Origin of the sequence: Nostoc sp. (genome assembly GCF_036917515.1) — a bacterium.
Taxonomy (GTDB): domain Bacteria; phylum Cyanobacteriota; class Cyanobacteriia; order Cyanobacteriales; family Nostocaceae; genus Nostoc.
This window is the reverse complement of record NZ_JBALDE010000025.1, coordinates 115343-164973: the sequence shown is the minus strand read 5'-3', so window position 1 is coordinate 164973 and position 49631 is coordinate 115343. Positions and strand designations below refer to the sequence as shown.

Annotated in this window: 37 protein-coding genes and 1 pseudogene (1 of these 38 cut by a window edge); 21 read left to right on the top strand and 17 right to left on the bottom strand. The window is 40.1% G+C overall.

What is annotated here, in order from left to right; genetic code table 11:
- From V7K89_RS03580 to pilM, 3 genes and pseudogenes are all read right to left on the bottom strand, one after another.
- A pseudogene (locus V7K89_RS03580) lies at positions 1-431 on the bottom strand (hypothetical protein); the annotation flags it as partial.
- Positions 428-1204, bottom strand: a complete 777-nt coding sequence (locus tag V7K89_RS03575) for a PilN domain-containing protein (protein ID WP_335184392.1) — start codon at positions 1202-1204, stop codon at positions 428-430. The gene V7K89_RS03575 and the pseudogene V7K89_RS03580, both read right to left, overlap by 4 nt.
- Before the next feature lie 4 nt (positions 1205-1208).
- Positions 1209-2315, bottom strand: coding sequence for a type IV pilus biogenesis protein PilM (pilM, locus tag V7K89_RS03570; protein WP_335184390.1), 1107 nt, complete (start codon positions 2313-2315; stop codon positions 1209-1211).
- A gap of 152 nt (positions 2316-2467) precedes the next feature.
- On the opposite strand from pilM, the gene V7K89_RS03565 reads away from it, so the two are divergent.
- Positions 2468-3766 (top strand): ABC transporter substrate-binding protein, encoded by a 1299-nt coding sequence (locus V7K89_RS03565; RefSeq protein ID WP_335184388.1) that lies wholly within the window; start codon positions 2468-2470, stop codon positions 3764-3766.
- A gap of 15 nt (positions 3767-3781) precedes the next feature.
- Here the strand turns inward: V7K89_RS03565 and V7K89_RS03560 are convergent, their stop codons facing one another.
- The 3 genes from V7K89_RS03560 to V7K89_RS03550 all read right to left on the bottom strand — a co-directional run bounded on the left by V7K89_RS03560 (position 3782) and on the right by V7K89_RS03550 (position 6162).
- The gene (locus V7K89_RS03560) at positions 3782-5128 is read right to left on the bottom strand and encodes a bifunctional folylpolyglutamate synthase/dihydrofolate synthase (RefSeq protein ID WP_335184386.1); all 1347 of its coding nucleotides are present in this window, start codon (positions 5126-5128) and stop codon (positions 3782-3784) included.
- Positions 5129-5217: 89 nt separating this feature from the next.
- Positions 5218-5343, bottom strand: a complete 126-nt coding sequence (locus V7K89_RS03555) for a photosystem II protein Y (RefSeq protein WP_273764542.1) — start codon at positions 5341-5343, stop codon at positions 5218-5220.
- A 291-nt stretch (positions 5344-5634) separates the two neighbouring features.
- Positions 5635-6162: a gamma carbonic anhydrase family protein gene (locus tag V7K89_RS03550; protein WP_335184384.1), complete on the bottom strand. Its 528-nt coding sequence runs from the start codon at positions 6160-6162 to the stop codon at positions 5635-5637.
- 242 nt (positions 6163-6404) lie between these two features.
- Here V7K89_RS03550 and V7K89_RS03545 point away from each other — a divergent pair, with 242 nt between their 5' ends.
- The 4 genes from V7K89_RS03545 to map all read left to right on the top strand — a co-directional run bounded on the left by V7K89_RS03545 (position 6405) and on the right by map (position 11796).
- Positions 6405-6914 (top strand): TIGR02652 family protein, encoded by a 510-nt coding sequence (locus tag V7K89_RS03545; protein ID WP_442941576.1) that lies wholly within the window; start codon positions 6405-6407, stop codon positions 6912-6914.
- Between the two features lie 66 nt (positions 6915-6980).
- Complete coding sequence (locus tag V7K89_RS03540) at positions 6981-7424, top strand: VOC family protein (protein ID WP_335184406.1); 444 nt, start codon at positions 6981-6983, stop codon at positions 7422-7424.
- 139 nt (positions 7425-7563) lie between these two features.
- A complete protein-coding gene (locus V7K89_RS03535) occupies positions 7564-10404 on the top strand; it encodes a M16 family metallopeptidase (RefSeq protein ID WP_335184379.1) in 2841 nt (946 codons plus the stop codon).
- Positions 10405-10968: 564 nt separating this feature from the next.
- Positions 10969-11796, top strand: coding sequence for a type I methionyl aminopeptidase (gene map / locus V7K89_RS03530; RefSeq protein WP_335184377.1), 828 nt, complete (start codon positions 10969-10971; stop codon positions 11794-11796).
- A gap of 164 nt (positions 11797-11960) precedes the next feature.
- On the opposite strand, the gene V7K89_RS03525 is transcribed toward map, so the two are convergent.
- Together V7K89_RS03525 and V7K89_RS03520 are read right to left on the bottom strand one after the other, a co-directional pair.
- The gene (locus tag V7K89_RS03525) at positions 11961-12701 is read right to left on the bottom strand and encodes a hypothetical protein (RefSeq protein WP_335184375.1); all 741 of its coding nucleotides are present in this window, start codon (positions 12699-12701) and stop codon (positions 11961-11963) included.
- Between the two features lie 312 nt (positions 12702-13013).
- A complete protein-coding gene (locus V7K89_RS03520; protein WP_335184373.1) occupies positions 13014-13412 on the bottom strand; it encodes a hypothetical protein in 399 nt (132 codons plus the stop codon).
- 209 nt (positions 13413-13621) lie between these two features.
- Here V7K89_RS03520 and V7K89_RS03515 point away from each other — a divergent pair, with 209 nt between their 5' ends.
- From V7K89_RS03515 to V7K89_RS03505, 3 genes are all read left to right on the top strand, one after another.
- Complete coding sequence (locus V7K89_RS03515; protein WP_335184371.1) at positions 13622-15025, top strand: amidase; 1404 nt, start codon at positions 13622-13624, stop codon at positions 15023-15025.
- Positions 15026-15100: 75 nt separating this feature from the next.
- Positions 15101-15241, top strand: a complete 141-nt coding sequence (locus V7K89_RS03510) for a hypothetical protein (protein ID WP_335184369.1) — start codon at positions 15101-15103, stop codon at positions 15239-15241.
- 364 nt (positions 15242-15605) lie between these two features.
- A protein-coding gene (locus V7K89_RS03505) for an IS5 family transposase (protein ID WP_442941575.1) occupies positions 15606-16452 on the top strand; the annotation gives its coding sequence in 2 pieces (ribosomal slippage) (positions 15606-15973 and positions 15972-16452; 849 coding nt in all).
- A 150-nt stretch (positions 16453-16602) separates the two neighbouring features.
- Here the strand turns inward: V7K89_RS03505 and dusB are convergent.
- Positions 16603-17658: a tRNA dihydrouridine synthase DusB gene (gene dusB / locus V7K89_RS03500; RefSeq protein WP_335184367.1), complete on the bottom strand. Its 1056-nt coding sequence runs from the start codon at positions 17656-17658 to the stop codon at positions 16603-16605.
- Positions 17659-18502: 844 nt separating this feature from the next.
- Between dusB and V7K89_RS03495 the strand changes: the two genes are divergently transcribed.
- The 4 genes from V7K89_RS03495 to V7K89_RS35750 all read left to right on the top strand — a co-directional run bounded on the left by V7K89_RS03495 (position 18503) and on the right by V7K89_RS35750 (position 20817).
- On the top strand, positions 18503-19435 hold the full coding sequence (locus V7K89_RS03495) for a Sll0314/Alr1548 family TPR repeat-containing protein (RefSeq protein WP_335184365.1): 933 nt from the start codon (positions 18503-18505) through the stop codon (positions 19433-19435).
- A 119-nt stretch (positions 19436-19554) separates the two neighbouring features.
- Positions 19555-20007, top strand: a complete 453-nt coding sequence (locus V7K89_RS03490) for a DUF3531 family protein (protein WP_335184363.1) — start codon at positions 19555-19557, stop codon at positions 20005-20007.
- An 8-nt stretch (positions 20008-20015) separates the two neighbouring features.
- Positions 20016-20447 (top strand): NUDIX hydrolase, encoded by a 432-nt coding sequence (locus V7K89_RS03485; RefSeq protein ID WP_335184361.1) that lies wholly within the window; start codon positions 20016-20018, stop codon positions 20445-20447.
- Positions 20448-20652: 205 nt separating this feature from the next.
- The gene (locus V7K89_RS35750; protein ID WP_442941572.1) at positions 20653-20817 is read left to right on the top strand and encodes a hypothetical protein; all 165 of its coding nucleotides are present in this window, start codon (positions 20653-20655) and stop codon (positions 20815-20817) included.
- A gap of 52 nt (positions 20818-20869) precedes the next feature.
- On the opposite strand, the gene V7K89_RS03475 is transcribed toward V7K89_RS35750, so the two are convergent.
- From V7K89_RS03475 to mfd, 4 genes are all read right to left on the bottom strand, one after another.
- Positions 20870-21079, bottom strand: coding sequence for a type II toxin-antitoxin system HicA family toxin (locus tag V7K89_RS03475; protein WP_335184359.1), 210 nt, complete (start codon positions 21077-21079; stop codon positions 20870-20872).
- A complete protein-coding gene (locus V7K89_RS03470) occupies positions 21076-21279 on the bottom strand; it encodes a type II toxin-antitoxin system HicB family antitoxin (RefSeq protein ID WP_335184357.1) in 204 nt (67 codons plus the stop codon). The genes V7K89_RS03475 and V7K89_RS03470 overlap by 4 nt, the downstream gene beginning before the upstream one ends.
- 288 nt (positions 21280-21567) lie before the next feature.
- A complete protein-coding gene (locus tag V7K89_RS03465) occupies positions 21568-22401 on the bottom strand; it encodes a hypothetical protein (RefSeq protein ID WP_335184355.1) in 834 nt (277 codons plus the stop codon).
- A gap of 408 nt (positions 22402-22809) precedes the next feature.
- Positions 22810-26343, bottom strand: a complete 3534-nt coding sequence (mfd, locus tag V7K89_RS03460; protein ID WP_335184353.1) for a transcription-repair coupling factor — start codon at positions 26341-26343, stop codon at positions 22810-22812.
- A gap of 240 nt (positions 26344-26583) precedes the next feature.
- Here mfd and V7K89_RS03455 point away from each other — a divergent pair, with 240 nt between their 5' ends.
- Positions 26584-27912 (top strand): hemolysin family protein, encoded by a 1329-nt coding sequence (locus tag V7K89_RS03455; RefSeq protein ID WP_335184351.1) that lies wholly within the window; start codon positions 26584-26586, stop codon positions 27910-27912.
- 178 nt (positions 27913-28090) lie between these two features.
- Here V7K89_RS03455 and V7K89_RS03450 read toward each other — a convergent pair whose 3' ends face one another.
- The 3 genes from V7K89_RS03450 to V7K89_RS03440 all read right to left on the bottom strand — a co-directional run bounded on the left by V7K89_RS03450 (position 28091) and on the right by V7K89_RS03440 (position 36707).
- Positions 28091-29272, bottom strand: a complete 1182-nt coding sequence (locus tag V7K89_RS03450; RefSeq protein ID WP_335184349.1) for an aldo/keto reductase — start codon at positions 29270-29272, stop codon at positions 28091-28093.
- 302 nt (positions 29273-29574) lie between these two features.
- Positions 29575-35529 carry an amino acid adenylation domain-containing protein gene (locus tag V7K89_RS03445; protein ID WP_335184347.1) on the bottom strand — a complete coding sequence of 1985 codons (5955 nt, stop codon included), beginning with the start codon at positions 35527-35529 and terminating at the stop codon, positions 29575-29577.
- A gap of 275 nt (positions 35530-35804) precedes the next feature.
- Complete coding sequence (locus V7K89_RS03440) at positions 35805-36707, bottom strand: methyltransferase domain-containing protein (RefSeq protein ID WP_335184345.1); 903 nt, start codon at positions 36705-36707, stop codon at positions 35805-35807.
- 1028 nt (positions 36708-37735) lie between these two features.
- Between V7K89_RS03440 and V7K89_RS03435 the strand changes: the two genes are divergently transcribed.
- From V7K89_RS03435 to V7K89_RS03400, 8 genes are all read left to right on the top strand, one after another.
- Complete coding sequence (locus V7K89_RS03435; RefSeq protein ID WP_335184343.1) at positions 37736-39178, top strand: sugar transferase; 1443 nt, start codon at positions 37736-37738, stop codon at positions 39176-39178.
- Between the two features lie 246 nt (positions 39179-39424).
- Positions 39425-40852 carry an oligosaccharide flippase family protein gene (locus tag V7K89_RS03430; RefSeq protein ID WP_335184342.1) on the top strand — a complete coding sequence of 476 codons (1428 nt, stop codon included), beginning with the start codon at positions 39425-39427 and terminating at the stop codon, positions 40850-40852.
- Between the two features lie 87 nt (positions 40853-40939).
- Entirely contained in the window at positions 40940-42043 is a 1104-nt protein-coding gene (locus tag V7K89_RS03425) for a glycosyltransferase family 4 protein (RefSeq protein ID WP_335184339.1), read from the top strand.
- A gap of 196 nt (positions 42044-42239) precedes the next feature.
- On the top strand, positions 42240-43268 hold the full coding sequence (locus tag V7K89_RS03420; RefSeq protein ID WP_335184337.1) for an O-antigen ligase family protein: 1029 nt from the start codon (positions 42240-42242) through the stop codon (positions 43266-43268).
- A gap of 287 nt (positions 43269-43555) precedes the next feature.
- On the top strand, positions 43556-44752 hold the full coding sequence (locus V7K89_RS03415; protein ID WP_335184334.1) for a glycosyltransferase family 4 protein: 1197 nt from the start codon (positions 43556-43558) through the stop codon (positions 44750-44752).
- Positions 44753-45501: 749 nt separating this feature from the next.
- Positions 45502-47730, top strand: a complete 2229-nt coding sequence (locus tag V7K89_RS03410; RefSeq protein WP_335184333.1) for a GumC family protein — start codon at positions 45502-45504, stop codon at positions 47728-47730.
- A gap of 218 nt (positions 47731-47948) precedes the next feature.
- The gene (locus V7K89_RS03405) at positions 47949-48098 is read left to right on the top strand and encodes a hypothetical protein (RefSeq protein WP_335184332.1); all 150 of its coding nucleotides are present in this window, start codon (positions 47949-47951) and stop codon (positions 48096-48098) included.
- A gap of 51 nt (positions 48099-48149) precedes the next feature.
- Positions 48150-48395 (top strand): hypothetical protein, encoded by a 246-nt coding sequence (locus V7K89_RS03400; RefSeq protein ID WP_335184331.1) that lies wholly within the window; start codon positions 48150-48152, stop codon positions 48393-48395.
- A 205-nt stretch (positions 48396-48600) separates the two neighbouring features.
- Here the strand turns inward: V7K89_RS03400 and V7K89_RS03395 are convergent, their stop codons facing one another.
- Positions 48601-49631 carry the 3' portion of a right-handed parallel beta-helix repeat-containing protein gene (locus V7K89_RS03395; RefSeq protein ID WP_335184330.1) on the bottom strand. Its footprint extends 367 nt past the window's final position, so 1031 of the gene's 1398 nt are visible here — the last part of the coding sequence; its start codon lies off the right edge, out of view; the stop codon is at positions 48601-48603.

The window sequence follows — 49631 nt, the reverse complement described above, 5'->3', positions numbered from 1 at the left end:
CCGAGACTTTTATTTATATTGCGATGATACGTATTATGCTTCGACGACTCGCATGAGTTTTTACTTTCTTGGACTTTTAAAACATCCTCTAAGGTTTTTTCGTTAGCAAATAAACTTAAAACCTGAACTTTTTGCTGCTTTGCCTGTGCTAGCTCGTCTTTAACTTTGTCAATCTGTTTGATATTGGCTTTTTTTTGCTCAATTTGCGCTTGCAGTTCAGAGCTTTTGGCTTGCTGCTGCTGATAGCTTTCCCAAGCTGGCATCAGCAGGTTTAAAAATATATAAGCTGCTCCCGCTAAACCAACTACTCCCACCAAGATCCCAATAATTTTTGGTGTGAAGGCAATACCAAATACCACAGGTGCGGCTGGCGTTGCCGGATCGAATTCTCCACCTTGTTCGGCAAAATTTAAATCATCACTCAGCGTCATTTGGAAATGACTCCTGTTTGTTGCATATTACGAATTCGAGTCACTAACCCCACTGTGCCTTTTTTTTCCAACTCTCGAATTAATTCCGACGCTAGAACGTCGTTCATGCTCGATTGAATAGTGTATTTAACTACTTGGGGCGGCTTAATTACTACATTAGTAGAAGATTGACCTGCACCTGATGTTAAGGGAGCATCTACTAATGATGCTGTCAGAATTCTGGTTTCTGTGGGCTTTAAAAACTGAGACTGTTGTAAACTCAATAAGAAATCATTGACATCATTAAAGGAACGAGCCAATCCGTTAATTTCTAATCCCCCTGCGGGATTATTTGGTGGCTGACCTGCTGCTACTGCTACAGGTGGGATTTGCTTGATGCTCTCGATTTGCACTGCCGTTGGGATGCGATCGCGCAAATCTTGTAGCATTGCTGACCAAGGACGAATCTGGTCAAATACAGTCACTAAAGCTTGGGTTTCCCCTTTAATTGCGTTTGTCTCGGCTTTGATATTGTTAATATTTCCTATTTCTGTATCTAACCTCTTGCTTTCTTGATCTAATTGTGCTATTTGACCATCTAATTCAACAATCTTCCCTTGCAGGAACCACCAAGCAACTCCCAATAAAGCTGGAAGACCTACACCTACTGCAACTCCGACATACAGTAGTGTCAAATCCCCAGTAGGAAATTTTAGGGCTATTCCTCCTTTTCTCTCTGGCTTTTTCTGGTATGCTGGGCGGTCTTTAAGAAAGTTAACATCTAGGCTGTACATTTTATTACACCTCCCGCATTCCTAGACCTAGTACGATCGCCAGACCAGAGCGTTGTACCTGTGGATATTTATCAGTGTCAACTTCCAAAGATAAAGACCCGATTGGATCTATTTGGGTAGTTGGCAAGCTCAATCGTTGGGTAAAAAATTCATCTAGCTGTTGAAGTCCACCTCCTGGCCCAGCTAATAAAATCTGCGCTACCTCCAAATTTTCACTTTGATTTAGGTAAAAATCGATGGAACGGCGCAGTTCATCCGTTAGTTCTCCCAAGACTCTTAATATGGCAGCCATGCCAGGATCGAGTTCGGTAACGCCAGTTTTACCGCCATCTATGGGAGTTGCAGGAATAATCATTCCGTGTAACAGTTCCATATCTCGTGATGTAGGTAAGCTCATTGTCCTTGCTAAGGCAGTTTGCATTTGATAAGTCCCAATTGGAACTGTGCGGGAAAATTGTGGCACTCCGTTAACGATGATGGCGATTTCTGTACTATCAAACTCGATATCAACTAGTACTGCTGCTTCTTGCGGGCCAAATTGTCGCAGTTGTTCGCGAATAGTCCGAATCAGAGCAAAACTGTTAATTTCTAAAACGTCAATTTGTAATCCTGCCTGCTCGAATGTACTTATATAGGTATCTGTTATCTCCTTGCGGGTAGCAACTAAAAGTACGTGTACTTTTTCAATGCCATCTTCATCTACAAAGTACCCAAGTTTCTGATAATCTACATCAGCCTCTTCACGAGGATAGGGTAAATACAAACCTGCTTCATGGTTGAGCACCATTTCTCGCAGTTCTTTATCATCTAACTCTGCTGGCACTGGTATAATCCGAACGATAGAATCTCGTCCTGGGACACCAGTAGCAACGCGAGAAGTTTTGATTTTGCTCTCAGCTAGCGCCTGCTGGATTAATTGCGCCATTGCTGGAGGGTCGTTGATTTGACCATCGATAACTATCCCTTCTGGAACTGCTACCGATGTACAGATTTCTAATTTCAAGCCTTGACCCTGCTTGCGTAGCTGAACTACATTCACCCGTTCGGGAGCAAGTTCAATGCCTACCCCTTTTTTTGATTTGCCAAACAGACTATTGAAGCTTTTTACCACAGTTGTGCCCGCTGGACTGCTAAATTGAAAATTTAAATTAGTTGCGGTAAAGGCGTTATATATTACGTCTTTACGGGTAATTTATTTAGCCTATAATCTCAACAATTCTGTCTAAGCTTTTCACACCGATCAAGCGTAAAAATACTGGGAAAATGATTCAATTGCGAAAATTTAAACAACTTGTTGCTTTGGTACTGCTTGGCTTAATAACCAGTTGGGTTGTAAGTTGCAGCACAAGTAATGTTAATACAAGTACAAAACAAGCTACTTCAGGAGCAGGAACTGTTGAGTTTTGGACAATGCAACTCCAACCTCAATTTACCGACTACTTCAAAAGCCTAATTACGAATTTTGAATTGCAAAATCCAGGTATAAAGATTAACTGGGTCGATGTACCTTGGGCAGCAATGGAGAACAAAATATTAACAGCTGTCTCCGCAAAAACGCCACCTGATGTAGTTAACTTGAATCCGGGTTTTGCTTCCCAACTTGCCGGACGAAATGCCTGGTTAAATTTAGATGCAAAAGTCCCTAATGATGTACGTTCCTCCTATCTACCGAATATCTGGAAAGCAAGCACGCTTAATGGCAAGAGTTTTGGGATTCCCTGGTATCTCACCACACGGCTAACCATTTATAACACTGATTTATTAAAACAGGCAGGTATCAATAAATCACCTGCAACCTACGCAGAATTGGCACAAGCCGCGCAACAAATTAAAGACAAGACGGGAAAATATGCCTTTTTTGTAACTTTCGTACCGCAAGATTCCGGTGAAGTGCTGGAATCTTTCGTGCAAATGGGAGTTACCCTAATAAATGCTGAGGGGAAAGCGGCATTTAATTCAGCACAAGGGAAAGCCGCGTTTCAATATTGGATAGACTTGTATAAAAAAGGGTTGCTTCCTAAAGAGGCTTTGACCCAAGGACATCGCCACGCGATCGATTTATACCAATCTGGAGAGACGGCGTTTCTAGCTTCTGGGCCAGAGTTCCTGAAAACGATCGCTAATAATGCCCCGAAAATTGCTCAAGCTTCGGAAATAGCACCTCAACTCACTGGTGACACAGGTAAGAAGAATGTTGCGGTGATGAACATAGTTATTCCCCGCGATAGCAAACAACCAGATGGCGCTGTGAAATTTGCTTTATTTGTCACCAATGACGAAAATCAGTTAGCCTTTGCTAAAGCTGCAAATGTTCTACCTTCTACAATCAAAGCATTGTCTGATAGTTACTTTAAAGATGTTCCAGCTAATGCTTCAACAATAGAAAAAGCGCGAGTTATGAGTGCTAAAGAACTGCCAAAGGCAGAGATACTGACCCCTACTTTGAAGGATTCCAACAAACTGCAAAAGGCTGTTTACGAAAACTTGCAAGCAGCAATGTTAGGGCAGAAGACTGTAGATAAAGCTGTAGAGGATGCAGCGCAAGAATGGAATCAAAGATAAATTCGTAATTCGTAATTATGATTTACGAATTATATTGGTGGTTGCTAAAAAATCGCCTACTAAATAAAGGGAACCACACAAAACGATTAAATCTTCTGTGGTAGCGGTTAAAGTTGCGGCTGCTAGTGCTGTGAATAAATCTGGATATATTTGGCGATCGCTTAATTCGGGACAGAGGCTATAAGCTAGGTTTGCTAAGTAGTTTAGGTCAGCGGAAGTTCTACCGGACCAAGGTTCTACTGGTATTGGCACTAAATAAAGCTGATCGCCTGGTCGCAGTAATGCGCTAAAAATATCAGCATGATCCTTATCGGAAAACATTCCCATAACCCAATTGACTGGCTTGGGGTTAACTGGGTCTAAGCTATCGACATACTGGCGAAGAACTTGGGCTGCGGCAGTATTATGAGCGCCATCAAGTAATAATTTATGATTTTTCCAAGTAGTCCATTGCATTCGCCCCAGCCATTGAGTTTTTGCCATGCCGTTAGTTATCGCTTCTTCAGAAATCTGCCAACCCTGTTGTTGGAGAATTTCTAAAGCGGCTAAAGCCAAAGCTGAATTAGTTAACTGAATTTGTCCCCCTAAGGATAACGGATATTTAATTAATTTTAAATTTTGAATTTTGAGTCGCACCTTTGGTGCGCTAGAAGCGCAACTTGAATTTTGAATTGTTTCATACTCTGCCCATCCTGTAGCGATTTGACGGGCGGGTTGAGGCGTAAAAATCGGGCATTGTAATTCTAAGGCACGCGATCGCACTACTTGGTCTGCCTCTGGTGGCAATGGCCCAATCACAACGGGACATCCAGGTTTGAAAATACCTGCTTTTTCCCTAGCAATATCAGCGACGGTAGGGCCAAGTTGCTGCCAGTGTTCCCGGCTAATGGAAGTGACGATCGTAACTAAAGGTTCTAAGCAGACATTAGTAGCATCTAAGCGCCCTCCTAGTCCAACTTCTACCACAGCCACATCAACTTGCTGCTGGGCAAAATATAACCAAGCGGCAGCCGTAATTACTTCAAACTGAGTTGCTGATTCGTCATCAGGGCGAATAACCGCTTGGATTTTTTCTAATAATTGACTCAATTCCTCAGAGGAAATTTGCTGTTCGTTCAGACAAATACGTTCCGTCCAATTAACTAAATGGGGGGAAGTGTAGCGTCCTGTACGATAACCAGCCTCAGTAAGTACTGAGGAAAGATAGGCACAAACTGAACCTTTGCCATTAGTGCCAGCAATATGAATTACTGGGACTTGGTGATGAGGATTGCCAAGATTTGCCAATAAATTGACAATGCGATCAAGTCCCAAATGGACGCCAAAGCGTTGCAACGGTTGTATTACAGAATCGATATCCAAGGAAGGGGAGTGGGGAGTGGGGAGTAGGGAGATGGGGAAGCAGAGGAGCAGGGAGGAAATGCCCAATGCCCCATGCCCGATTAATCAATTTAGGCTTCCCGATCAAAAAAGCCTTGGATTTGTCTTAAAGCCGCAGCGCCAATATTAAACACTGCCCAACCAGCAGCAATGGCAATTGGTGCTAAAACGATCGCTATACGGAAATCGATATCCATGTCTAGAACCCCTCTTTTAATTAGAAATTAAAGTTTTGTCAACTGCTCTCATTTTTATTTTTAGCTGAAGTGGGCAACTTTTCCAACTAGATATGTAAAGAATGTTTAATTTATGGGGCATTGGGCATTGGGAGTTGGGCATTGAAAAGAAGCAGAGGGGGAAAACTCTTCTTTGTTACTTTCTCATCTTCCCCAGTCCTTTTCTTCTCTACTAGACGCTGCGCGAATGGTAGCACTACGGGCAACGAACGTAGCCTCAGTACAAGTGTTCAATGCCCCATGCCCTATTCCCTAAGCCTTGCTAAAACCAATATCAGTACCCTTACCAGCATGAACTAAAGCTAACTTTTGGTAACGTTTAGCGTGTTCAATTAGTTCTGCGGCTTCAACGTCTGTTACTTGGCGTAACACTTTACCAGGAATACCCACAACTAGGGACAAAGGCGGTACATTTTTAGTTACCACTGCGCCAGCACCAATAATGCTACCAGTGCCGACTCGTACTCCATCTAAAATCACTGCGCCAATGCCAATCAAACTTCCACGCTCAATGTAAGCAGAATGTACTACAGCGCGATGCCCTACGGTAACATGATCTTCTAAGATTGTTGGAAAACCAGCATCACAATGTAGAATTGCACCATCCTGAATATTTGTGCATTCGCCAATTTCAATCCGTTCTACATCTCCCCTAACCACTGCTCCATACCAAATGCTCACTTCTGCTGCTATATTTACCGAACCGATAACAATAGTATTGGCTGCAATAAACGCAGCTTGAGAAAAATCAGGAGATGTCCAGTAAGAAGCGGTAGACACGATAGAATATGAATATGGTACCCAGGAACACTGGAGAAACTCCAACCCTTAAGGCTGGTTGCACAACCAGGATATCACAGCGTCAAGCCTCTACGCTGAGGAAAACACTAGTGAACAATGTTCCTGCCGCAACACCGTCTCTATGCAGCAGCGAGCAAGTAACCCAAAGTGGTTGAGCCGAAGTGTATAATCCAACCCACTAGTGCTGGTAAAGACAAAATTATGTTTGTACGCACTTCATGATGAATCCAGGTTTGCAGTACCCGATGTTTGGGCCGGAAATACAGTGTCCCCATTGTCGCCAGACTATTCCGGCGCTGACACTAACAGATACCTATTTGTGTCCTCGTCATGGCGCGTTTGAAGCTAATCCTAAAAATGGAGAGTTAATCCATTTGCAATCGGGGCGTCATTGGCGGAGGTGGAATAATGAATGGTATAGACAACATACTCATCCCGATGGTATTCGCTTTGAAATTCACGAAGCATTAGATAAACTCTATACCCAAGGCTTTCGAGCAACACGAGTGATTATTGCTCGACGCTATCAGGAATTGATGAGTGGCTACTTGGAACGCAGCACCCCTTGGCGTTCTGAACAACCAGAAGTTACTGCTGCGCGTTTGTACGGTTTACCCGTGGAGTTTAGCCCCGATACTTCAGATGATGCTTGTTGGGAAGTGATTAATTTTGACTTGGAAAAAGAGCCTGGTGTACCTGTACGCTACCCTTATTTCAGGTTATTTGAATAATAGTCATTGGTCATTGGTCATTGGTCATTTGACAAATGACTAATGACAATTGACAAAGGACAAATTATGCACCACGCTTCTATTCGAACTGCGAATATTCATCGAGCGATCGCTTTCTACGAACATTTAGGGTTTATAATCTCAGAACGCTTTACCACAGGCTACACCTTAGCTTGCTGGATGGAAGGATTGGGCGGCAGAATTGAACTAATCCAAATTCCCGAACCAAAACCAGCCCCAGATGCGTTTGCTGACGAGCATTATGTGGGATACTATCATCTCTCGTTTGATTTAACTGAGATTACACCAGATTTACCTAACTGGTTGACAAGTTTGCAAGAACGTGTGTTGTTAGCTGCTGAGAGTCAAACCGAAGGATTAGAACCGTTAAAGGTACTTTTAGAACCGACACAACAACAAATAGGCGATCGCATTTACGAAGTGGCTTTCATCGCCGATACCGATGGCTTACCTCTGGAATTCATTCGGGTTTTAGCAAAACTCCCATAATTTCGCTTGTTTATTACCTTTGTTGCTAATATATTGTTTTTCTGTATTGTTACTGAAGTCACAGATTTTTTTGCCAGATTAAAGTGTAGTCATCCAAAATAACTATGTAACTTAATTTACAGATATATCTGCTAAATACATGTATGGATTTTCCAAATTTTATAACAAGTATCTCTTGCCGTTATTACTTTTAAGTTTATGGCTAATAGCTGTTTTTTTGTTGAGTGATCGACCTGCTCATAGCCAACATCCAGTTATATTTACTAACAAAGAAAAATATCAGTCAAACTTGCTAACAAAAAAAATAATGCCCTCAACACTGACAGAAAATGTCCGCAAGACAGTGCTAGAGAATGGTCTAACTGTCCTGACAAAGGAAGTGCATACTGCACCAGTGGTGACGGTGCAGGTTTGGTACAAGGTTGGCTCACGCAACGAAGAACCGGGTGTGAATGGCATTGCCCACCAGCTAGAACACATGATGTTTAAAGGCACTCGAAATCGTCCAATTCAATTTGGACGTTTGTTTAGTGCTTTAGGTAGTGATTCCAATGCTTTCACCAGTTACGATCAAACTGCATATTACAGTACTGTGGAACGAAACAAGCTGAAAGCGCTCTTGGTGCTGGAAGCAGACAGAATGCGAAATTCTCAGATTGAGCCGGAGCAATTAGCGAGTGAAAAGCGGGTAGTAATTTCGGAGTTGCAGGGTTACGAAAATAGTCCAGAATATCGCCTGAACCGCGCCGTCATGCAGGCGGTGTTTCCCAATCATGCTTATGGATTGCCTGTAGGTGGCACAAAAGCTGATGTCGAGAAATTTGAAGTTGAGCAGGTAGAAAAATATTACCGCAATTTTTACAGTCCCGATAATGCTGTCTTAGTAATTGTTGGAGATTTTCAAACTGCAAACACTCTTGAAACAGTTAAAGAAGTATTTGGCAAATTACCGAGGCAGAGGGCAGAGGGCAGGGGGCAGGAGGCAGAAGTTATTTCTTCCTCACTCAGCACTCAGCACTCAGCACTCAGTACTCCCATCGTATTGCGACAGCCGGGAGCAGGGCGGCTGTTACAAGTTGTGTATCCGCTACCGGATGCAAATCAACCGGATGTCCCGGTGCTGGATGTAATGGATTACATTTTGACAGAAGGACGAAATTCTAGACTGTATCAGGCATTGGTGGAATCAGGTTTAGCTAGTGAAGTTACAGCATCCGTCAACAGTTTGCGAGAATCTGGCTGGTATGAAGTATTAGTAACGGCTGGTTCTAAACAAGATTTGAAAAAAATTGACTCAATGTTGAGTAGTGCGATCGCCAATGTAGCAGAAAAAGGTGTGACCTCTGAGGAAGTAGAACGAGCCAAAACTCAATTAACAACAGATGTAATTTTGAGTAACCGTGATATCACCTCTCAAGCAATGCGATTGGGTACTGATGAGACAACTGTTGGTGATTATAGCTACACAGACCGTTATTTGGCTGCTGTCCGTCTGGTGAAGTCGGCTGATGTCGTTGCTGTGATTAACAAATACTTGACAAAAGAAGCGCGGACAGTTGGCTTTTTTGAACCAACCCAGAAGCGGATAACAGAGGTTGCTGACAAACCAGACTCAGCCCAAACTACAGAAAACTTCTCTTTTGGCGCACCCGTGCTTTTTTCTGAGGTGATAAAGTACTTACCGCCTGTAGATTTGGCTACAGATACGATTGCCCAAGTCTTACCTGATAAATTTAAATTTACCAACGGACTGCGGATATTATTGTTGCCCGATCATAGTACTCCCACCGTTACCTTGAGCGGTTATATTCAAGCTGGGACGGAATTCGATCCAGATAATAAAGCTGGATTGGCTGCTTTTGTGGCAGATAATTTGCTCAATGGCACTAAGAGCAAGGATGTTTTAACTATTGCTAAAGTCTTAGGAGAACGAGGGGCGAGTTTAGACTTTCAAACTTACCGTGAAGGTGTGCATATCGAAGGTGATAGTTTAGCAGAGGATTTGCCGATACTCCTAGAGATATTGGCAGATGTTGTAAAAAATAGTAACTTTCCAGTCAAAGAGTTGGAATTGCATCGCCAACAAACTTTAACTGAACTGCAATTAGAATTAGATGAGCCATCAGAAGTAGCCAGAAGAGTATTTGTTCAGTCAATTTATCCGAAAAAACATCCCTTACATACTTTTCCCACAGAGGAGAGTTTACAGCAGATTCAGCGCCAGGATGTGATTAATTTCAAAACCAAACATTATCATCCAGATACAACAGTGCTAGCCTTGGTGGGAGATTTTGATCTAGACAAAGTGCGATCGCTGATTAAAAATAAGTTTGGAGACTGGGAAGTTAGTGGCCAAGCACCCACATTAAAATATCTCCCGGTGGCAATGCCAAAGAAAATAGTGAGTGTCAACCCAGTTTTACCAGATAAAGCCCAAGCTGTAACTTATATGGGTTACACAAGCATTAACCGTTACGATCCTCACTTTCATGCAGCCTTAGTATTGAACCAGATATTGGGAGGTGATACCTTATCTAGTAGACTAGGTGCAGAAGTGCGCGATCGCCAAGGTTTGAGCTATGGAATTTATAGCTCCTTCCAAGTCGGGAAGAATGTAGGGACATTTTTGATTGAGATGCAGACTAGTCCTGAAGATAGCAGTAAAGCGATCGCTAGCACCCGCCAAATACTACAACAAATCCATCAACAAGGTGTAACTGCACTGGAAGTAGAAACAGCTAAACGCACCCTCATCAGCAACTACAACGTTTCCCTGGCAAATCCAGAAGAATTAACAGATAGAATTCTGATGAATGAGGTATACGGACTAGATAAAGTAGAATTGCACTCCTTCACTGATAAAATCCAGAAAGTCACCCTTACCCAAGTGAATCAAGCGGCTCGTGAGTTACTCCACCCAGATCAAATCGTAGTCGTTACTGCTGGACCATCTGTGTTAGCAGAGAAAAGTATTAGGTAGAGATGGGCACTGAGCATGGATAATATAAAGAATGGGTAAAGTGGTTTTTCCCGCCATTTATTAATTATTCCTGCTCATCAGTATTGCCTTTTGAGAATTAGTGATGAAAATTTATAACTATTTTTACGAATTGTAATTAAATCCCTTACTTTTACAATTCCTACTTGGGTACAAATATTACGGCTGAACTACGTGATATTAACGTTGCTTCTAGCTTAAAATTTCATCACTGTTACTCCAGCAATCGCGGCGAATTTGTCTGGCAATTTGCTCAAGTAACCAGCTATAGAAATTACCGCCTCTGCGTTTAAATTTCAACCCTCATTTCAGACAAAATACTAACTTTCATAGTGTATCGTGAAAAAAAAACTTAGGGCGTTTTTGATTCCAGTCCAACACATTAGGAGTATGCAAATATGTTATTCTGTATACATTAGCGCCCAAAATACGAAGAATCCCGATGGGGAATTAAAATAACTTAAATTATAGATATTATTTCTCAATTAACCTAGAAAAAGCATTGAGACTTCAGCGTTAGAGCCAACCAGTAATTATTAATTTCCCATGAACATTTTCAGTAACTTACTTTCTCAAACGACTCAGCCTGCACCTGCGAAAAAACAGCGCCGAGGAATTGAAATTAAATCGCCACGTGAAATTGAAATCATGCGGCAATCATCGACAATTGTAGCAACTGTCCTCAAAGAAATTTCCGAGCTAGTAAAGCCAGGAATGACAACAGCTGATTTAGATACTTATGCAGAAAAACGCATCCGCGAAATGGGTGCAACGCCTAGTTTTAAAGGGTATCACGGTTTTCCAGGTTCTATTTGCTCTAGCATTAATAATGAAGCAGTACATGGCATTCCTAGCCCCAAGAAAGTGATTCGGGTGGGGGATGTATTAAAAGTAGATACGGGCGCTTATTACCAAGGCTTTCATGGTGATTCTTGTATTTCAATTGCTGTCGGTGAAGTGACGCAAGAAGCTGCTAAATTAATTCGTGTAGCAGAAGAAGCTTTATATAAAGGCATTGAGCAAGTTAAGGCTGGTGTATACCTGCTTGACTTAGCTGGAGCAATTGAAGATCATGTGAAATCTAACGGTTTTAGTATAGTTGAAGAGTTCACTGGACACGGTGTCGGTCGTAACCTGCATGAAGAACCTTCTGTATTTAACTATCGTACTCGTGAGATGCCAAATGTTAAACTCCGGGCGGGAATGACGCTGGCAATTGAGCCAATTTTAAATGCGGGTTCCAGACACACACGGACATTATCTGACCGTTGGACAGCAGTCACTATGGATAATTCTTTATCGGCTCAGTTTGAGCATACAGTTTTAGTGACAGAGACTGGTTATGAGATTTTAACTGACCGTTCAAAGGTGTAATTGTTAGTTGTAATTATCTGTTGTTAAAGAGGTGAAGCGTCAAAACAGGGCGATTTACCTCTTTCTTTTTTTAACCCACATTCCACAGTTTAATTTGAAAATATTGGTATTTTCTATAATCCTATTAGAACAAAGCTTCAAGTCGAGTATCTGATGAACAACCGCTATATTTGACTGATAGCCGCATAGTTAGTTTTATAAATAGGAAGCATTTCTTTAGCTTGTACAGAGACAAACGTACTCTCTGGAATAGCTTCTAATAAATTAATTGCTTGCTGCCATTTATCTTGTGCTTGCTGCCGACTTAGTTGTGAATGAGATGAATTTTGAACAAATAAATTAGCTTCTGCTGCTAGCTTTTGGGCTGATTCTAAGTTTTCTAAAGCTTTCTCTTCAATTAACACTCTTTGACTAATAAATTTATAGTTAATTTGATAGTAAGCCAATTTCTTCTTTGCCCGGTCATCAACTGATGTCTCATGAGGAATAGTATCTAATAAATCTATTGCCTGATACCATTTATTTTGTGCTTGTTGCCAAACTTTTAGAGGATGCAGTGGTTTTTGAACCAGATAAGCAGCCTCCATACCAAGTTTTTGAGCAGATTTAAACTTAGCATAAGCACTTCTTTCTTGAGTAAGACTTAGATTTTGTTCTCTAATTTTCCAACTACCAAAAGTTAAGAGTAATAAACTGGAAGCTATAATCATAGCTGAACTTACTATTTTTGGTGTAAAAAACTTCGGTACTCTTTTTACTTCTTGACCATTAATTGCTTTTTCACTACTTTCCTGTTCAATCTTTTTCAGGGCTTGCTCTGCCTGTTGATTTAAAGTGTCACATTGCACGAGCAAAGTAGCAATTTGTTCTTGGAAAAAATCACAATCATTGAGAATATCTATCAATTCTTGAAATTTTCCCTCACTCGATATGATTAATTCGTGATCATCATCTAACCACTCTAAAGCGAAACCAGATTTACCATAAAAAGCTGATACACCTAATAAAATATTTAATAAACTACGACTATTTTTAATAGTATTAAAAATATGATTTAATTTTTGTTTTAACTGTAATAGTTGTTTTTGATAATCAATAAATTTTTGAATTTGATGTATTAATATATTATATTTATCAAAAGTAAAGTTAATTGTTAAGTTTTCATTAAGTGTTTGAAGTTCATTGGATATGCTTAGATGACTAATATCAGAGTTTAGTTAACTTACTAATTGAATATCACTGAGAATATCAGCCGCTATTGCTTGCAAAAAATAACCCCATTCAATCCAAGAATCAATTTTTAATTGTAAATCAGTCAATGAAATTTTCGTTTCTGAGTTCCCAAATTTTTCTGCTATGGCTGGATCTACTAATCCTACACTAGGTATAAATAAAGTAGCTCCTGTGATGAGTCGAGGAAGTGTAGAGATCGCAGAATTTTTAACGTTCTTAAGTCTCAATTCCTGAGCGATTAATTTTTTAATATTTCGTAGTTTTTCCTGAGTATTATTAATCGGGATTATTTCTTCCATGATTTGATTAGAATCGCCAATAGTAAGTTTTAGACTCTGAATCAATGTTGGCAATTCACTAACAAGTATTTCTAGGTTAGCCATAAATACCCTTTAGGGATTTGTCGAAAGTTTATACAAAACAATTAAAATGGCTTGATGTAAGAACGTAACCACGCCTATTGCATCTGAGCATCCTAAATGAGTGGTAAATCTCAGGAGCTATAAAATATATAGTTCCCGGAAATCCTGCTAAAGTAACAATTTCAGTTTAAAAATCCCAGAGAAAGACAAAATTACCCATTCACTAACCTATGAATGAAGTTGATTTAGCATTTACCCCAGCACTAGAGTTAGCGCAATTAATTCGTCGCCGGGAAATATCACCGCTAGAGTTGGTAGAAATATATTTAGAACGGATTGGGCAATTAAATCCTCAATTAGGAAGTTATTTTACGGTGACGGCAGAATTAGCGATCGCAGATGCCAAAGCCAAAACAGAATTGTTGACAACTAGCTCAGAACTACCGCCATTTTTTGGCGTACCGATTTCCATTAAAGACCTCAATACTGTAGCAGGTGTTACCTGTACTTATGGGAATCCAGCATTACTGAACAATATCCCTAACTATGATGATGGTGTTGTAACGCGGATTAAGCAAGCTGGATTTACTATTCTCGGTAAAACAGCCACTTCCGAATTAGGTTCATTCCCATACAGCGAACCTGCGGGTTTTCCCCCAGCGCGAAATCCGTGGAATTTAGAATACACCCCTGGCGGATCCAGTGGTGGCGCCGCAGCGGCAGTGGCAGCGGGATTGTGTGCGATTGCTCAAGGTTCTGATGGCGGTGGTTCAATTCGGGGGCCTGCGGCTTGTTGTGGTTTGGTAGGAATTAAACCATCTAGGGGCAGGGTAAGTAAAGCACCCGTAGGCGAACGCCTCGCTGGAATTGCCGTCAACGGGCCAATCGCCCGCACTGTGGCTGATGCTGCTGCTCTTTTGGATGCCATATCTGGGTATACAACAGGCGATCCTTACTGGTTGCTAGATCCCGAACCATCATTTCTCGCCGCAACTGGGACAAAACTTGGTGCTTTGCGAATTGCCTTTGACACTAGCATTTCTCCTTTGGGAGAAGCTGACGCAAACTGTCAGCAAGGTGTCCGCCAAACAGTCCAGTTATTAGAACAACTCGGTCATCACGTTGAACAAAAATCCCCAGATTTTAGTGATTTAGTTGAACCATTTCAAATCGTTTGGCAAGCTGGGGTAGCTGCATCAGGACTTCCTGTTGAAGCTTTGCAACCATTGAATCGCTGGCTATTTGCACGTACAGGTTCTGTTGCCCAGTACTTGCAAGCAGTTTCTCAAATGCAGGTAGTGGCACGTCAGATTGTGGCGTTTTTCGATACCGTGGATGTGCTGGTATTGCCAGTTTATCTACATTCACCCATCCGCGTTGGGGAATGGGCTTCGCTGAGTCCAGAAGAAACATTCCAAAATATTATTGAGTGGGTTGCCCCTTGTCCGCCTGCGAATGCAACTGGACAACCTGCGATCGCAATTCCTGTGGGCTTTGACAGTAAGGGTTTACCCATCGGTGTGCAGCTAATTGGTAAACCCGCTGCTGAAGCCACAATTATCAGCCTAGCAGCACAATTAGAAGCGGCTAACCCTTGGATTGATCATCGTCCAGCTTGGGCAATATCAGGCTAATCATGCTGGCATCTTTGGAACAACTTTCGCAAATTATCGTGTTTGCAGGTTTAGAAACAGCAAAAGAAGATCGGTTTGCAACCTAACACTCAGGTGCAAGGCTATCGCAAAGGAAAGATTATTCTCTATAAAAGCGATCGCTTACAAGCAAAACTCTACGCTGTTGTCAGTGGATCAATTCAAGTTACCAAAACAGCAACAACGGGGAAAGTATAAGTGTTCAGGTCATACTTGGCGGTGGATGGCTTGATAATCGTTCTGATTGTCTCAACCCTGAATACGCTCGCTTTCATAAATTATCTGTCTTTCCAGTTCCAGAGTGATTAGCGATGGCCTGTTTTTTCTGATTTCTTATAACGCATTTTTTGTCTAATTTGTCAATGCGTAATAGCCCTTTCAAGGTGGTGAAATTTGGAAAGAAGGTTGGTTATTTCAACTTTCAAAAAGCCCAAAATCTGAGCGGAGGATTCAAGATGGTTGCACTGAAACAACGTATGTTCATTTGTCACCTTGAAAGGGCTAGGGCGTGTTTTCAAACTCGCTGTATCCTAAAAAAAGATGCGATCGCTTTAGTGTGATGATGAATCGAGGAGACTTAAGCAACGAACAGTGGGAGCAGTTAAAACCGTTACTACCACCACAAAAACCCCAAACGGGTAAACCAAATCATGACCATCGACAGGTTGTGAATGGCATCCTCTGGATACTCATAACAGGGGCACCTTGGAGGGATATGCCGGAAGGTTATGGAAGGTGGGAGAGTATTGCAACGCGGTTTTATCGGTGGCAAAAAGCTGGAATTTGGAACCAAATTTTAGAACATCTGCAAGCGATGCCTGCGGCGGGCTACGCCTACGCAGACGAACAAGGAAAACTTGATTGGGAAGTAAATTATGTCGATGGAACAGTAATCCGCGCCCATCAGCACGCTGCGGGTGGAAAAAAGGGGCGTTCGCGTAGCGTCTCGAAGAGAAGAAGATGAGAAACTAGGTCGTTCTCGTGGTGGCTTCAGTACAAAAATACATATACGTTGTGAAGGAAAAGGTAAGCCGATTACTTTTATTCTTAGTCCAGGCCATCGTCATGAATCCATTTTTCTGGAACAATTGATCGAACAGGGTGCACTCAAGCGTTCTGGGCGAGGTCGTCCACGTTTACGCCCTTTACGATTAGTTGGAGACAAAGGTTACACAGGTCATCGCATCCGTAATTACTTGCGCCGCCGTGGTGTCCGTTTGACCATCCTAAGACTCTCGAATGAACTGCGCCGTGGTCCGTTTAGCCGTGAAATTTACCGTCAACGCAACATTGTTGAGCGGGCTATCAACCGACTCAAACAATTTCGCCGCATCGCCACCCGATATGAAAAACTTGCTGTAAATTATACAGCCATGATCACAATTGCCTCCATTCTTCTGTGGTTATAGTTTGAAAACACGCCCTAGTCCTGCAAAATTCAAAATAAAAGAGAGTTACACAAGGAGATTTAAACCTTAACTGAAATAGTGGTATCCAAGCGATCGCGTCACTTTTAGCAACCAACGATATCAGCCCAAGCTAGTGATAAAATCAAGTTTTTAAAGCATTACCAAACTACCTTGTACTTCTTCGTCTAGTTCATAACCATTAGCTAATTTTTCAATTGCTTTGTCAAGCATTGCCAAACCCTGATCTACTTTTTCAACCAAACTTAGCTGTCCTCGAAGTTCGGCAGCACCAACAAAACCCTTAGCATACCAAGTCATGTGCTTGCGGGCTTGACGGACACCGCGATCGCCTTTATATTCCCACAAGGCTTGTAAATGATCTCTTGCACATTCCAAGCGCTCAATCGGTGTTGGTGTCGGTAATATCTGCCCTGTTTTTAAGAAGCGATCAATTTCTCCCACCAAAAAGGGATAACCCAAAGTCCCACGGGAACACATGACGCCATCAGCGCCAGTTTGTTCTAAACATTTCACTGCCGCTTCAACGGAAAAAATATCTCCATTCCCAATCACTGGGATAGAAAGCACTTCTTTTACACGGGTAATCCATTCCCAACGAGCATTACCGTTATACCCTTGGGCACGGGTGCGTCCATGTACCGTAATCATTTTCGCTCCGGCATCTTCCATTCGCTTGGCAAAGTCGAGAATAGTAATTTCGTTATCATTCCAGCCAATACGGGTTTTTACTGTCACAGGTACATCAACAGCTTTTACCACTTCCTGCACAATTGCTTCTGCTACTTCTGGTTGCCGCAACAGCGAAGAACCACCACCATTTTTAGTGATTTTATTAACCGGACAACCCATATTAATATCAACAGTATCAGCACCTTCAGCAACTGCCTTTATTGCTGCTTCTGCCAGGAAATCAGGGCGGCAATCAAATAGTTGAACGCTAATCGGGCGTTCGTTAGGATCTACCTCCATAATTTTGGGTAACTGTTTGACATAATGCAACCCTGTAGCATTTACCATTTCGGTATACATCATTGAATCTGGTGCATAGCGACGCACAAGACGGCGAAACACCATATCTGTCACTCCAGATAGAGGCGACTGGAGAACCCGACTTTTTAACTCGAAAGAGCCAATTTTTAAGGGTTGGGAGAGTCTAGCTTGAAGAATAGGAGAGAGCGAAATCATAGAAAAAATTAAAAATTATGGGAATGGAAAATAGCAAGAATATGTAAGTAAATTCATGATAAAGGATACAGCAAATTTCAAGTTAGTGAGGTACACAAGCTAAGTCTCAAAGCCAGGTATAAAGCCTGTTTTACTTCTGTTAGCGCCGCGGGACGTAACCCATTCTGACCGGAGGCGGAGCGTCTTTGGCTCTGCTCCTGAATTCTGAATTCTGCTGTAATTGTAGGTTACGTATCCTGACTTGGAAACTGTTTTTGCATTTCTTACTGAATCTCTTCTAGACTCAAACCTAACTCTTTCACAGTTTCTTCAAAACTCAATCTCAATCTCAACAACAAAGGTATCATTCTAAGAGGATGTTTGGAAAGTCAAAAACAGCTCTCGTAACGCTACTGTGTCAGTAGAAACAAATGCGACAGTGTTACCAAAGCCATGTCTAAATCTTACCCAAGCAACCTGACTTTGGAACAATGGGAATTACTTGCGTTAGATTTCTAAAATGGGTGATGGATACTTACTGTTGGGTTTTGGAAGTTGTGCGCGGTCAAACAAATGCCAAAAATTTTATTTTTCTGCCAAGACGTTAGGTTGTTGAGCGCAGTTTTGGTTGGTTTAACTGGTGAGCCAGCGCAGTCTTGGGGGTTTCCCCCATGAGCGACTGGCGTTAGCGAAGCGGTAGTGACGTAGGAGCGTCACCCGAAGGGTGTCGTCGTCTAAGTCAAGATTACGAGATTATACCAGAGACTCATGAAATATTTGTCACATTCTAATGATTCGGTTAATGCTCAGAAGACTCGTTTAACTGATTGATTCAATACTTTTCAAACATCCTCTGAGGGTTAAAATGACTAAAAGGTTTTCCTTGCCTCAATTAGTAGTGTCTGCTAAACTCACTACCTTTGCTCAGACTGCTTTTGCAGCTGCGATCGCACTTAATGTCTGGGTCGATCCCTCCCTGGCTGGCGATCCGTTTCGCAATCGCGAACCTCATCAAATTGGCGACCAAACAGAAGCAGCTTTTAAAGCTATTTTCCAACAGGGCAACTATCCAGCAGCAGATCGTTATCTGGAACAAGCACTATCCAAAGAGCCAAATGAACCTCTAGCTTATGCTATGAAGGCATCTTTAGCATACGGAAATAAGGATTGGGTTAAACTCGACACATACAGTCAGAAAACTCTAGAAATAGGACAAAAACTAATTCCTAACGAGCCATTGCGTGGTAATTTATACACTGCTGTTGGTCATTTTTTAGAAGGTGCAGTAGTTATCACCCGTAAAGGTACAGTCAACGGTGTACCCCAAGCCTTGAGTCGGCTGCGACAAGTTTATGAATATTTAGACAAAGCCGAAGCAATTTCTGCCAACGATCCAGAACTGAATTTAATCAAAGGTTATATGGATTTATTATTGGCGGTTAATTTACCTTTTGCTAGCCCAGATCAGGCAATTCGACGCTTAGAACAAAATGCTTCTCCTCAATATCTAGTGGATCGGGGTATTGCTCTTGCTTACCGAGATTTAAAAAGGTATCCACAGGCACTAGAATATGTGAATCGGGCGATTAAAACCACATCCGATAATCCAGAAATTTATTATCTTAAAGCCCAAATTCTTAGACAACTGGGGCAAAAAGAAAATAGCCAGCAAATAATCCAGGAAGCGATCGCTAATTTTGACAAAGCATTGACTAAAAAATCCCAACTCCCAGGCGATTTAGTCAAACAAATTGAGCGTGAACGCAAAAATGCCGTTAGCCTGAAGAGTCCTGGGTAGTTAGGCATTGGGCATTGGTGATTAAGTTTTTTCTCTATTCCCTATGCTCAATGCCCCATTCCCCATTCCCCACTTTGATATGCTTATTTTCAGAAGAGTAATTGAGATATTAGACCAAAATGGAGATTCAGTTCCGCGAAATTAATCCTTTTGATCTGTGGATTTGGTTGAAATTCAGCACAAATCCTTCTGCGCGTGAAAAGCAGTATGTAGAAGAAGTTTTCAATTCCTGGTTTTATTTGGGTAAATTGGGTGCATTTAATGCAGAGAATCTTCAGGTGCAAGACACTGGACTCGATCTCAGCTACATGAATTATGATGCACAAGGCTATGACAAAAGCCTACTAGCATTGATGCACAACATGGGTGAGTTTGAATATGAGGGTCAGTGGGGACGTTGTTGGTTTGACTTAGGAACCAGTGATGCGATCGCTCTGGATATTTTAATCAACGCCCTCACACAGCTAAGTGAAGAATATGTCACCATTGAAGAATTGTACATCGGTGGTGAAAATCCAGATTGGCCTATTGAAGATGGCGAAAGTCGTCCTCAGTCTCTTTATGATAATTAGTTACAAAAATGAATAAAGCTGGAGAAATTCGGGTAATAGCCTTGGGGCTAATTCGGGATAGCGAACGCATATTTCTTTCTGAAGGCTACGATCCCGTAAAACAAGAAACATTTTATCGTGCTTTAGGCGGTGGTGTCGAATTTGGTGAAACTAGCCGTGCCGCCTTAGAACGAGAGTTTCAAGAGGAAATTCAGGCAGACTTAACGAATATTAAATATCTAGGTTGTATAGAAAACCTGTTTACATTTAATGGTAGGCAAGGTCATGAAATTATTCAGCTTTATCAATGTGACTTTGTTGATTTTAAATTTTATCAACTGGAAAACTTAGTTTTTTCAGAATCACAAACTCATAAACATAGAGCCTTATGGATAGATATCTCTCGCTTAAAATCTGGGGAATTCAAATTAGTACCTGAAGTATTTTTTGAGTATCTATAAATTATCTGAAAATTTAAACTGCACGGTGAGCGCTCATCTTTTGCTCCAAATTGGGTATGCGCTCGCAGAATCTAACTCTTGGGTTTTTCCTGCACGGTATTCAACCATTGCTTCAGTTGCAAGTAAAGCGAGTTTGTCAGGGTAATGGGCGATAGCTTCATCCTAATAGCGTTCCTCTTCTAGTTCTTCCAAAATTATCGCTGCGATGCCTGCAGCTGGCTACACCTATGCATCTTGTTCATTAACAGGCAAATTTTTGAGTTTGGCGATCGCTTGTTCAAGTAGCTCAGTCATGGCTGTCAATCGTTACGAAAGTCATACTATAAATTATCTCTGCTTGCACTCTATTGGAGTTGTTAGGGTGCGATAAATTGGGGTGTGAGCAAAGCGCGATCGCTTTAATCAACGCTTAAACGATTCCATTAAAGTAAATCTTCTTCACATAGCTGGGCTATTTTCATCAAGGCTTTCAAGGTTCCAACTTTCAAATCTTGATTGCGGTGAACAGGAATTGACAGAATTTTTTCTACTTCAGAGTTTTCATAAATATGATGACTGCCAGTAATTCTTTGCAAAACCCAACCTTTTTGCTCCACAATCTTACAAAGTTGCTTGCCAGAAATCGATTTCATACAGCAATTTCGACAACTTGATCTGTTGACTCAATTACATTACGACTGTTGGCAACTTCAAGCCAACCTTCAATAGCATCTTTTAAATTAGCTATTACCTCTTCTATAGTGTCTCCTTCGGTAATACAACCGGGAAGTGCGGGAACCTCTGCCCAAAAGCCGCCTTCTTCTGCTGGATGAATGATTGCTCTGATTTTCATTAACTTTTTAAGCTAGTTTGTGAGAATATACTAATAACTATATCTGTATGCTCTTAACTGTGGCTAGTCAAATTAATGTTAGTTGCTATAGTTCAAACAATAGATGCTTTTGCGATCAATCTTAATAGCAGAAGAAGTAAAGTTTGAGTACGAGCAAGTCTTAGGTTTGCTGGTGTCAATCTAAACTAGGACTTACGCACACTCGATGAGTCTTGGCGTTCTTGGCATCTTGGCGGTTAGATAAATCAAGCTTTTTGACGATTTTTGCGTAAGTCTTATAAACCATTCCTAGACAATTTGATGATAAGTAATTATACTTTCTACCTCATCTTGTGGGTCTGCAAGCCAGATTTGATCTACGCTAGATGGAATAGTTGCATTTTCGATTATTTCCACAATTACTTCTGGCGCAGGGATGGACAAAATATCACCACATATTTCTATAACTAAAATTTTTAAACAGTTGGCATAATCCTTAAATTTAATATCTGTAATAGATAAATGTTTAGCTAATTCCTTGGCTATCTCCTCTTCGGCTTCCGCTAATGTTTCAAATTGATACGACAAGGATTTTGCTGAACCAGATAACCTTAGTCCTGATTTGTAAGATTCGTGATCACGTTCATTTTCTGGAACCCGGCGAAAGCACCAAGGAATAGGCTCTAATGAGGAGATTTGATTAGAGATATGAAACTTATCAATATGCTGCAATATATGAGTTACTATTTGATTGGATATTGAAGTAAATTTTTGACTCTTATTTTGATACAAGGCATTTTCGTTGATGCCAATCTCATACATATCTTGAGATAAAACAGGTTTTAAATCGCGTACATAAGAATCTTCAAAATACTTATAAAAGTCGTGGAAATGCCGATGCTTCTTATAATAATCGTGGGGATAAACTATCTTTTTACATTCAATTACCATAGGTTTATCACCCGGAGCCTCTAATAGTACCTCTGGCTGTTTAGTTTGCTGTTTGCTGCCTTTCTCAGAAATATCGAGAAACTTGGAAAGACTGTAGTCTTTGCCAAAAGCTTCATTAAACTGAATTGCAAAATCTTTTAAGCCTTTTCTCCATTCACATTTATCATCCCGAAGACAGTGGAAGAATACCATAGTTTTTTTAAGTACATTGTTTTTTAATGAATCTCATCCCGATTACAAATATAAATTTATTAATCGTCACTATAAATACATCAGCTTTACCTATTCTCGCTCACGGGTTTGGGCTTCATGGCATAACATTGCGAGCGTATGCTTTACTATCTGTAATATCAGTCCGTGAGTTGATTACGCCTTGGCTCTGCCAATAAGCAACAAGTTCGGCTCCTGTATTGGGAGGATTTGCTAAAACCTACTTCACAGAAAGAATCCGAAGAATGTATTCAGAAAGAGAAAGGTTTAGCCGAGAAGCTTCAATAAAAAGCTCATTTTCTAGCTTTGGCGGCAAATCTAGATTAATACTCACTCTGCTTATATGCTGTAGGTTTGGTTCTTGATTGATAGAAATTTAAGCAAAACTTATCAAACAATAGCCGCCTCTGGAATTGCACCCTGCATTCTCCCGAAAGCATCAATCAAATTCTGCAATTGTTGATCTGCTTTAAAAACTCCTAACCCACGCACTGTAACTTTACCAGGAGAATACACAAAGCGCGTCTTGAGATTTTCTGGTAAATTCGCCGCCAATAAATTCCAAGCGGGTTCCTCCATTGGCGTTTCTAAAACAACGTGCTGCTTGTTTTCTGGTTTAATCCGGCTAAATCCGAGTTTTTTCGCTAGCTGTTTGAGTTCCATGACTCGCAAAAGTTGATTTGCCGAAACTGGTAAAGTACCATAGCGATCGCTCCACTCCGCAGCAATCTGCCTTAATTCTGATTTAGATTTAGCTGTCGCCACCGCTCGGTATGCACTCATCTTTTGATCCAAATCGGTAATATAATCTGCTGGGATAAATGCTGTCAGGTTAAGGTCAATCTGAGTATCCTCCACTTGCGGAATTTCTTGTCCTCTGATTTCCCGAATTGCTTCTTCCAGCATTTCCATGTATAAATCGAAACCAATAGCATCCATTTGACCGGATTGTTCTGCACCCAGCAAGTTACCCACACCTCTAATTTCCATATCGCGCATCGCTAGCTGATATCCAGAACCTAACTGAGTAAATTCCTGAATCGCTCGTAATCGTTGCCGTGCTGCATCAGATAATGCCCGTTGCTTCGGATAAAATAACCAAGCATGAGCTTGGATACCTGCACGTCCCACACGACCGCGTAATTGATACAACTGTGCCAATCCAAAGCGGTGAGCATCTTCAATCAAAATCGTGTTGACTCGCGGAATATCTAAGCCAGATTCAATAATTGTCGTACAAACAAGGATATCTGCGTCACCATTACTGAAAGTGAGCATGGTTGATTCTAACTCGCTTTCATCCATTTGACCGTGAGCGATCGCAAATCTAGCTCCTGGTATCACTTCTCGTAAATTGGCTGTTGTCTCTTCAATACCGTCTACTCGTGGAACTACATAAAAAACTTGTCCGCCTCTGTCTAATTCTTGACGAATCGCTGTGCGGATACTTTCGGAATTAATCGGTGATAGATGGGTTTTTATTGGTCGTCTAGTTGGTGGTGGTGTAGTAATCAAACTCATTTCCCGAATTCCTGACAAGGACATATACAAAGTTCGGGGAATGGGAGTGGCGGAGAGAGTCAGCACGTCTACCTGAGTTTTCAGGCTTTTAATTTTCTCTTTCTGGTTTACCCCAAATCGCTGTTCTTCATCTACTACCAACAGTCCTAAATCACGGAATGTCACACCTTTACTTAAAAGTTGATGCGTACCAACTACTACATCTAATTCACCTGTTGCCAATCGCTTTTGAATATCGCGGCGTTCTTCAGCGGAACGAAAACGGTTGAGTAAACCGACATTTACGGGGTAAGGTGCAAAACGTTCTTTGAGTGTATGGTAATGCTGCTGTGTTAAAATTGTAGTTGGCGCAAGGAGTGCCACTTGTTTTCCGGCGGTGACTGCTTTAAAAACAGCACGAATCGCCACTTCCGTCTTCCCAAAACCGACATCGCCACAAACTAAGCGATCCATTGGGCGATCACTTTCCATGTCGCGTTTTACATCTTGTACAGCTTTGAGCTGATCCGTTGTGGGTTGGTAAGGAAAAGAATCTTCTAATTCTTCCTGCCAAGGCATATCATTTGGAAAGCTAAAACCTTGTTGTTGCGATCGCGCCGCATACAGTTTCAACAAGTCCACCGCCAATTTTTTAATCGCTTTGCGGACTTTATTTTTGGTATTTTCCCAAGCTTTACCAGTCATCCTGTTGAGTTCTGGCGCTTTCTCACCTCCGGCGCGGAACCGAGATAAAGCACCTACTTGATCGGCTGCAACTCTGAGTAACCCATCAGCATATTGCACCACCAAGTAATCACGGGTTTCGTTATTAATCGTCAAACTTTCTAGCTTGACAAATTTGCCAACACCATGATTTCTATGAACCACATAATCACCTGGACGCAGTTTATTGGGATCAACTTGTTTAAAAGTAGCTTTGTGGCGCTTACGAATATAGCCGGGAGTCGCTAAGGAATGCTGCCCAAAGAATTCCCGATCTGTAACGATTACCAATCGGTATGTAGGCAGGATAAAACCCTCTAATTCCGCAAGACCAGAATATTTTAGGGCTACGGGAGTATGGTTGATTTGGAGCTTATCTATTGCTTGGTAGTCGCGGGGATTGGGGATAAACTGAGCCGGACAATCATGTTCTTGCAATAGCGACACAGAACGCGAAGGTTGAGCAGAAAGCAGCCAGATCGAGAAATTGCGATCGCGTTCTTGGCGGATGGTTTCAGCTAGTTTAGCAAACTGGTGCGGCGTGACTGGAACAGGTCGGCTGGCAAGATTAATCCCATCATTTTCTTCTGACAGTTCCGATAAATATAAGGTTTTAAATCTGGCAACATCAGCCAGACACTGATCAAAAGAACGGTGAATTTTCGGTACTTGGTTAGACTCTTCCCCAGTCCCCAGTCTCCACTGTTCCTCAGCATTTTCTACCCAGCGATCGCTATGAGCATGACACTGTTCTGGCTCATCAATGGCAATCAGGGTATTTTCTGATAAGTAGTTTAGCAAAGATGCTGGTTGCTCGAAAGCCAACCCCAAAAAACGACGACTACCCTCAATCAGTGATGAATGCTGAGTGTTGAGTTCTGAGTTAAATTCTGACTCAGCACTCAGTACTCGGAACTCAGGATTATTTTTCAGTGCCGCCATGACGATGGGAGCAAAGCTAGTGGGGGTAAGAATTAACTGGTCAACTTTATCAAGGGCGGAACGTTGGGTTGCTGGGTCAAACTCCCGCATTTGCTCAATTTCATCACCAAACCATTCCAACCTGACTGGAAACTCAGAAGAAACCGGGAACACATCAACAATATCGCCCCGTCGGCTCCATTGTCCTTCCATTTCCACCAAAGGTACTCGTTCGTACCCCAAAATAGTTATTTTCTCACTGAATGCATTTAAGTCTAATTCCATCCCTTTTTTCAGGGTAAGACAGAATTGCCCAAAAACCTCTGGCGGAGGTAAATGAGGTTGCAGCGCCCCTTGAGTAGCTACAATCGCCATCTTGGGTAACTGAGAATTAGAATTTAGGGATTTTTCTTTTCCATGCCCCATGCCCAATGCCCCATGCCCCATTTCCAAATCCGCCAATACCTGCATTTGCCCCCAACTCATTTCAGTTTCCGGGTCAAAAGGTTCGTAGGGAGAAGCCTCGGAGGTCGGGTAAAAATGTACTGTTTGCCATCCCATTGCCTCCAGTTGTGCATAAACGCGTCCAGCTTCTTCCAGAGTGGCGCAAATCACAAACAAATCCTTGCCCGTAGCCTGTGCCAATGCTGAAGCCACCAAACCCTTGGGTAGTCGAGGAACGCCATTTAAGCGCAATTGTTGTTGTCGGTTTAGCTTAGAAAGAAATTCAGTGGTGAGCGGCGATCGCGCTAAGGCACGCACAATAGAAGAAAATGACATAAGTACTACTAGCGATGGGAGTCTTTGTGGATCAGCAAATCTTAAGGCAGGTTATGTCAACTATTTTAAAAGTGTTAACAGCTTTCTTATTCCTTCAATGGAAGAATAATCCACAGTGACTAATAAACTTAAGAACTATAACTACTACTTTGTGTATAGTCAAAGTATTTATCGAAGCACCTTTAATACTAGATACTAGGGATTGAGCTACGTTTGCTCTGATAAGCGGCAATTTGAAACATGTCCTCCATCACTTTTGAAATTTTAATCATTTTGGTGCTAATTATTGCCAATGGCGTGTTTTCTATGTCTGAGATGGCGATTGTCTCGGCACGAAAAGTTAGGCTACAGCAGCTTGCCAATCAAGGAGATGCCAAGGCAATGGCAGCATTGAAATTAGCGGAGTCTCCAAATCATTTCCTGTCAACCGTTCAAGTGGGTATTTCCCTGATCGGCATCCTAACTGGTGCTTTTGGAGGAGCAACAATTGCCAACCGACTGGCAGTCTATGTGCGACTTGTACCTTTGTTAGCACCTTATAGTGAACCGATATCTTTTGGAATAGTGGTTTTGATCATTACCTATTTGTCACTCATTGTTGGCGAATTAGTACCAAAGCGTTTAGCATTAAACAACCCAGAAAGAATTGCATCGAATGTAGCTATTCCAATGCGTGCTTTATCGGCGATCACTTCGCCAATGGTATATCTTTTAAGTACTTCTACAGATTTGATCCTGCGAGTACTGGGAATTACAGCTTCTACCGAGCCGCAAGTAACCGAAGAAGAAATTAAAATTTTAATCGAGCAAGGGACTGAGGCAGGAACCTTTGAGGAAGCTGAACAGGATATGGTAGAGCGAGTCTTTCGTTTAGGCGATCGCCCTGTCAGCTACTTAATGACACCCCGTCCCGATATTGTTTGGCTAGATTTAGACGATTCTGCTGAAGAAAATCGCCAAAAAATGGTTGATAGTGCTTATTCTCGCTATCCAGTTTGTCAGGGAGGACTTGACAATGTTCTGGGTGTTATCCCTGTCACTGACTTATTAGCCAGGAGTTTCCGAGGAGAACCGCTAGATTTAACAATTGGATTACGACAGCCTGTATTTGTGCCAGAAAGCACCCGTGGCTTGAAAGTTTTGGAATTATTTAAGCAAACTATCACTCACATGGCGCTGGTAGTGGATGAATACGGCGTAATTCAAGGATTAGTCACTCTCAACGATATTATGAGTGAAATTGTAGGTGATGTTCCTTCAACGGATGGACAGGATCAACCGCAAGCTGTACAACGCGAAGATGGTTCCTGGCTTTTAGATGGAATGTTGCCTGTAGAAGAGTTTTTGGAACTTTTTGGTATGGAAGAGTGGGAATCTGAGGAACGCGGCAGTTATCAAACATTAGGCGGTTTTGTGATCACCCATTTAGGTCGTATTCCCACCGCAGCAGATTATTTTGAATGGCAAAGTATGCGAATTGAAGTGATGGATATGGATGGTAATCGCGTTGATAAGGTGCTAGTTGTACCGAAGGCATCTAAATCAGCAGATACGAAAAAATCTGATTAGGGTTGGGCATTGGGAAGCCAGTGCGTTGGGCGGGCAATGCCCTACTTGTACCCCTCTGGGGAAGCAAGCTACGCGTAGCGTCTCCCCTTGGGAGAAGCAACTGGCGTCATTGGGCATTGATAATTATTGTCTCCTATTTCCCATACACTATAGCCAATGCCCTATTTATGCAATTATATCAAGTGCGAGATAGACGTTTGACTGCTTCACCCGCCAACAACTGATGAGCTTGTTCCAGAAGTTGGGGGATTTTATCGGCATAGGGATTACGGACGAGACATTGCCGCAAGTCTAATTTGTCTAGCCGATCGGCTTTGTTGCCAGGGAACCAGTGACCCCCATTACCAAGCAGGTTGTAGCGCATTTTAGCGTAGTCTACCAGATCATAGGCGATCGCTAAATTCCGCAGCCACAAAATCACCCGAATATTTACCTCACCAGGGGTTTCGTCAAAATTTGGTAGATTTGTTTCCCAAGATTTTACCCAATCTTCTCCTAAAGTAGCGATCGCTTCTTCTTCCAACCTTGCCAAAATTGGTGGCAAAATTTCTGATCCCCGATCTATTAATTCCAAAGTCTTCAGGTGTTCATCAAAATCTTGTGGTTTTGCTGCTCCCAAACTCAGGGTATGCACCTCTTGATGACTCAAACAAAACAAATCATTAAACACCATTGGACTCAACGGGGCACAAAGATTTACTAACTTTTGTGGAGGTTTATATAATAAACCTCCTTTATCAGATGGGCTAATAATAAACACCCCCATATCGTGGTGTTTAGCTGCTTCAATTGCTGCCCAATTCCATTGATTAATGTAGTACCAGTGCAGGTTCACGTAATCAAATTGATTGGTATTAATTGTCTGCACAATCATATCTGTTGAACCGTGTGTGGAAAAGCCAATAAATCTAACTTTTCCTTCTGCTTGTAACTGCTGCGCTACTTCCAAACAGCCGCCGGGACGGATACTGTTATCTAAGGACTCAGGATGATTAATGCCGTGCAACCCTAAAAGGTCAACATAATCTAGCTGGAGATTTTTCAAGGATTGTTCAAATGTTTTTCGGAATTCTTTCGCATCTGCCTTTGGATTGATTTTAGTTTGAACAATCAACTTTTCGCGGGGAAACTTGGGCAATATTTTCCCCAATTGCATTTCAGAAGTGCCATAACCACGGGCAGTTTCAATATGATTAATCCCAACCTCGACTGCCCTTCTAATAGTCGCTTCCAGATTTGCCTGGTTATCAGCAGGAATTTTATGATTGGGAACATCCTCCCATTTGAACTGATATCTCATGCCACCGCAGGAAAACATTGGCATCTGTAATTCTGTGCGTCCAAATCTTCTATATAGCATCAGTGGATTGTAGATTGCTTACCAACTTAAAATCTAAAAACGATAGTCATTCCAGTTTTTAGTGACACAATCATTCCCTCTGTTCAATCTGTGACACTAGCAATATTCATCGCATTCTTAAATCGGTCAGGTCTTTTGGTTATTGGATTTTTACCAATATTCCAGTTCCACAGAATAATTATCTCACCCTAGTTACCACTAGCAAGAATTTTTCTATTGTTCTCTCAAGTTTAGACCAAGAAATGGCAAAATGACCCAGCAGTGCTGAGTTGTGCGAAGCTGAACTCACAGAAAAGTTCAAATTAATTCTTTGCAGACTGAGACTGTGCCTGAGTTAAGCAATTTCTCAATTTTTCGGCTAACACCTGTACATGGGGTTCATTAAGTATGTCAAGGTGAGATCCGGGGATGTAATGGATATCTAATCCTCCAACTACTACCTTGTCCCAGCCAAATTGAGGATCGTATTCTATGCCTATAGCTTCGTCTCGATTTTGATCCTCTGTCCGCAAAAGAATAGCTCGACCAAGGTAAGGTGAAAAAATATAGTCACTGAGGGCTTGAGTGTTAGTATCTATAACCTTTAAATGCTTGTCAGTTTCAGGTACATGAAGTACGTCTTCCAAGTAACGGTTATATGTATTTTGCAGTTCTTGCTTACGCCAATAGCTCCATCTCACAAGCTTTTGCCAAAGGTAGTTAGGCCCTTTTTGAACAATATTAGTTAAATGCAAAAAAACTCGCTTGAGAAATGGCGCTTGCCAACTATAACCTAGACGACAACTATCAAGCATAACTAAAATGCCAACTTGTTCGCCTTGCTCATGGAGTTGCCGAGCCATCTCAAAGGCAACTGTACCTCCAAAGGAATAACCTCCGAGAAAATAAGGACCATGAGGTTGAAGGGTCTGAATTTCTTGAATGTAGTGTGCTGCCATATCTTCAATATTGGTATAAAGAGGGTGTTTTCCATCTAGTCCCCGTGGTTGTAATCCGTAAAATGGTTGTTCTGTCCCCAGATGCAATGCTAATTCACGGAAACATAAGACTTCTCCACCCAGTCCATGAATACAGAAGAAAGGTGGCTTGGAGCCGTTGGGTTGAATTTCTACTACAGATGACCAGCTAGATTTTGATTGGTCTAAGGTATTTACTAAAGCCGAGTTTTTTGTTAAATCTTCTTCTTGACAGATTATTTTGGCTAGAGCCTCTACAGTCCCTGACTGGAATAGAATAGCAAGAGGCAGGTTTTTATTAAATATCTTTTCAATTTGCCAAAACAGTTTTACTGCTAGGATAGAATGCCCTCCTAGCTCGAAGAAGTTATCTCTAATGCCAATGGGCTGGACACTTAAAATTTGTTCCCAAATCTGTGTTAACTGGCGTTCTACTTGATTGCGGGGAGCAACAAAGGTGGCTTCTAGCTCTTGCCTCGATAAGTCTGGTGCAGGTAGGGCACGTCGGTCTACCTTGCCATTGGCGGTTAAAGGCATGGTGTCCAGCACGACAAAAGCCGAAGGTAGCATGTATTGTGGCAATTTTGTCGAGAGGAAGCCCCGGATATCAGTAATCGCAATCGCTCTATTTTGATTAGGTATAATGTAAGCCACCAAACGCTGATCGCCAGGAACATCTTCACGGGCAATGACTACAGTCTGGAGTATATCTGGGTGTTGGGCTAACACCGTTTCAATTTCCCCTGGCTCAATGCGTATCCCTCGGATCTTGACTTGATGATCTCGGCGACCAAGAATTTCTAGAGAGCCATCTGGACGATAGCATCCGCGATCGCCTGTATAATAAAGCCAATCCTGTTGATCGTTCCGAAAAGAGTTTTTGACAAACCGAGAACCGTTTTCTTGCTGAGCATTGATGTAACCCAAACTGCGGAATGGAGTTCGGATTACAATCTCGCCTGGTTCACCGATACCGCATGGTTGGTGATTTAGTGTAAAAACTAGTACTTGGGTTTGAGGCAGCGGCAATCCTACTGGCTGTACGCCTGGTGTACACTCAACAGGTACTTGGTAATAACACTTTGCCAAAGTTGTCTCTGTCGGCCCATAGAGATTAATAATTTCACCTGATTCTGGAAAAGCATCCCGCCATCGAAGTACAAGTGTTTCCTTCAGAGGTTCTCCAGCCAAGAACAACCAGCGTAAGTTACGTAAAGAGACTCCTGACGGCACATTGGCTAACCATAATTGCGCCAGCGAAGGAACTGTGTGGAGTACAGAAATTTGCTCATTTTCTAAATAACGCAGAATTCGAGTCGGTTCTAGATTATCGTCTTCTTCTGGCAAACAGAGGGTTGCACCACTAGTTAAAGGTAAGAAAATATCTCTAAGAACGACATCAAAAGAAAGACCCGTTAATTGGGCAACGCAGTCCTGCTGATTAATTTCAAAGGTCTGTCGCTGCCAGTTGAGAAAATGCGCCATCCCTTTGTGACACCCCAATACCCCTTTCGGTACACCAGTAGTGCCGGAAGTAAAGAAAATATAAGCTGCATCGTCGTCAGCGATTTCAGGTAGATTTACGGCTTCAATGCTTTTTTTGATTGAATTTATGACTTCTCCTGTATCGGGATTGACACAAATGATAGTTAAAAACTGCCATATATTTTCGTCTTCTGGGCGCTGACCATCAATATATAATATGTATTTAGCTTTAGCTTCCTGTAACATCAGCCGTTGGCGTTGGCTAGGAAGTTTTGGATCGAGGTTGAGTAGCACACTACCACTCAAGAGTACGCCAAGCATACTAGCAATTAACCCAAAGCTTCGTGTTCCAAATACAGCTACGACATCTCCCCGCTCTACTCCGTGAGATAACAAAACCCGTGCTAAGGTTTGAGCGATTTTGCCCAATTCCCCATAATTCCAAGTGCGAAATCCTTGACGAAGTGATGAATGTTCTGGGGTATGATTTACCCAAGAGGTAAACATTGTTGTCGTCAATTCATACCGTGGTTCTGACAGAACCACCATTGGCTCTGGTAGTAAAGGTCGCGCTTCTGGGGTCACTAAAGAATATAAACTAATTTGTTTTTCTGGAGCAGCAACAATTTGATATAGCAAGTGATGGAATTGATGAAGCATTTCCATCATCCGTTCTGAAGTAAACAGATCGGTGTTATAGACTAAATCAAGTTGGATTCCTTGATTTTGTTCTGTAACGTAAAGGGTTAAGTCAAACTTAGAAGCTGTTTCTAGGATCGAGACTGGTTTTATAGCCACTCCAGATAGTTCCAGTTGGATGTCCCTTAAGTTGAGCATATTAAACCACACTTGAAACAGTGGGTTGCGACTGGTATCTCGCTCTGGTTGCAGTTCTTCTACCAGTTTCTCGAAGGGCATATTTTGATGGGCATAAGCAGCTAATGCCATCTGGCGAACTCGATTTAAAACTGAACAAAAACTAGGGTTACCGGCAAAATTAGTCCGTAAAACAACGGTGTTAATAAAAAATCCGATTAGCCCTTCAATCTCAGAACGGTTACGGCCGGCAATGGGAGAACCGATGAGAATATCTTCTTGGCCAGTGTAGCGGTGCAATATTATCCCAAAGGCTGCCAGCAATGTCATGAATAGAGTGACACCCTCTTGATGCGAGAGTTCTGTAAGTGATGCACTCAAAGTCTGCGGTAGCATCAAAGATTGGGCTGCTCCTTGGTAAGTTTGCACTGGTGGCCGTGGTCGGTCTGTAGGCAATTCCAGTACAGTATTAGCACCTGCTAATTGGGTTTTCCAATAGTTAATTTGCCTGGAAAGTACCTCACCTGATAGCCATTGGTGCTGCCACACAGCAAAATCAGCATACTGAATGGGTAATTTTGCCAAAGGAGAAGGCTTACTGCTTAAAAAGGCTTCATAGAGCGCTGTTAACTGCTGCCAGAGAATGCCGATTGACCAGCCATCCGAGGCGATGTGGTGCATCATTAACAAGAGTATATGCTCCTGTTCGTCTACTTGGAGCAAAGTAGCTCGCAACATCAAGTCAAATTCTAAGTTGAATGGGCGTTGCACCTCTTGATTTAGGAGAAATTCTACTTGCTCTTTTGTTACCTTAATAATTTTGAGTTCTACTGACCGAGGCGTGCCAATTACTTGTATGGGGTTACCATCAGATGATGTAATAAAGTTGGTTCGTAATGCCTCATGATGGACAATGATCGCATCTAGTGACTGTTGCAATACACCCAGATTTAACTTGCCCGTTAAGCGCTGTGCATTGGAGACGATATATGCTGAGCTATGGGGTTCCAACTGCTCCAAAAACCAGATTCGCTGCTGGGCAAAGGATAAAGGGGCTGATTCCCGATTGGTTATTTGGGGTATGGTCTGATTTTGGGGATCGTTTTCTGGAGTTTGGTTTTGAGCGACCGCTTGAGCTAAAGTAGCGATCGTGGGATGCTCAAATAATAGTTGCAAGGGTAATTCTATCTGAAAAGCTTGGCGAACCCTAGACATAACTTGAGTGGCCAGCAGTGAATGACCTCCCAATTCAAAAAAATTATCGTGGATACCTACTTGTTCCAGACGCAAAACTTTCGCCCAAATGCCAGCTAAGACTTCTTCTGTCGAATTCTGAGGTGGAACAAAGTTAGTTGACAGCCTAATATCAGATGTATCCGGTGCAGGTAAAGCGCGGCGGTCTATTTTACCGTTGGGATTTAATGGTAGAGTGTCCAAAAATACAAAGAAACTAGGCACCATGTATTCAGGCAACCGAGTTTCTAAAAAGCGACGCAATTCAACCTGATTAGGAATTTGATCTGAACTGGCAATAATATATGCCACAAGTCGCTTGTCCCCAGGAACATCCTCTCTGGCTATGACTAGAGTCCGCGTCAGTGCCGGATGTTGAGCTAGTATGGCTTCAATTTCTCCTAATTCAATTCGGAAGCCACGTATTTTAACTTGGTCATCAATACGACCAAGGAACTCGATATTACCATCGCTCAAATAGCGTGCCAAGTCCCCTGTTTTGTAAAGACGTGTCCCAGGCTCAGAGCTAAAAGGGTTGAAAATGAACTTCTCTGTGGTCAATTCTGGACGGTTAAGATAGCCTCGCGCTAGACCAATACCACCAATGTGCAGTTCACCTGATTCATTAACAGACACTGGCTGTAAATTTTCATCAAGAATGTGAATCTCTGCATTGGTAATCGGACGACCAATCGGAGCAACGGCATAATTAGTGCCACGCTGGCAAGTCCAAAAAGTGGTATCAATGGAAGCTTCTGTCGGTCCATAACAATTATGTAAAACATTGTCCAAATTCAATTGGGCAAAAAAGCGTTCTATAAGTTCGCTAGATAAAGCTTCACCACCGCAGGTAATGTGTTTGATGAATCGGCAATTCTCAATTCCCCTCTCTTCCAATAAAACACGCAGTGTGGAAGGTACTAAAGCCAGAACTGTGATTTGCTGCTCAGTAATTACCTTCACAAGGTAGGCAGTGTCTTGATGTCCACCAGGGCAAGCTATGAACAATTGCCCCCCAAAGCACAATGGCCAAAATATTTGCCATACTGAGGGATCGAAGCTAAAAGAAATAGTCAGTAAAACTTTGTCTGCGTGAGTTAATTCAAAAGTTGTTTGCTTCCAGTGGAGTTGATTGCAGATACCACGGTGAGGGATCATTACACCCTTAGGCTGTCCTGTAGAGCCAGATGTGTAGATTACGTAGATGAGGTTATCAGCTGTTGTCTCATTTACAAGATTTTCTTGACTGTTTTGGATATTCCCTTGCGAGTCTAAATCCAGACAAACCACTTGTGCCTGATGTGGTGGTAAGTTCTTGACCAATTTTTCTTGGGTTAACAATACTGGTGTCTGGGTGTCTTCCAAGATGAAAGCTAAACGTTCTGAAGGATATGCTGGATCTAAAGGCACATAAGCGCCTCCAGCTTTGAGAATGCCTAGTAGTCCTATAATCATCTCTAAGGAGCGCTCCAGGCATATACCTACAAGTACTTCTGGCCCAACGCCTAAAGAACGTAGGTGGTGCGCTAGTTGATTCGCCCGCTGGTTTAACTGTTGATAAGTAAGTTGTGTATTTTCACATACTACTGCAATGGCTTGGGGCGATCGCTCTACTTGGATCTCAAATATTTGATGAATGCACAGATCCTGATGATGAACTACTTGGGTATCATTCAATTCCTGTAAAACTTGAGTGCCGATGATGTGAGTTAAGGTATTTAAAGTAATATTTTGTTTATATTCTGATGTTTGACTATTTATCTGCATTTTCTATATTAAGTTCAATGGGCATAAAATAATTAAAGTTTTATGAGGACGTAAATAATTAAAGGTTTATGACTAAAAGATATGTGAGCAAATACAACTCTCAATCTATATAAAATGAACAGCATGCTATTAATTCTCACATAACTAACATATAGCAGTTTTCAATGATACACACTAGGAGCACACAGATATGTTGTGCGCCCCTACTAATTTTTTGGACTCCAAGGAATTGCAAACAGCTATAACACTTACCAAACTAAAAAGTTGCTTGCTCTTTAGTTTTTGACTATTACCAGTGCCTTCATTTCAGCATTGAGCAGAGGTTGATGATAATTTTTTTGGAGATCTGGCACAGGTTTTCCATCTACAATAACTTTGTAGATCTTTGCATGGCAATTGCTCGGTAAATTATCAATAATTCTTGTTTTAAATGCAGCAGGACTGTAAGTTCTAGCAAAGCCTTCATATGCACCCCATCCAGCAAAGCTTGCAGTATTGTCAAAAATTGTGATTGCTTTGTCAAGATTGGACTTCTGAATCCGTTTATTATTCCAGATTTCTGCATATTCGTTAGTTAAAAATAAGGGCGCAATGACAAGTTTCTTGCCCACTTTCAATAAACGTACTGCCTCTTTAATAAACTTAATATCCAAATCATCTCGAAAATGCTCAAAAGAGTGATGGCAACTAATTCCATCTAAAGATTCATCTGGGAGAGGGATCGCATCAATAGAACCACCAATGTACTTAATTCCATCTGTGACTTTTCCGTCTAATAAAGAGTCTTGACAGTAAGCAGTCAATTTGAAGTCTGAAACTGCCATTAAAGCCTTTATATATTCAGCTTTTTCACCACCAGCAGCATCTAGTATTTCATCACCTTCTTTTAAATCTAACAGAGTCATTGTCGTCAGATATTCAAGTGGCTTGGAATGGATGTAATCAAGCTGATTATACTTACTCAGTACATCTGAATTTACAAAATCCCTATAATCTTTTTCAGAAAAAGATAAATTATTTATTTCTGTCTGTGTTTTTCCTATTTCTGAATCATTTGTGGAGCGTAAAATTTTATTGACTTTTAAATTGTTGAGACGCAAATTTGTCAGCAAACGCCACTTTTTATTATTTAAAAACCTGCCCAATCGATTTATTATATCTAATTTGCTAGTCACCATACTTATCACCCTATGTTTTATTGATTGAAATGAAACTCTTAATTACAATTGAATCCAAAAGATCAAATTTCTGTTTTAGCCAATAAATACAAACACTTACACGTAATTATAAAAGTACATTATCTTATCTAAGTAAAATCTACTGAATGAAAAAGATTTTTTACAAAATCTTTATTTTATCTCTAATTATATAAAATTCATGTAAAGTCGTAATATTATTTTTTTGAAGAATTTAGGTAAACTTTATGAAACTTACCTAGTTGGGTTTCAAGTTTCATTTGTGTAACATTAGCCTTCTAGTCCAAACTACAGTCTCATCGTTAAGGTTACCGCCCTTTTGAGATTTCATTTAGAAATGTTCATGAAACTGATTCAAGTTTAACCACAAATATTCACTATTGTAAAGTTTTGTTACGAATATCAAATTTTTGATGCATTTTGTTATAAGTTGTGTGTAGATTTTATTAAGTCAGTAATTATGCGTAAAAAAAACATATACATTTAAGATAAGTTTATAAGCAAATCTGAATTAATCATACATGAATATGCTAGAGTAATCTCTGAGGGAATATCAATTATTCTATACCTCAAAGAAGCGAAGCTCTCCAAGATATCTGCAATATCTATCATAATTAATTCAGTTAATGTATGTAGTCAACTCAAAAATTATAATATTATTTTATTTTGCTTACTTACTTGATTATTAACATCAGGAGTTTTATTTAACTACTAATCTAAATTCACCAACAAATCCTTTTTTTTGCGATTAAGTTTTCTAGGCTAAAATGTGATTGATTCTAGGCTGTAATGAAACCTAGATATGATCGATAAGTAACGGCACTCAAACCGACGTTAGAGGATGCTTTTGATGAAAAACTTCAAGTTACTTCGAAGAAAATGGTTGAGACTAGACTAGAAAATCCAGGTTTCTTTGTAAATAAAAATATGAGATATCCAAATTGGATTGTATATTAATCTCCCATCAATCAAATTTTCCTTATACCAAGTGTTCCTAACTATTACTAACTATGAGTAATCAAAGCATTACAACAAATAAATTCAGTGAAGTACCTTTGGATTTACGTGCATCGACATTTGTCACAGTACGTAAGGGTTCGTGGTGGTTGAGATTAATAACATTATTCTTAGTAGACTGTACTCTTTTATTTCTAGCTTGGGTTTTAGCAGTATATCAATCTACTTCTGGAAACTTTACTTGGTATATACCGAGTAATTATTTACCGATTTTAACAGCTATTGGGATTCAAATAGGATCGCTGGCTGTCGAAGGTATTTATCGAGAGGGTCAAAAACGCTATGATTATTTCAATATTATCAAATCGCTAACTTTTGCTCATGGATTAATCCTTTTAGTTAGTTCTTTGTATAAACCAATTGTTGATATTACGCGTCCACAATTAATATTATTACCTTGGTTGCTAAGTATACTTTTTGTTTGTACTGGTAGATACGCTGTAAATATTACTCTTGAATATCTACGCAAACAGAAAAAAATAGTTCGTTCTTCTGTTTTTATTATTTGTGACCCTCAAGATCACGAGCAGATTGCGAGTTTTTTAAAAAAAGAAAAGCATTACATTGTATCTGGAACGGCGAATGCTAATTCATTAGACAGATATAAGCGTCAGCAAACTTTAACTCAGCTTAATCAACTAGGAGTGACAGAAGTTTTTATATCTTGGGATGCGCTAAAAAATAGAATGTTTTTGTGCTGGTTATTTCAAGCATCTGGGATACAAGTACATATTTTACCGATGGAATTAAAACCAATTTATAAAAACGTACAGTTCAATAAAATAGGGGGAATGCCTTGTCTAAGTTTGGATTGTCCGATAATTACAGGTAAAGATTTTTGGATAAAGCGTAGTTGTGATTTTTGCTTTGCGACTTTATTTGTAATGTTATCATTTCCCATTTATATAGCTATAGCTATAGCCATAAAACTTGACTCTCCAGGCACAGTATTTTACAGACAAACGCGTATAGGTTTACATGGTAAACAGTTTAAAGTATGGAAATTCAGAACGATGAGATCTGATGCGGAAAAATTACAGAAAGAATTAGAAGCTTTAAATGAAACGAAAGATGGAATTATATTTAAAATTAAGGATGATCCTCGCATTACCCGTGTTGGGAAATTTCTCCGTCGTTATAGTTTAGACGAATTACCTCAACTTTTTAACGTTATCCTTGGAGAAATGAGTATAGTAGGACCTCGCCCTTTACCAACCAGAGATGTTGAAAAGTTTTCTGAACATCATTTTATTCGACATGAAATTTTACCTGGTATTACAGGTCTTTGGCAAGTCTCAGGCCGCTCAGATATTTTAGATTTTGAACAAGTAATTCATCTCGATATTAGCTATATCGAAAATTGGTCTCTTGGGTTAGACTTTGAAATTCTCCTTAAAACAGTTATGGTGGTTTTGAAAAAAGACGGTGCTTACTAACAGCAACAATCCATAGCAGTAGAGCTATGATTATAAAATTTACTTTTTGCATCAATCAATTCATTGCAGTGTTCAGTTTAATTTATAGCAAATTAATTAAATTTAGATTTTTCTACTTGACTGAGTAATTAGTTACTTGTTTTGTTTGAGGAAACTTTAGAAAAATCTATATCTATAAGGATATATCCGAAAAAAAATCATGGTAACTCAAAATGAAAGAATTAAGCTGAATTAAGAATTATAAGAATGGTAGAAAAGTACAAGTTCATAAGTAATTCCTTTTCAATGATACTCAATCGGTTAACACAAAGTATTACAGCCTTTGTATTAACCGCTTCGATTGCTCGTAGTCTAGGAGCTGAAGCTTTAGGGCAGTATTTACTAGCATATAGCTACTATTTTATCTTTGTGGGCATTGCTTCACAAGGACTAAAAACATTGTTTACTAGAGAACTAGCTCGTGAGCCACAAAAAACACCAGTCTATTTAATGAGTGGTACTTGCCTACAGTTAATATTTAGTTTTTTCAGTTATGCGGCATTGGTGATTGTAGTATTTTTACTTCCCTATAGTTCCAAAACCTCAATTGTTTGTTACATAATGGGCTTAACGATCATTCCCTTTGCGCTTTCTAATATCACAGAGGCAATTTTTCAAGCTAAAGAAAAGATGCATCTGATTGCGATCGCGACAGTGCCAGTTTATATTTTACGCCTAATAATAATGATTTGGGCAATGCAATTAAAATATGGAATTGAATATTTGGGAGTAATTCTAGTTTTTTCAGAAACACTAATTTTGATAATTGAATGGATTTTTATCACTCGGTTAGTAAAAATAGAATGGCAGATTGATAGGATTTTTGTCTTTAATACAATCAAAAGTGCGCGGACATTTTTTGCTATTGAAGCAATAGCTGTAGTTAGTGGCAGAATTCAAATATTGATACTTTCATTGTTAGGCAATGAGTTTTTAGTAGGTTTATTTGGCGGAATAACACAATTATTGCAACCCTTTATGATTATTGCTAATAGTATAGGTTTAGCAATATTTCCAAGACTTTCAAAGGCAGTAGAGCAAGGACGGGACAAGCAGAGGCAGATAGCTGAAAATATTATCGAAATTCTACTAATCATAGCATTGCCCTTATATATTGGAATCTTATTGTTTGGCAAAGATTTACTAGTTTTTCTCTATAACGCTAGCTTTGCTGAAGCAAATATAGCCCTCATTATAAGCGCTGCATCACTCGTTTTTTTGCCATTTACACGCTCACTGACTTATTTACTTGTAGCCAATGGTTTTGAGATAGTGAACCTACGTGAAGTAGTTATTACCACTACACTAGGGAGCTTGGGAGGTGTGCTATTAGTTTCGCACTATCAGTTAATAGGTGCAGCTTTAATGGTATTATTAATGACTATTTCTGGTTTTAGTCAATATATTTATTTTACCTATACTCGCCTATTTTCATTAAATTTATGGCGAATTATGCGCCGACCATTAATAATAACTATTTTAATGCTACCTGTATTAATATTATTATACAAACTTGGTTTAGACTTTATATTAACTCTAATTATTGCAACTTGTGCCTATGCTTTATTTGGGATTTATTTCGGTATTCGTGCCTTTGGAGGGTTTCGTTTTTTATGGTTCAAATTGTTAAGATAGTAGTAGTTTTTCAATAAATTTTTATCATTAACTTATGAAAATCTGGTGTATGAAATAAATAATTAAACTGAGGGTATAATTTTAATTATGATTAAAGTTGCATTATTACATTTTTGCTTTGAAGATTACACTATTGAATTAGCAAACAGTCTGGTTAAACATGTTGAATTAACACTAATTCACCCGGAAAAAGTCTCAGATGTCTGTAGGAATGTTCTTGATCCCAGTATCCGCGTGATTAGCTTTAAAAAACCACGGATTCGCGACCCACGCAACCTATTGTCTATGTACGCAATGATGCGTATTATCAAAGACATACAGCCGGATGTTTTGCATGTGCAAGAAACTAACGATCCTTGGTATGATTGGACTTTGTTACTCAACAAGATGCCGCCACTGGTGACAACCATCCACGACGTATTTCGTCACCCAGGAGATAGCATGGCTGTATTTGGTTCAGAGTATACCAGGCGTATTGCCTTCTATCGTTCCCAACAATTGATTGTCCATACTCATCAATTAAAAAAGATTCTAACTGAACAATTTCATATACCTCAAGAGCGAGTCAATGTTTTACCACATGGGGAACTTGGTAATTTGTATCAGCGTCGGAGTAATCAGAATAGTCAGAATCGTGAGCCAAATACATTGCTATTTTTTGGACGCATCTGGCCCTACAAAGGATTGAAATATTTACTTCAGGCTATGCCTTTAATTGCTGAACATATACCTGAAGTCAAGCTAATTATTGCTGGACGGGGAGAAAACATAAAACAATATTTCCCTAATGGTTATGATGAGAAGTGCTACGAAATTATCAATGATTTTATCCCCCTTGAAGAAGTAAGTAATCTATTTCAACGCAGTACGGTAACAGTTCTACCATACATAGAAGCGTCTCAAAGTGGTGTGGCAGCTTTATCTTATGGGATGGGAACACTGGTTGTAGCCTCTGAAGTAGGGGGATTAAGTGAGATAATTCAGCATAAAAAAGATGGGTTATTAGTTCCACCTTGTGATGTCCAATCTTTAGCTGATGCCATTATTTATTTGTTAAGTGATCGCGACTTGCAACAACGTATGCAAACTGCTGCATTAGCTCGTTGTCAGGAAGATCTAAATTGGTCAAATATTGCCGCTCAAACAGCTCAAATCTATTATAAAAAAATGAATATGCAAGATAAATATTAGTTAACTTATTATGAGGAAAATACTATTTTTTGCTGAACAGGTATTCACAATTGTGAGCTTATTGATGTATTCAGGGGCAATTTTCGTTGTTGTCCTATCAGGAGGAGCAGGACAACAGGATTTAGTAGAATATGATAGCTCTTTGATTCGGATTATTTATTCTTTAATCTACACAATTACCTTAGTACTACTAGTTTTGCGTTGGAAGAAAACTTTTTATTTCCTTAGTAAAGACTTTTGGCTTTATTCTTTAATTTTATTGTCAGCTGTTTCTATTATTTGGTCTTTTGAACCATCAACAACATTAAAAAATAGTTTTGCCCTCATTAATTCTAGTTTATTTGGATTATATTTTGCTTCGCGATATAGCTTAAAACAGCAGTTACATTTACTTGCTTGGAACTTTGCAATTATTATAATACTTAGTTGCGTTTTTGCTATTGCCTTGCCTCAATACGGAATACAGCATGATTTGGGCAGCCCAAAGTGGCGTGGAGTATTCACGCACAAAAACGGTCTAGGAGCAAGAATGGTAACGAGTAGTATGACTTTTTTGATCCTTGGTTATCAACATAAAAGACGTAATTGGCTTTTTTGGGGTGGGTTTTGCTTGTCAGTACTACTTTTACTGCTTGCGTCTTCAGGTTCATCTCTAATTAATCTATTAATTTTAATATTGGCATTTTTTGCTTTTCAAATTTGGCGCTGGCCATACCAGTTCATGGTACCAACTTTAATAATGATAGCTACTATCAGCCAAGGTTTATATTTTTGGTTGTCTAACGATGCTGATATCCTATTCAGTGCAATTGGGAAAGATGCGACACTGACTGGTCGAACAGAGTTGTGGCCATTAGTAATTGATAGGATTTGGAAACATCCTTGGCTTGGTTATGGTTATGGTGGATTCTGGCAAGGATGGAATGGTGAATCTGCTTATATTTGGCTTGCAGCTGGATGGACGCCAACCCACCCTCACAATGGTTATATGGCTCTTTGCCTAGATTTAGGTCTTTTAGGGTTAGGAGTATTCTTTTTAGGATTTTGGCGCAGTTATCTGCAAGGATTTGCTTGGGTGCGTAGTAGTAAAACAGCATTTGATATTTGGCCACTTATACACATGACATTTATACTCTTATCTAGCCTCACTGAGTCTAACTTGGTGGAATCAAATAGTTTGACCTGGATACTCTATGTGGCGGCATCTCTCTCAGTCAAAATATAAAGATGAAGTAAAAAGAAGATGATTAATCAATATAATTGTAACCAGCTAGTAACAGCAAAACTGATAGCTATTATGATGTAGACATGCATATTTATTGTTCAACCCAGTTTCGCAAAGTATGAATATAGGTTCCATAAATAAGGTATATTTTAGATTTAACAAGTGAGTGTTTTACTAAAGTAACCTTTCACATTTTTCCTGCCTATCACCCATAAATTCAGGGTTTCGACCATTGTTCTGAGTGAGTGAATAATTACTTACTAAACTAATTAAAAATTGAAATTATTATGGTATCACCGAAGAAAGTACTAATTATCGTTGAAAATCTCCCAGTTCCCTTTGATAGACGCGTATGGATGGAAGCAACTACTTTGCAAAAAGCTGGGTATGAAGTTAGTGTAATTTCACCTACAGGTAATGGCTTTGAAAAAGATTACGAAATTATTGAGCAGATTCACATTTACCGTCATCCTCTACCACCGGAAGAAAGTTCTGTCATTGGCTATCTTCGAGAGTACAGTTGGGCGATTAACTGGCAATTCCGTCTAGCTCAAAGGGTATGGCGAGAGCGTGGTTTTGATGTCATACATATTTGTAATCCGCCTGATTTACTTTTCTTGGTAGCAGCATGGTTTAAATTATTTCATGGTATATCTATTATCTTCGATCATCATGACCTCAGTCCGGAAATGTATGAAGCTAAGTATCGGCGGCGCGATATTTTTTATCATGGATTACGCTGGGCTGAACGCTTGACATATGCCACAGCAGATATGGTAATTTCAACGAACGAGTCACACCGAGAAGTAGCTCTTAACCGTGGGCATAAGAAACCAGAGAAAGTATTTATAGTTCGTAGTGCGCCGGATCTTTCGCGCTTTCGCCGAATGCCTCCAAACCCCAATTACCGTAGAGGTAGAAACTACTTGATAGGTTACATGGGTGTCATGGGAGAACCAGAGGGTATTGATTATCTCCTCAGAATGGTATATTACATTGTCCACAAAAAAAATCGCTCTGATATTCACTTTATGCTAATTGGAAGTGGACCTATGGCAGAAAAGCTCAAGGACTTATCTAAACAGTTAGAAGTGAATGAGTTTGTAGAATTTACAGGGTTTAAGCAAGGTGAAGAACTCTTAGAGCGGCTTTCCAGTTGTGATGTGTGTGTAGAGCCTTCTCCAACATCTGCTTATAACGAAAACTGCACCATGAATAAAATCCTTGAATATATGGCAATGGGAAAAGCAATTGTCCAGTTTGATTTGCGAGAGGGAAGACGTTCAGCACAAGAAGCATCTCTTTATGCCAAGCCTAACGATGAGGTGGAATTTGCTGAGAAAATTCTGGAACTTCTAGATTTTCCTGAACGTAGAGAAAAACTCGGAGCCGAGGGGCGACGCAGAATGGAGGAGATTCTTGAATGGCAATATCAAGCTCCAAAACTGTTAGATGCTTACGATAAAGTTTGGCAAAGTAGGTAGCTACTTGAACTTTCAGAATTACTATACTAAGTAACTGGATTGAATAATAAGTAGATGTTTATGACCAAAAATTACAAACTGACTAAAGTCGAGTTTTTTACTTGATTTTGAAATTTTGACTTTGGCTAAGATAACGTCTGTTCGGGTTAAGGACTCAAGTTTAATCGGTTGGACGAAAGAATAAGGGTTTCACACTGTCAAAACTAACGACCAAATCAAGGTTTCAGCTTATCCCGAACTCAGGTTAAGATAGTTGATCTGACAAGGAATATAGCCGTATACTTTCCAAGTAAAAAAATCAAGCCTTTGATAATTCAGAGATAAATTTGAATATTAATAGTTGATGGCTAATGCAAAAAACTTTTAATTGAACGTCCTGTTACTAAAGGGTTGATTTATGAGACGTAGTTAACTTACTTAAATCCCAAAATTAACAAATTTTTTGCTGAATAAAGGTACACAGACCACCATTACACATTTGTACCAAATGGGGACTAAATTTTAACTTAAATACTCTATACTACAAGACAGTTCAGTTAAGTATTTCTTGCTTCTGTGTCTTTGCGTCTTTGGCGGTTCGTTAAAAAAATGGTTTTGATAAAGAGTTAAGCCTTAACTGAACCGTATTAGTCTATACTATATTTTATATTGTAAAATTATACATAATCAGTATTGTCAATTGCACTGGTTTGTGGCTATTCTAAGTCAATTTTTAGTTTCTTGCTTAAGACCTGTACTTTGGAAGATTTATGTCAGAAAAATCTATGGAATCTAGAGAATCTATTGATTTAGACCTTAATCGTTACTTGTTGATATTGAAACGGTGGTGGCTACCAGCTTTCAGTATATTTGTGGCAACAGTTATTCTAAGTGCCATATCTACAAAATTTCTGAAGCCAGACTATGAAGCAGAAGGAAAACTGTTATTCAGAGTTCCCAGTTTTAAAGTAGCAGGCAATAATCTTTCCCCTAGCACCTCTGAAGGAGGAGACTCAGGAGATTTGAAACCATTGGTAGCAACTCAAAATCCCATAAGCAGTCAGATAGAAGTTATTTCTTCCCCAGCTTTATTGCAACGGACAATAGACAAACTACAACTTAAAGACAACGATGGTGAACCTCTGAAGGTAAAAGAACTACTAAAACTCCTAAACCTAAAAATTGTTGGTGGCACAGATGTATTGCGTATTGCTTATAAAAGTCACGATCCAGAAGAAGCAGCCGCAGTAGTCAACACAATTATGAGGTTTTATTTAGAAAATGATATCCTGACAAATCGCTCTGAGGCAGGAGCAACTCGTCAGTTTATGGCCAAGCAACTTCCTACAACTCAAGCTGCTGTCAATAATGCAGAAGTAGCGCTACGTATATTTAAACAAAAGCATCAGATTGCAGATTTATCAGAGGAGACAAGGTCAGCTGTTGCGACTATTGGAAATCTAGACAATGAGATGAATACTGTCAAGGCTCAACTGGATGAGGTAAATGCCCAAACCAATGAACTGCGGCAGAAAGTAGAGCTAAATTCTCAGGAAGCGATCGCTGTGAGTGCCCTTAGTCAGTCACCAGCAGTACAGGGAATTCTTACACAACTCCAAGAGACTGATCGGCAGTTAGCGGTTGAGCGCAGCCGTTTTCTAGATGACAATCCTATAATTATTAACCTAGAAGCAAAAAAAGCTAATTTAAAATCTCTCTTGCAACAGCAAGTTGGTCAGACTATTGGCAATCAAACACAAGTTCCCCAAAGCCTATTGCAGATTGGAGAACTCAGACAAAGCCTGATACAAAACTTTTTGCAATCAGAAATACAACGTTTTGGCTTAACTCAAAGACTCTCCTCTCTATATAATTCTCGTGCCAGCTACGAACAGCGGGTAAAACTCATACCCCAGCTAGCACAAAATCAGCGAGAGTTGGAACGGAAAGTTGAAGTTGCAGAATCAACGTATCAAACTTTATTGAAAAAGGTTCAAGAGCTACAGTTAGTTGAAAATACAAATACACCTAGTTCCCGGATTATTGCTCAGGCTTTAGTTCCCGAAGATCCTACATTAACCAAAAAAATAATTGTTTTGGTGTTAGGAGTCATGTTCGGTTTGTTTTTTGCTACCACAACTGTACTTTTTCTCGCGATGAGAGATAGATCTCTAAAAACACTTAAAGAAATTAGAGATGTATTTGGATATACTTTGCTAGGAATTGTTCCATTGTCTGTTAAAAAGCTTCGTTCCCGTTATTCAAATGCAGAATCAATATCTCAAATAGTTGCTGTCAGGGATACTCCCCACTCTTTAACGAGCGAAATGTACCGGATGATTCAAGCAAATCTGAAATTCTTAAGTTCAGATAATTTGCTCAAAACCATTGTGATTACTAGCGCAGTTCCTAAAGAAGGCAAGTCTACAGTTTCAGCTAATTTGGCAGCAGCGATCGCTCAACTAGGACGTCAAGTTTTACTAATTGATGCAGATATGCGAGTTCCTTCTCAGCATCATCTCTGGCAACTAACCAATGAAGTTGGTTTGAGTGAAGTTCTTGTAGGTCAGGCTGAATTTGACATTGCCGTATCTAAAGTAATGGACAACCTTGATGTTTTAACTGCTGGAGTTAGACCTCTCAACCCACTTGCTTTGCTTGACTCAAAACGGATGTCATCACTCATTGAGAATTTCTCATCTCAGTATAAATATGACTTTGTAATTATTGATGCTCCTCCACTACTTTTGGCGGCCGACGCTTTGACCTTAAGCCAAATGACTGATGGTATTTTGTTAGTAGCACGACCCGGAGTAATTGATTCCAACAGTGCTAATGCTGCTCAAGAGATATTAGAGAGATCCAATTACAACGTTCTAGGTTTAGTAGTCAATGGAGTCATTGATAAAAATGAATCTAGTAGTTATCGATATCGTTCTCACGAATATTTTAAACCAAGAGAATTGACAAAAGAGCTTAAGGGACTGGCGAAGAAATAAAGTTTCCAAAAAATTATTTTAGGAGTTACATCAAGTTTGGATAAATATTTATTAATAAAGACTGACGCAAAGACGCAAGAAGTTTTAAATAATAAGTAATTAACTGGACTTAGAATTATATACCGCTCCTATATCTAATAAGGTATATCTTCACCAGTATAGGAAACACTATATTAGGTTTCGCCAAAGACGCGACCTTTGAATTAATAGATGCCATATTGCTGACCCACAATGTTTATTCCTTAGCAGATTTATCCTTATCACCAGTATTTAGACGGAAGTGGTCAAGCATCTACGAAGCATTACAAGATAGCAGACCACAGCAACAAAAATTGATGCAGCTATTTTTGAAGCAACGGCGACACTAGACACTGCCTAAACTCAGTACTCCTAAGCAATGTGAGCCTTGGAGTGACCTAATGCCTTTAATGACTTGGGAATTGTGGTTGGCTCGTGATATCGTTGCGGATAACCCAATACCAAGGGCAAAAGTTATTAGACAATTTGACCCCTGGAAGGTTGCCCAGTCAATGGGCAGCATTTTAGCGGTAATTGCTACTACTACCTGTTCACCGAAACCTCGCGGAAAGTCCCCAGGCTGGAAGACCGGACAACCGCGACAACGTAGAATTCGCTATCCTGTAGTCAAAAAAAACTACAACTAAATTCCGTAAACAACAACCAGAATCTGCTTAATATCTAAAATTTTTCTATTTCCACTTTGTCTGACATTAACTCAGCCCTGCTGGGTATTTTCTTCGTGCTTAGTCTAAACTCCAGTCTTCCTGGCCCTTCTCCAATTGGGTTGTAGACAAAAATTCTGTATAAATAAGAACCTTATCATACAACCCAATGCTATCTTTTTAACTACTACCTATTTTCAATTGCTCCTCTATCGGGTGTAGAACCGGACACACGAGGATTGCCTAGAAAATCAGTTGTCAAACTACTCCACTTTAAACCATTATTAATTGCCGGACTTGTTGATTTCAATCTAAAGTCACGAGCCGAGGCATTTACAAACTTTGGATCTCCAATCATATCGTGAGATCCTGTAATCTTGATCGTTGAATTATTGGAATAAACATTGTAATCATAAATGACGTTGACATTTTTCATATTGCTATTCGCAGCATTACCAGGGGAAGCATACATGATGTTATTGAAAATTTTGACATCAGAGGAATAACCCGCATAAATTTCGCCCTTTCCCTTTTTTTGAACTTCTGGACTTTGCTGATTCAAATATGCCGTGTTGTTGATAATATCGATATGCTGACTATCATGGGCATGAATACCTGAACCGCCATTTTTGTAGGTGATATTGTTAGCAATTAAAATCCGTCCTCTATATCCTTTTGAAATATCAACAATAATGCCATTACCGTCTGATATCTTTCCGACTACAATCCAAGGAATGTACATTCGATTGTTATAGCTCTTGTTATTAGTCACAAATATCTTGTATCCCTGGTTGTTGTCAGAACTCCAATTATCAAGCATGGAAATACCACTGGAACCATTAACTGTGTACCAAGCGTTATTGAAAACAGTGTTATTATCCACCTTTACATAATCAGTTTGGATTGCTGAGATACCTGCCCCTCCACAATCATGCACTTTGTTGTTCAGAATATTTATGTGATGAGGATGACTTTTGTCTTCTCCTATGCTTATGCAATTTCCGTCAGTAAGCGGATTTGATGGTTTCTTCTTCTTTCTTGACAGATATGACGCATACGCATCATCATAGTTCATCTTAGCATTGTTCCCTATGACCTCCAGCCCGTTAATCTCGATATATGAAGCTCCATTTGAAATCGAGATACCATTCCATGTATTGTGCTGAATTTTTGGAAAATGCCCAGGATATGCTTTATATTTAATCCATGCATTTGCTG

Bases quoted from the DNA above. Each gene is read 5' to 3' on its own strand.
- dusB (WP_335184367.1), bottom strand. From the start codon at position 17,658: ATGATTTCGCTCTCTCCTATTCTTCAAGCTAGACTCTCCCAACCCTTA.
- V7K89_RS03565 (WP_335184388.1), top strand. From the start codon at position 2,468: ATGATTCAATTGCGAAAATTTAAACAACTTGTTGCTTTGGTACTGCTT.
- V7K89_RS03490 (WP_335184363.1), top strand. From the start codon at position 19,555: ATGGAGATTCAGTTCCGCGAAATTAATCCTTTTGATCTGTGGATTTGG.
- V7K89_RS03515 (WP_335184371.1), top strand. From the start codon at position 13,622: ATGAATGAAGTTGATTTAGCATTTACCCCAGCACTAGAGTTAGCGCAA.
- V7K89_RS03415 (WP_335184334.1), top strand. From the start codon at position 43,556: ATGGTATCACCGAAGAAAGTACTAATTATCGTTGAAAATCTCCCAGTT.
- V7K89_RS03495 (WP_335184365.1), top strand. From the start codon at position 18,503: ATGACTAAAAGGTTTTCCTTGCCTCAATTAGTAGTGTCTGCTAAACTC.
- V7K89_RS03485 (WP_335184361.1), top strand. From the start codon at position 20,016: ATGAATAAAGCTGGAGAAATTCGGGTAATAGCCTTGGGGCTAATTCGG.
- V7K89_RS03555 (WP_273764542.1), bottom strand. From the start codon at position 5,343: ATGGATATCGATTTCCGTATAGCGATCGTTTTAGCACCAATTGCCATT.
- V7K89_RS03475 (WP_335184359.1), bottom strand. From the start codon at position 21,079: ATGAAATCGATTTCTGGCAAGCAACTTTGTAAGATTGTGGAGCAAAAA.
- V7K89_RS03435 (WP_335184343.1), top strand. From the start codon at position 37,736: ATGAGTAATCAAAGCATTACAACAAATAAATTCAGTGAAGTACCTTTG.
- V7K89_RS03445 (WP_335184347.1), bottom strand. From the start codon at position 35,529: ATGCAGATAAATAGTCAAACATCAGAATATAAACAAAATATTACTTTA.
- V7K89_RS03545 (WP_442941576.1), top strand. From the start codon at position 6,405: ATGAATCCAGGTTTGCAGTACCCGATGTTTGGGCCGGAAATACAGTGT.
- V7K89_RS03470 (WP_335184357.1), bottom strand. From the start codon at position 21,279: ATGAAAATCAGAGCAATCATTCATCCAGCAGAAGAAGGCGGCTTTTGG.
- V7K89_RS03465 (WP_335184355.1), bottom strand. From the start codon at position 22,401: ATGGTATTCTTCCACTGTCTTCGGGATGATAAATGTGAATGGAGAAAA.
- V7K89_RS03520 (WP_335184373.1), bottom strand. From the start codon at position 13,412: ATGGCTAACCTAGAAATACTTGTTAGTGAATTGCCAACATTGATTCAG.
- mfd (WP_335184353.1), bottom strand. From the start codon at position 26,343: ATGTCATTTTCTTCTATTGTGCGTGCCTTAGCGCGATCGCCGCTCACC.
- V7K89_RS03425 (WP_335184339.1), top strand. From the start codon at position 40,940: ATGATTAAAGTTGCATTATTACATTTTTGCTTTGAAGATTACACTATT.
- V7K89_RS03455 (WP_335184351.1), top strand. From the start codon at position 26,584: ATGTCCTCCATCACTTTTGAAATTTTAATCATTTTGGTGCTAATTATT.
- V7K89_RS03535 (WP_335184379.1), top strand. From the start codon at position 7,564: ATGTATGGATTTTCCAAATTTTATAACAAGTATCTCTTGCCGTTATTA.
- V7K89_RS03540 (WP_335184406.1), top strand. From the start codon at position 6,981: ATGCACCACGCTTCTATTCGAACTGCGAATATTCATCGAGCGATCGCT.
- V7K89_RS03575 (WP_335184392.1), bottom strand. From the start codon at position 1,204: ATGTACAGCCTAGATGTTAACTTTCTTAAAGACCGCCCAGCATACCAG.
- V7K89_RS03400 (WP_335184331.1), top strand. From the start codon at position 48,150: ATGCCTTTAATGACTTGGGAATTGTGGTTGGCTCGTGATATCGTTGCG.
- map (WP_335184377.1), top strand. From the start codon at position 10,969: ATGAACATTTTCAGTAACTTACTTTCTCAAACGACTCAGCCTGCACCT.
- V7K89_RS03430 (WP_335184342.1), top strand. From the start codon at position 39,425: ATGGTAGAAAAGTACAAGTTCATAAGTAATTCCTTTTCAATGATACTC.
- V7K89_RS03410 (WP_335184333.1), top strand. From the start codon at position 45,502: ATGTCAGAAAAATCTATGGAATCTAGAGAATCTATTGATTTAGACCTT.
- V7K89_RS03450 (WP_335184349.1), bottom strand. From the start codon at position 29,272: ATGCTATATAGAAGATTTGGACGCACAGAATTACAGATGCCAATGTTT.
- V7K89_RS03440 (WP_335184345.1), bottom strand. From the start codon at position 36,707: ATGGTGACTAGCAAATTAGATATAATAAATCGATTGGGCAGGTTTTTA.
- V7K89_RS35750 (WP_442941572.1), top strand. From the start codon at position 20,653: ATGCCTGCAGCTGGCTACACCTATGCATCTTGTTCATTAACAGGCAAA.